The following is a 57,671-nucleotide window of genomic DNA, read 5'->3' on the forward strand; positions in this document are numbered from 1 at the left end:
GGTTCATACACATATAAAAAGGGACTAATAGTCCAAAGTAGTTCAAAAACTACTCAACTGTTAGACCCTCTTTTTATTATATTTGATGGAGTGATAGTATGTTGAAATTATACATAAAACGATTTGATCAATTGAATGTTAATGAACTCTATAAGATCTTAAAGCTAAGACAAGATATTTTTATCTTGGAGCAGCAATGCCTATATCCAGATATTGATTTTATAGATGAGAAAAGTCTTCACATATATTATCAAGAGAAGGGAAAAATTATTGCGTATTTAAGGATGTTTGAAAAAGACACAAATACTTGTCAATTGGGACGTATCATTTCCTTAAACCGTAGACAAGGATTTGGTACAAGCTTGATCAATGAAACTCTTCAGTTGTTGAAACAAGAGAAAAAATATGCAAAAGTTTATGTTGAAGCACAGAAATACGCAATTGAATTCTATGAAAAGCTAGGTTTTTATGTTATCTCAGATGTTTTTTTAGAAGATGGAATTGAGCATGTAAAAATGGAAAGATTTCTTTGATTACTTAAATCTTTCCTTAACAATATCATCTGATTTTGCATGCCCAATCAAAAAAGGAGAATGCTCATCATGATCCATGATATTTTCATGGATCTTTTTTTCATCATAATTCGCATAACAATATTTACAATAATGGTGGCAAGTATTGTAAACTCCGATATCGACCATCTCTATACATCCACAATCTCGTGCAGACCATAGTTTATAATGTTTCTGTGTTAACTCAAAGGCAAGTTTTCTAGATACGCAGACATCCTTGATGAACCCAAATTGGCTGAGATCTTCTTTTTCATAACATGTTTGTACAGTCATATTATTTTTGTTTGCTATATCAAAGAAGTGGATTCCAATTTTCTTTAAATCTTCATGCGTAGGGTTTTTAAGCTTTAATTCATCATAATGATTACGAACGTTTTTATAATCGTCGATAAAAGAAACGATGATGTGATTTACATATCCTTTTAAAAGACTACACATTCTTTCAAATGCACGAATGTGATATTCCACTGTGTATTTTTCATTTAATAAGATGGGATCATATCGAACATATACTTTTTCTTGTCCTAATAATTTTGATATTTCCTTTATTCCTTCTATGATCTTAGATTTGTCTGGAACAAAAGGTTCAATATCTTTATGATAGGGAGTCAGTGTAACTTGAAAAATCATGGGCTTGTGAATCGAAGGAAGATATTTAATGATAGGTAAAGGGTTTTTAGTGCAAAATACGATCGCATCTACATTCTCAATAAGGATTTTTGATACTTGAGAAGGATAGAAAGGGTTTCTAACTAAAATTTCTCCAGCCTCGAAACGATTCATGAGCCAAGGGGTATAAAATGCTACGATGTCTGTTCTTCCACTAATGTTTAATATCATAAAAAAAGCATACCTTAGGATCTTAAAGGATGCAAATGAAAAGATTATCTAATTATTGTTAAGATAAGTTTAAATAAATACGGCATACTTAACAGTTTAATATATAAAGGAGTGATATAGTGTATTTAAAGGTGAGGAATATGAAAGAACTTAAAAAGCTTAAAACAGCGTTGATCATGATATTGTTTGGTAATGGTTTCTATCTATTACATACATATTTTTTACAAACACAATCCAGTTCATTTTCGCAGTTTAGTCAAGGAGTATTACTTGGCTTATCGGTTGGTTCCAATATTGTCGGAATCATTCTTTTGATCATCTCAATAAGAGAAATACAGGAGGATAAAAATGTATAAGACAGAAATCATCGAGTATGCCCCTAAAGCCGTGGACATGGCAAAAAAGATTGAAGAAAAGGCCAATCATATGATGGAAACTGGATATGAATTGGTGACGGTGTCCATAACAGGAAGTGCTAAAGCTATTTTGGTTTTTAAAAAATGCGGTGAAACATTGCATGAATAAGATCATTATATATGGTTCTCATTATGGAACAACAAAGCTATATGCAGATAAAATGTCCGAAAGAACGCATATCAAAGAAATATCCTATCAGCAGGTGCAGGATCTTAATCAATATCAAGTAATCATATATGTAGGAGCTTTGTATGCTGGTGGAGTATTGGGCTTATCTAAAACTATGAAAAAGATAAAAGAGCCAAGAAATGTTGAAATCATGATCATTACAGTTGGTTTAGCAGACCCTAATGATAAAATTAATGAGAAGAATATCCGTGGAAACATAAAAAAACAGATTTCTCAGGAAATCTATGATCGAGTAAAAATATATCATCTTCGAGGAGGTATTGATTATTCTAAATTAAGTTTTCAACACAAAACATTAATGAAATTAATGTATATTGCTGAGAAAAAAATACCTGAAGAAAAAAGAAACGCAGAAACAAAAGCTATTATTGAAACTTACGGTAAACAAGTTAATTATGTGGACTACCAAAGTTTAGAAAGAATTATAGAAAGCATAGAAAAGTAACTCAGATAAAATTCAATTACAATAAATCTTCTAATAAAACAAAAAAACTCCTTATATAAAGGAGTTATTAACGGAATGGAGCAGATGAGGGGAATTGAACCCCCGTATCAGCCTTGGCAAGGCTGTGTTCTACCATTGAACTACATCTGCAAAAATGGCGGTCCAGATGGGACTCGAACCCACGATCTCCTCCGTGACAGGGAGGCATGTTAACCACTACACCACTGGACCAATTTTTTAAAAATGAATGGCGGAGAAGGAGAGATTTGAACTCTCGCGCCAGTTTCCCGACCTATACCCTTAGCAGGGGCACCTCTTCAACCACTTGAGTACTTCTCCAAGAATATATGTCACTGAAATATCAGTGCCTTTGTATATTATCATGACTCTGTAAAATACGCAAGCATTTTTTAGAAAAATTTGTCATTCTTTATTTTTCGGTGTAATAGATAGTATGAAGGTAAAAGAAATGAGCTTGGATCAAAGACCAAGAGAAAAAGCTTTGCGACAAGGATTAAACTCTTTGTCAGATCTAGAATTGATTGCATTGATTTTGCAGAGTGGCAGTAAAGATCGTTCTGTCTTTGATATTGCACAAGATGTGTTGATTGAAACAGAAGGATTAAGCCAATTGTTTAACATGCATGTGAACTCACTCATGAAGATTAAAGGGATAAGGGAGGTTAAAGCATTACAGCTCTTAGCGGGCGTGGAACTTTGTAAAAGAGTGTTAAAGACAAATGCATATCGTATGCAGATAAAAAATTCTCAGGATGTTATTCAGTGGTTTAAGGTGGAATATGGTTATTTGACACAGGAAAATTTTGTTTGTGTTTATTTGGATACCAAAGCAAGGATCATATCTCATCGTGTTTTAGCTATTGGTACTTTAAATGAGGCTTGTGTTCATCCACGAGATGTTTTTAAGGAAGCCTATCTTCAAAATGCAGCGGGAGTAATTTGTGTCCATAATCATCCTTCCGGAGATCCTTCTCCAAGTTTAGAAGATATAAATATGACTAAACAACTCGTAAGTATCGCAAAGATGAATGGAATTCAATTTATAGATCATGTTATTGTGGCGAAAAGCCGTTATTACTCTTTTTGCGAGGTTGGTATGTTAGCATCATCATAAATGTTCACATTGAAAGAAAGTCAAAATATCGTTATAATACATGTAGTTTGGGGGAAGAAAATGCGAAGATTTACGCGTCTACAAAGAATACTTATTATAGCGATATGTACATGTTTAGCTTTTGGATGTGTCATGTTTGGTTTGCGTCAAAATTCGCTTTCCAATGTAGGATACAGCGCATGGACGTATATAAAATATGGATTATTTGACTATCCTCTTACTTCGATAGCCAATGTTTTTAACGATTTATCAAATCTATGGCACGTTTATGATGATAATCAATATTTGAACGAACAACTTGCCAAACAACGAAGTTATCAAACTTTATATGAAGATGAACGTAATAAAAATGCTGAATTAGAGGATCTTTTGGAAATGCAGGGAAGTTTGGATAATGCAACAAAGATCAGTTGTACAGTTTTGCAAAGAAGTGCTAATTCATGGGATCAGACAGTAACGATTTCTGCAGGAAGTTCACAAGGTGTTGAAAACAATATGTTGGTTGTCACAAGCCAGGGAGCCGTTGGATTGATTGAAAGTACGCAAACGGCAACCAGCACAGTGCGCTTATTGACAAGTGAAGACTTGATCAATGACATCGCAATCATGATTTCAATGGAAGATGGTTCTAATGTTGAAGGGGTATTGCAGTCATATGATGCAGATTGTAATGCGTATCGTGTTTCACTTTTCGACAACAATGCTCAGATTTCTACAGGTCAGATGGTAGCAACTAGTGGAAAAGGAGGAAATTATCCAAGTGGCATATATCTTGGAACGGTTACAGATGTTACGATCAATGATGATGCTATCATTTCAACAGTGTATGTACAGCCTGTATCCAACATACAGTCATTTAACTATTGTATGGTCATTGGAAGTGGGGTCGTAGGAGAATGAAACCTAGACAAATGATCATATTGTTGTTGGTAATGGCATTGATTGATGACTTGATCAGCTTATGTTTTCCTGTCAATTTCCAGTTTCAAGGATATTCATTTGTGCCACATTTTTGTTTTATTACATTGATGTTGCTGATATATGAAAGAGGATGGCTTGATCGAGTGCTGATATCGGGTTTTTGTGGAGTTTTAACGGATTTGTTCTTTAGTGGAACTTTACCTGTTTACTTTATCATATATGCAGGTTTAGGTTATTTGTCCGGTATCTTTAATAAAGCAATGGAAGAAGATTCACGTATTCGTTTTTTTTCTTTATTTGTTCTGGTGCTGTTATTAGATCTTATACCATTCTTGGTGAACCTTGTTTTTCAAAGCATGAATGTATCTTTTATGACCTGGTTCATGCATCATGAACTTCTTACGCTAACTTTGCATGGAGTTTTAATTTTGATGATGATGTACATATTAGATGTCTTAAAACGTTTTGCTTTGATTCGTCAACATCGTAAACAATTAGATCAAAGAAAAAAATACGTAAAAATGAAAACACAAAAATAGACGTCAGTTTATCTGACGTTTTATTTCATTTTCAAGATATGATAGAATTAGAACATAGAAAATAGGTGAAATTTATGAGCAAATTATTATTATTAGATGGAAATTCAATGTTATTTAGAGCATATTATGCGACATTGTATACACATAGAATGTCTACTTCAAATGGTATTCCTACCAATGCTGTATTTGGTTTTATTATGATGTTGAATAAAGCAATTGATATTATTAAACCAGATTCGATCTTAGTTGCCTGGGATGCAGGGAAACCAACATTTCGCCATAAACAATTTGCGGCGTATAAAGGAACAAGAAAACCTCTGGATGAAGATTTGATCGTACAGTTTCCAATCGTAAGAGAGTTTTTAGATGCCACTGGAATCAAACGCTTTGAAATCGAAGGTTATGAGGCAGATGATATCATCGGTTCTATGGCTAAAACAAATTCAAAAGGAATGACAACCATCCTTACAAGTGATCGAGATTTGTTACAATTGATTGATGATACGACACATGTCTTATTAATGAAAAAAGGTTTAAGTGACATGGATCTCATGGATGTTGAAAACTTTAAGGAAAAGTATAATTTGATGCCTAAACAGATTATTGATTTAAAAGGCATTATGGGAGATTCCAGTGATAATATTCCGGGTGTTGCTGGAATAGGTGAAAAGGGAGCTACTAAACTTCTTGTTCAATATGGTTCTTTAGAAAATGTTTATGAGAATATTGATCAAATCAAAGGAAAACAAAAAGAAAAATTATTAAACGATAAAGAGAATGCCTTTATGTCAAAAGAGTTGGCAACGATATATACTTCTATGGATTTTCCTTTTACGATTCAAGATTGTAAATTTGATGGATATGATGAAAAGGTCAATGACTTTTATCAAAAATATGAAATGCGTTCTTTGATTTCGAGAACAACAATGACTTCAAAAAGTTATCAAATTAAAACAATTTGCTCTTTTAAAGGATATGATTCAAAAGATCTTTTATTGATGCCGGTAAATTCGAAAGAAGCGTATTTAAACCAGAAACTGTATGGATTTATGTTTTTTAATAACGAAGAAGTTTTATATCTAAAAGTTGAAGATGCTTTGGAAGACAGTTACTTCAAAAACATGCTAAAACATGAAACAAGTCTTAGAACATGGGATGCTAAAGAAATGATGCATTTACTTCAAAGGTATGGATTCTATGTTCCATCATTTAAAGAAGACCTTCATCTTGCAGCATTTTTGTTACATTCACAAGCAACGGATACAGATTCTTTAATTTCTTCTTTAGGTATTGAATTACCTGAAACGATCCATGATTTATTAAAGAAGGCAAAAAACGTAGAAGCTTGTCATATTGATCGTTTATTACCAGTTACCTGTGCCTGGACATGGCAGTTGAGTATTCGACAAGATAATATCTTTGATGAATTAAAAAAAGATAATTTACTCGACCTTTATGAAAATATTGAAAAGCCATTGGTAAGAATTCTTTTTGAAATGGAAAATCAGGGAATTCATATCGATGAAAATGTTTTAGATGAGATAGGTGCTAAGACAGATACTATCCTGGAATCGTTAACGCAACAAATCTATGAAATGGCTCATATGGTCTTTAATATTAACTCACCAAAACAACTTGCTGGTGTATTATATGACGAATTGAATTTAAAAGGCGGAGGTAAGAAGCGTTCTACCTCAGCAGAAGTTTTGGAAAAATTAAAAGGAAGTCATCCAATTATTGATGTGTTGCTGGACTATCGTAAATATTCAAAAATTAAATCAACATATATCGAAGGCTTAAAGAAGCATATTCAGCAAGATTCGAAGATACATACATGTTTCAATCAGGCCATGACGCAAACAGGTCGTCTATCCAGCAGTGATCCAAACTTACAAAATATCAGCGTTCGAGATGAACAGGGAAGAGAAATTCGTAAAGCTTTTGTGGCCCAAAAAGGATATAAACTTTTATCCGCCGATTATTCCCAAATTGAACTTAGAATGTTAGCTCATATGGCAAACGAAACTCATATGATCGAAGCATTCAAAGAGGGAGCGGATATCCATAATCGAACGGCTTCGCACATCTTCCATGTTTCACAAGAAGACGTGACACCAGATATGCGTCGTGTTGCCAAGACCGTGAATTTTGGAATAGTCTATGGACAAACAGAATTTGGCTTATCACAGCAATTAAAGATTTCACGCAAGGAAGCTGGTGAATTTATGGAAACATATTTTGCATCATATCCTAACATTCATCAATTTATGAATCAGTTGATTGATTTCTGTAAAGAAAATGGATATGTAGAAACTATGTTCCATAGACGTCGTATGATTCCTGAAATTAATGATAAAAATTTCATGACTAGAGAATTTGGCAAAAGAGCAGCTATGAATGCGCCGATTCAAGGAAGCGCTGCAGACTTAATCAAAATTGCCATGATTCGTGTAGATCAAGCGATGAAAGAGAAAAATGTTAAATCTAAGATGCTTTTGCAGATACACGATGAATTGATTTTTCTAGTTCCAGATAATGAATTAGAAGTGATGCAAGCACTAGTAAAGGAAGCCATGGAACAGGCCATGGAATTGAAAGTTCCTTTAAAGGCAAGCATCAACTTTGGTCAATCATGGTATGAGGCTAAATAATGCCAGAAGCACCAGAAGTACAGACAGTATTGTCAACACTTGAACATCAGATTAAAGGCGCAAAGATCTTAGATGTTAAAGTGTATTATCCAAAACTAATTCAAAATTTAGATGTCACGGAATTTGTGTCTTCATTAAAAAATCAAAGATTTTGTGACTTCTTTCGCATTGGAAAATATTTAGGTTTTGTCATGGATGATCTAGATTTGATTGTTCATCTTCGCATGGAAGGAAAGTTTTATATCTTAAAAGAATTGCCGAGCGATCTTAAACACATTCATTGCGTCATGTGTTTGGATGATGGAAGATTGTTATGTTATCATGATACAAGAAAATTTGGTCGCATGGCTTTGTATCCTAAAGCGGTGGATGTTAGACGACTGGATTGTTTTAAAAATGTGGGATATGACTGTCTGGATGAAAACCTTGATGGAATGACATTTTATAAGATAATTCATCCGCTAAAAAGAAATATTAAATCAGCTTTACTGGATCAATCCATCATAGCTGGTGTTGGAAATATTTATGCCGATGAAATCTTATTTTCTTGTAAACTAGATCCAAGAAGTCGTTGCCAAAAGATATCAAAAAAAGATTGTGAAAATATCATTTATCATACAAAACGCATCATACGTGGGGCTATGAAAGCAGGAGGCACGACGATTCGTTCGTATACTTCCAGTTTAGGGGTGACTGGTCTTTTTCAATTGGAATTAAAAGTTCATTCAAAAAAAGATGAGCCTTGTCCTGTTTGTAAAAATAAGATCAAAAAGATCGTAGTCAGTCAAAGGGGTACTTATCTATGTTCAAATTGCCAAAAAAGAAAATAATTGGAATTACTGGAACTATGGGTTCTGGAAAATCACAAGTTGGAAAGATTCTTTCGGAGCAATATTCGGTCTTAGATTGTGACAGGGTCAATGCTGAATTGCTGTTGCCTAATCGTAAAGGGTTTAAAGAATTAAAGGAAAGAAAACTGATTAAAATAGATGAAGATGGTTATTTGGATAAAAAACAACTATCTTTTGATATGTTTCAAGACAAAATGATCAAAAAGGAAGTGGAAAATATTTTACACCCTTTGATTTTTCAAGAAATGAATGCATGGATTGAAAATCAAAAGGATGGTCTTGTTTTTATAGAAATGCCTTTATTATTTGAAATTGGTGCTCAGGATCACTTTGATTCAATCTGGTGTGTTGTCACAAAACGAAATATTGCCCTTGAGCGATTGACAAAATATCGTCATATTGATACGCAAGAAGCTATGAAAAGAATTACTAAGCAGATGAGTGAGGAAAAAAAGGCATCTTTAAGTGATGTTGTCATATATAATAATGGGACATTAAAAGAACTTAAACAAACGATTGCCCAAATGGTAGAAAGGGAGAAATCATGGAGCTAGAGCAGAATTATATGATCTATAAAACAGGCGATTTTCAAGAGAAGTGGAATGCTTATATATCTTTGTTGTATAAACCACTAATCGAAAATGATGCTTGTATGCTATATGATTTGTTTCTATCATTAGATCAAACAAGTATAACGTTAGAAAAACTGTTGATGTTATATGGAAGTTATGCTAATCGTTTTGATGCATCAAAGAAGAAGTTAGAAAACTACGAGTTGATTAAAACTTATTATGATCCAATTTCTAGAAAGAACATTATCGAAGTTTACCCACCATTAAATGCTGAATCGTTCTTAAATCACGATACATTTTCCCGTTTGTTTTTAAATCAATGCGGATCTTCTCATTTTGACTTTGTCAAATTGCATTTTAATGATGAAGTTGATAAGACAAATTATGTAGACATCAGTGAGAAAATGGATCTGTCATGTTTAGAGTCATGGACACAAGAAAAAGAAGAAACGTATTTAAATCTCAAACCTGAAGAGGGGAAATTAAAGTATGATTTTGATTTTGAAACGTTCTTGAAAGGGGCTGACAGGATATTTCCAATGCGTTATCGAACCAAAGAGAATTTGTCAAGAATTGCAAGCCTGGCTTCGATTCATGGTATAGATGCTGTTGATATGCGAAAGTATGTGCAGCGAAGCATAAATCCCAATACTCATGTCTTTGATTTTGAAAAGTTAAAAAAACAAGTATATGCTAACCAGAAAATCATAAAGCCGACAGATGATCCATATAAGATGTCTCCGGTAAAATTTTTACAGAATAAACAACAAGGAGCGCCAGTCGCAAATGCAGATCGAAAAGTAATAGAAAAATTGATCAAAAACTATAGCTTCTCGAATGAAGTCATGAATGTTCTGATTGAATATTGTTTAAATCAAACACAGCAGAAATTTTCTAAAGCTTATGTGGAGAAAGTAGCTGCATCCTGGATTCGACTTCAGGTGGATTCAAAAGAAAAAGCATTGGAAGTATGCAGACAGGAAAATCAAGTTAAAAAACCGGCACCAAAATTACCGGATTGGTATCGGAATACAGAACAAAGTGTTCCAGATGATGATTTAGTACAACAGGCTTTGAGCTTACAAAGACAACTTGGAAAGGAGAAGAATGATGAGATTTGATTTTGAGATCGATGAATCTTTGAAACGAGAACGAAATGAAAAAATCGAAAAACTTTATACGGATCCACTTGTTCAACAGTTTCTGAAAAAGAATGATCTGAATCATGATTTTTTTGACAAGCATTTTTCTTATTTCCAAGATTGGGTGGAAAATGTAAAAAAATGTTCTGGTTGTCAGGGAATAGAATTTTGTGTTCAAACTATTCCTGGAAAGATCAAGACTATCTATTTAGATGATTCAGGTTTTCTTGAGGAACGATATCAATCCTGCCGTAGATTTAAAAAGTTTGAGGATGAAATTGCACATAGAAAAAATTATCGCTTATCTCATTTATCCGATAACGATTATATGATCGATCTTCATAAGATCGAAGTTAGCAATGAATCGCAGGAATACCTATTAGCTTATATGCAACTGTTAAAGTCTTTAGAACAAAAAAAAGGAATTTATCTCTATGGTCAGCCTGGAGTAGGGAAAAGTTATATGATGGCTGGAGCAGCAAATTTCTTTGCCAAGAGTAAAAAAAGAGTTTCATTTATAAAGGTTCCTCTTTTTATTCAAGATATCAAACAATCTATGTATGATAATGAATATCGCCAGGATATGATTGGACATCTTCGTTTTAGCGAAGTATTAGTCTTAGATGATATTGGCTCAGAAGCTATTACGCCTTGGACCCGTGATGAAATACTATTTCCAATCCTTGATTATCGTATGAACCATGAGTTAAAGACTTATTTTACATCCAATTATACACTTGAAGAACTTGAGCAGCATTATTGTCTTAGAGATAAAGAAAATGGGTATGTTGCCAGTTTACGTTTAATGGAACGAATCAAAGCTTTAAGCACGCCGGTTTCATTGTTAGGTAAGTCAAGACGATAAAATGTAAAACTTGTGATAAAATTCTCTTTTTTCTTTTCAAACGAGTATGATTGCGTTAAAATATATGCGTAAAGATTAATATACAAGGAGGAAATTAATAATGTTAGTATCTGCTACTGAAATGATTAACAAAGCTCATGAAGGGCATTATGCAATCGGAGCTTTCAACATCAATAACTTGGAGTGGACAAAAGCTATCTTAGCTGCTGCAGAAGAAGTTAAATCTCCAGTTATGTTGGGCGTATCTGAAGGTGCTGCAAAATACATGTGTGGTTTCAAAACGGTTGCAGCTATGGTAAAAGAAATCCATGATGCTATGGGAATCACTGTTCCAGTTGCTTTACACTTGGATCATGGTTCTTATGAAGGCGCTAAAGCAGCTATCGAGGCTGGATTTACTTCTGTAATGTTCGATGGTTCTCATTACCCATTCGAAGAAAACCTAGAAAAATCAAAAGAAATGATCGAGCTTGCTCATTCAAAAGGTTTATCAATTGAATGTGAAGTTGGTGGAATCGGTGGAGAAGAAGATGGTGTCGTTTCTGCCGGAGAATTAGCTGATCCTCAGGAATGTAAAACAATTGCTGAATTAGGTGTTGACTTCTTAGCTGCTGGTATCGGTAATATCCATGGTAAATATCCTGAAAACTGGGCTGGCTTGAGCTTTGATCGTTTGGCTGAAATCCAGGCTGTTACAAATGGTAAACCACTTGTATTACATGGTGGTTCAGGTATTCCACGTGAACAAGTTAAAAAAGCTATCGATTTAGGTGTTTCTAAGGTTAACGTTAACACAGAATGTCAGTTAGTATTTGCTGAAGCAACTCGTAAATATATCGAAGAAGGAAAAGATCTGCAAGGTAAAGGTTACGATCCACGTAAACTATTGAAACCAGGTGCTGATGCGATCACTGCTTTAGTTAAAGACATGATGACTGATTTCTTTGGTTCTGCAGGAAAAGCTGAATAAGAAATTAATTTAGGAGCTGAATAAGCTCCTTTTTTGTTTCTTAAATAAAAAAAAAACACCGAAAAGATTTTAGCTGATCTTTTCGGTAAATTTGTTGTGAATAACTCAATGTTCTTCATTTGTTGAGTCAAACAGCATTTGAATGATGTAATAAATCCAACCCATAAAATCCTTCCTTTCTGTTTATAAAATATAATAAAAGACAGACCTGTTATGGAATCTGCCTTTTTTCGATCTAAAAATGATAAATGAATAAATAGAGCATTGATACTCTATGACAGACTCCACCACTTATTCATCATCTATATCATAACACCATGATTTAAATCATTCAATGAAAACGTTTACAAAAGTTTATATTAGTTTTTATTGTAGATTAAGGAAAATCTTAACAGAATCTTAATACATATTCTGACTGATTAGGTTGAAGTAAAGATGTAAATGATATATTATTGATTCGTTGAATATGTGGTGGAGTCTGTCATAAAGCGTAAGCTTTATTTATTCAACACAATATTCGATATGATTGACAGGTCCGAAAATAGGATCTTTATTTTTTTAGGAAGTGGAGTATGGAGAATTCACAAAAAAAGATTCGAAGAGCCTTAGATTATTTCTCGGCCCCACAGTTGTTGATGGTGGGCTTTGCGTCGGTGATTTTGACAGGAGCTGTTATCCTAATGTTACCGATATCTGTTCGAGAAGGTGCTACTGTAAGTTTTATTGATGCTTTATTTACATCAACAAGCGCTGTATGTGTAACTGGCTTGATTGCAATTGATACAGCGGATCATTTTACTGTCTTTGGTCGAGCTGTAGTAGCTGCTTTGATTCAAATTGGTGGTTTAGGTGTTACATGTGTTGGCGTTTCCCTGATCTTGGCAGCGGGAAGAAAGATAGACTTTCATACCCGAAAGTTGATAAAAGAATCCTGGAATATAGATTCGTATCAAGGTTTGGTAAAACTGGTGAAACAAGTATTAAAGTTGACTTTCGCTTTTGAAGTTGTTGGCGCAGTTTTGAGTTTCCTTGTATTTAGTCAAGATTATTCGTTTTGGGATGCATGGGGAATTAGTATCTTTCATTCAATTGCCGCATTTAACAACTCTGGATTTGACATTTTAGGAAATTTACAAAACTTAATTCCCTATAGCGATAGTATTTTATTAAATCTAGTAACAGCAGGTTTGATCATCTGTGGTGGTATCGGTTTTTTAGTTATTTTGGATATCAAAAAAAAGAAAAGGTTTAAAAAATTGACACTGCATTCCAAGGTTGTTATTACCATGAGTATTGTTTTGATTTTAGCGGGTACGATCTTATTAAAATCAACGGAAAATATAACCTGGTTACAGGCGTTCTTCCATAGTGTGTCTGCTCGTACTGCAGGTTTTTCTACAACACCTTTAGGTGAATTTACAAATGCGGGTTTATTTGTTTTGGTAATCTTAATGTTTATCGGTGCTTCTCCTGGATCTACTGGTGGCGGTATCAAAACAAGTACATTCTTCGTATTGATTACAGTGTTTAGAGGAATTGTGAAAAATCAGCCTTTTGGTGCGTTTAAACGAAGGATTTCAAACAAGGTCATTATGCAGGCGTTTAACGTCGTATTCCTTTCGTTAATGGTCGTTGTAATAGGTACTTTATTGTTGTGCGTTACGGCACCGGAATGTACATTTATTCAAATTTTGTTTGAAGTTACTTCTGCATTTGGTACAGTTGGGTTGTCCACGGGTATTACACCATATCTAAATTCAATTTCAAAATTTATTTTGATTTTGATCATGTTCATTGGACGTTTAGGAGCTATGACTGTAGCAACTATGATTGCAAATAAAAAACCTAGAACAGCAGTTTATTCTGTTGAAGATATATCGATTGGATAATTGGAGGATATACTATGAAATCAAAAAAAATCTATGGAGTTATCGGGTTAGGACGTTTTGGTATGCCATTGGCTCAAAGATTAGCCCTAGCGGGAGAAGAAGTAATTGGCGTAGATATGAATGAAGACAAAGTTGAAGAATTTCGCGAATTTAGTGATTTGGCTTTTGTCACAAAATCATTACATAAAGAAGTCTTGCGTGAAATGGGAATTCAAAACTGTGATCTTGTTGTAGTTTGCATTGGAAGTAATATCGAGGCAAGTATTCTTGCAACGATGAATATTATTAATCTAGGGGTGCCAACGGTCATTTCTAAAGCAACTAGTGAAGTGCAGGGAGAAGTTTTAGAAAAACTAGGAGCTAAAGTTGTGTATCCAGAGTACGATATGGCTGTTCGTACAGCAAAAAAGATCCTTCAAAAGAATCTTCGAGATTATATATCTATGGGTAAAGATGTTGAAATTGTTGAAGTTGAGCTAACAGACAAAATGATCGGTAAATCAATATTGGATTTAGATCTTAGAAAACGCTATTCATTGAATGTTATTGCGATTCATCACGAGAAAGGTATTGAATTGGAATTTTTACCAAGTTATCAACTAAAAAAAGGAGATGTCGTTGTTGTAATTGGAAAAGAGGAAAATGTCTCTCGTTTCATCAACGATTATTCAGAAAATTAATTTTGGGCGAATTGAATTCGTCCTTTTTTTCTTGCGTTTTTTTGTTGGTATCTATACAATATTAGCGGAATGCGAATTTTTCTAGAAATCTTTATGTTTCTAGTGTAGTATATTAAAACAGACCTTTAAGGAGGGTAATTAATGAAAGAAGTTATTAAAATCGAAGGTGGACATCGTTTGAATGGAACAGTTCGTATTAGCGGTTCCAAAAACTCAACGGTAGCGTTGATTCCAGCTTGTGTTTTAGCCAATAAACCTGTCACTATCTTTGGAGTACCAAATATAAGTGATGTAAAATCACTAATGGTATTATTGAATGAATTAGGTGTTTACGTTGAACAAAAAGACAATGAGACTTTATATATAGATCCTAGCAACATGGAAAATATCCCAATGATTTCTGGTGCAGTTTCAAAACTTCGTGCTAGTTATTATTTTATGGGAGCTTTATTAGGTAAATTTGGTCATGTACAAATTAAAATGCCTGGAGGTTGCTATTTAGGGCCTCGACCTATTGACTTGCATCTAAAGGGGTTTGAAGCTTTAGGAGCAACAGTTGATTATGAAAATGGTTGTTATATCTTGCATGCGGATGAATTGGTAGGCACAAATATTTTCTTGGATATTTCCAGTGTAGGAGCAACGATTAATATTATGATGGCGGCTGTATACGCCAATGGAAGAACAACAATTGAAAATGCTGCCAGAGAGCCAGAGATTATTGATATAGCGACATTATTGAATAAAATGGGAGCTAAGATCCATGGTATGGGAACAAGTACGATCGTAATTGATGGTGTTTCAAATCTAGGTGGATGTTTACATGAAATCATTCCAGATCGTATTGAAGCAGCAACGTATTTGATCATGGCCGCTGCAATGGCAGATGACATGGTTATTGAAAATGTTATTCCACAACATTTGGAATCTATTATTTCAAAATTAAAAGAAGTTGGGATTCGTATGGAAGTCGGTTCAGATTTTATTCGTGTTACAGGCAGATCTAATACATTAAGACCAACAGAGATTCAAACAAAGCCATATCCTGGGTTTGCTACCGATGTGCAACAGCCTTTTACTGTATTGTTGACGCAGGCAGAAGGAAATTCGGTAGTAACGGAGACAATTTATACAGAACGTTTTAAACATTGTTATGAATTAAATAAAATGGGTGCAGATATCGATGTTCGTGTTCCAAGTTGTTTTATTAATGGAAAGACCAAGTTATATGGTACCAGTGTTACGGCAACGGATTTACGTTGTGGAGCTGGGCTTGTTGTTGCGGCTTTGATGGCTGAGGGAGTTACAGAAATTCATGATGTATATCATATTGATCGTGGATATGATAATCTAGATGGAAAACTAAAGAAATTAGGCGCTAAACTATGGCGCGAAAAAGTGTAATTAAGGTCATTTCAAGTGGCCTTTTTTTAGTGATAAGTTTATAATGATTATATGATTCGTGTCGCATTTTTAGAGTATGAAAAAGAAACTAAAGATATTATTTTTGAATTATCTAAAGTATTTAATGAATTAGATTGGACATTTCGTCATTATCGTAAGGCTAGCGATTTAGCAAAAGTAATGAAAAAACAGGAAATTCATCTTTTTGTTTTTGATGAAATGTTTAAAACACCTCGATTAGAAAGTGTATTTGTTCATGATAATCCCAATGCCTTGTTCATTTATGTTTGTAAAAATGCTTTAGTAACAAAAGATAAGGATCAAAGATCACGTGTTCTTTATATTGAAAAAGATCATATTGTTGAGGATATAAAGAAATATGAGTCAATCATCTTATCACAATGTTCTCAGGTTGATCTATATAATTTTTCATATGATGGAGTTCATGTCAATCTTGCCTATGAAGATATTTACTATTTAGAAAAAATTGATAAAATGGTTTATTTTCATACGAAGAAAGGTGAATTTCACAAACGAGTGAATATGTCTGAACTAGAGACTATATTTGCACCTTATGGGTTTTTGAGGGTCCATGTTTCATATCTGGTCAACGCAAAACATATAGTTGCATGGAATAAAGATGAGGTTCAAATCATAACACAGGAAAACATCCCAATGTCGCGAGCACAGAAAAGAAAGCTTATGGCACAAATAAAACCAAAAATGCCAGAATAAATACCACTTTAGACAGTGGTATTTTCTTTTTAAGATTTTGACTTATAATATAGATGAATCAAAAGAAAGGACTTCAGAAAAGAGAAAAGAGGACGTAGAATAGGAGCCTTTACTTTTGGAAAATGAAATAGAGAGCGGTGGGAAGATGACAATACATTAAAAATCTAAGATTTAAAAAAAAGAAAATCTTAGTAATCCAAAACTATGGAGAGAAGCCTCCAAAAGTTAGGCTGATCAAAAGATCAGAATAAACATTCCATGAAAACTTAATTTGAAATTGAGGAACATAATATGGTAGTAACAGATTTCTACTGGTGATGGATTTCACAAGAGATATAATTCTGAGATGGATAGTTGAGTGAATCATCTAAACTACAAAGGGAAGATATAGATACCAAGATAAAATAGATTAATATATTATAGAGAATGGAAAGTGCTATATCAGAACAAGTAGATAACCGCATAATGACATAGATGATATAATTACAATTGAATCGAATATACTAGCGGATCGAATTGAAAGATCCGCTTTCTTTATGTTTTTAACTTCTATGGTTTTAATGACTTTTTAATCTTGAATTATGTGATTTGCAGCTTAAATATGGTATTATAAGGTGGAATAAGTTTAGAAAAGGTTGGATAAGTATATGAAACTATTTGCGAGTGATTATGATGGCACTTTATTGTATGCCAAACACATTATGCCTGAAGATCTTAAGGCTATTCAAGAATGGAAAGATGCGGGAAATCAATTTGTGATTGTTACAGGTCGTTCGAAGGTTTCAATTCAGAAACAAATTGATGAATACGGTCTACCTGTTGATTTTGTAGTTACTAATAATGGAGGAATGGTATTTGATAAGGATGGAAAGATCTTATTATCAAATTATTTAGATTATATTACAAGTCTGGATATTATTTATATTGCAAAAACGATGGAAGGTGTTTGCAGCTATGTGGTAAATGATGGAATTAATCGTCACCGTATCGTGATTGATGATACGAATGAACATCGTTATGTTGGCTTAGAACCAGATATGAGCGAAGAAGAAGTTATGAACATGGCTAAATATGCTCAAATCGTGATTTCCATGGCAGAAGTTGATTTAGCTGTTTCTATGGCTGATGCAATAAATCAGTATTTTGGGGATACGGTTGTTGCTTATGCCAATAACTATGTTGTGGATGTTGTACCAAAGGGAATTTCCAAGGCAACAGGTTTAGACTTTGTTTGTGAATGGACAGGTATTGATGAAAAAGATACATATACAATAGGGGATTCTTATAATGATATTCCATTGATGGAATATGGAATTCATGGAGCTGCGATAGAAACAGCTTATGATGAGGTAAAAGATCATGCGCTATATGTTTACTCATCTATTCATGAAATGATTAAAAAAATTATGAGCGAATAGAATAAGGGGGCGAAGAAATGGATATTTCTTTATCCGATGTATTAACTTTTTTAAGACTGATTCTTGATATTCTTGTTGTCTGGGCATTGATCTATAGCGCATTTCGTTTAGTTCGTAATAATTCAAGAACGATCCAGATTTTAAAAGGCTTACTGGTTATTATGATCGTCAAAGTTCTTGCAGTATGGATTGGATTAAATACCTTGAGTTATTTGATTGATTTATTCTTGAACTGGGGAATCGTGGCTATATTGATCTTATTCCAACCAGAGATTCGCGGAATGTTAGAAAAAGTTGGAAAGACAACTGCAATACTTCCTAATGAATTTCAAATCAGTCAATATACAAATATGATCAATGAATTGGTTGATGCTTGTACGGATATGTCAAATTCTAAAACAGGTGCTTTGATAACAATCGAACAATCCAATTCTTTAAATGATTATATACAATCTGGAATTCGTATGGATTCTCAGGTATCCAGAGAATTGCTAGGAACTATATTCCAATATGGAACACCAATGCATGATGGAGCTGTTATTATTCAAGGGACACAAATTGCTTGCGCAGCTGCCTATTTTCCACCAACAACAAAAGATCTTCCTAGTAAATATGGAGCTAGACATAGAGCCGCTGTGGGAATCAGTGAAATTACGGATTCTATTACCATTATTGTGTCTGAAGAAACAGGAAATATTTCTGTCGCTTATCGAGGACAATTAACACAATACCCACCAGAAGGGTTAAAACGTTATTTGACAAATCGCTTGATTCAAGTGGATGAACAGGAAACACCATCTATCTTGCAGCCAGTTATCAAAACTGCAAAAAGTTTCGGATTGTCAATGTCTAAAAAGAGCGATGGGATTGTTCGTATTGATGAAAGAATTAAACCGATAGAAGTAGTTGATTTATTAGAAAAGAAACAGGGAGGTAAGTAAGATGGAAAATCCAGAACACAAAACTCTTGTTTCTAAGATTATTGAATTATTTCAAATGATCTTTCGAAAATTGTCAAAATTATTTGACAAGGTTGTCTTTAATAAAAAAGGATCTTTGTTTATTTCATTATTTTTAGCAATTATTATTTCAATTTCTGTTAATTATGAAGATATCTCTCTATCTTTATTTCATGATACGACAGTTTCCGTTACGATCAATGATGTTTCAGTTGAAACATTAGCGGATACAGAGAATTATGTTATTGAAGGTATACCTAGTACAGTGGACGTCACGATTACAGGAAGTGCATCAGATGTGCAAGTATATAGACAACAAGCAAATATTCGTGCTATTGCAGATGTTAGAAGATATACCGAAGGAAATGTTGTTGTTGATATTGAAATTTCACAGCTTCCTTCCAATCTTGAAGCGACCATTCAGCCAGCTACGGCAGAAGCTACTATCAGCAAGAAAGTTTCTAAACAATTTACAGTAACACCTGAACTGTTATTAGGAACTGGACAGAGTTCCAGCGATTTTGAATCACCAGTTTTATCTGCAACCACAGTTACAATTAAAGCAAGTCAGGAACAAATTGACGCGATACGCAGTGTAAAGGCTATTATTGATGCCACTGGACAAACAGGTGATTTTAATGTTGAAGCCAATGTGATGGCATATGATTCAAGTGGAACACCTTTACAGGTGGATATTTCACCGGCAACGATACAAGCAAGTGTAAAACGTGCAAACAGTGACAGTGATTAGGAGGTATTATCATGGGAAAATATTTTGGGACCGATGGAGTCAGAGGAAGAGCCAATGAAGGCTTGACTCTGGAAATGTCTATCAAGATCGGACAGTATCTTGGATGGTACTATGGAAAAGAAAAACATGCCAAGATCCTGATTGGTAAGGATACTCGCTTATCTGGCGATATGTTTGAATTAGGATTGGCAGCGGGAGCTACCAGCATGGGTGCCCAGGTTTATTTGCTGGGGGTATGTCCAACGCCGGCCATCAGCTATCTTGTTCGCAAGGAACGCTTTGACTGCGGGATCATGGTCAGTGCCAGCCATAATCCATACTATGACAATGGGATCAAGTGTTTCAACCATAACGGAGAAAAGATGGAGGAAGATCTTCTTCTGGAAATTGAAGCCTATATGGATGGAAACTGTACGATCGATCTGGCAACCGGAGATCATATCGGTGAATATTTCAACTGGGAAGACGGTTTGGAAATCTATATGTCCTGGTTGAAGGAAATCGTTCCAGTGGATCTGGAAGGCTATCATATTGCCGTGGATCTTGCCAACGGTTCTGCAACGAGTACCGTGGTAGAAACATTGGATTCTTTAGGAGCTACAGTTGAAGCCATCAACAACTCACCAAACGGGATCAATATCAATACCAAGTGCGGAAGCACACATCCAGAAAATTTACAGCGCATGATGCGTGAGAACGATTTTGATCTGGGACTGGCATTTGATGGAGATGCCGATCGACTGATTGCGGTGGATCCGGATGGAAATCTAGTGGATGGTGACTATATCCTGTATATCTGCTCAAGATATATGAAAGAAAAGAATACATTGAACAAGAACATGTGTGTGACAACGGTCATGGCAAATCTAGGATTATATAAAGCTTTGGATGCCAATAAGATCGACTATATCAAGACGGATGTAGGAGATAAATATGTCTTTGAAGAGATGCAGAAAAATGACTACTACCTTGGTGGAGAACAGAGCGGACATATCATATTCTATGAACATGCAGTCACTGGAGATGGTCTGTTGACAGCTTTGAAACTGCTGGAGATCATGAAGAATACAGGCAAGTCAGTCAAGGAATTAAGCGAAGGCTTGTTCATCTATCCGCAGTTGTTGAAGAATGTAAAGGTAAATGATAAGACCAGAGCCTTGAATGACAAGGCATTAAAAGAAGTGGTCGATGATGTTGCCAAAGAACTTGGCGATGAAGGTAGGATCTTAGTAAGGCCTAGTGGAACGGAGCCGTTGATCCGAGTAATGGTGGAAGCCAAAACAGATGATCTATGTGCCCAGTATGTTGATCGAGTTGTTGAGTTTGTCGAAAAGAATAATTACTAGGAGGAGGTTATTATGAAACGAGTAATCTGTGTTGTAGAAGATGAAAAAGATCTTAATAATCTTGTTGCCCAATATTTACGCAAAGAAGGTTATGAAGTTAGATCGTACTATACATATGAAGAAGCCAGCGCTCATGTTCAAGATGATGATGTTCATTTATGGATCTTGGATATCATGTTGGATGACAAATCAGGTTTTGATCTAATTGAAGAGATTCGCTTGCAGGGTCCAGAGATCCCGGTAATTTTCATGTCAGCGCGTGATAAGGAATTTGATCGTATAATTGGTCTTGAAAAAGGTAGTGATGATTATATTACGAAACCTTTCTCGCCAAAAGAAATGGTATTACGTGTAAACAATATTATTAAACGTGCGTATAAAGACGATAATAACCGTATCAGCATCGATGGCTATGAATTAGATGAAGAACAAAGAAAGATTTATTATGACAATAATGAAATTGAATTGACGACAAAAGAATTTGATTTATTAATGATGTTTATCAAGAACAAAGGAATTGCTTTCTCTCGTGATAAGATTTTGGAAAATGTATGGGATGAAAACTATTTTGGAAGTGATCGTGTTGTTGATGATACATTGCGTCGTTTGCGTAAAAAGCTGCCTAATCTTAACATCCATACGATTTATGGCTATGGATATCGTTTAGGATAGGACAATGAAAAGACCAGTAAATCTTTTTCGCCGATTATCTTTAACGCAGCAGGTTTTCGCACTCATTCTTTTGTTTTTAGCATTTTTCGCCGCATTCTTCTTTATGTTTCTTTCTAAGAATATTGATACAACTTTAGCTGAACAGATGTATGATCTAATGGCAGCTAGGCAACAACCAATCGTCAACATCATTCAAAGAAACGCTGAGATCCTTGATGAAGATTTTTATGAATTCATGTCATCTGACACGATTCAGACAAATTGTTTGATTCAAGGGAATCAAGTTTTAGCTTTTGGAGATAATAATACACAGGAACATCAGGCTGTTTATAATTTTTTAGGCAGTGAATGTAAAGATATGGAAAAAACAGGTGTTGATATTAAAACCGGGACCGTTATAATTGACCATATAGGATATTATTATCGTATTCAAAATGCGGGAACACTTAATTTCTATGTGGCTAGTTTCATGGATGAGACTTATTCGACCAGCCTGAGAGATTCAGTAATTGATTCGACTGTGTATGTTACCGTGTTGGCGTTTTCCTTGATCTTGTTGATAATGATTGTATGGGTATTCTCTATTATTCATCCGTTGAATCAGATCAAATCATATATTGAGCAAATTAAACAGGGTAAACAAGTTGAATTGTATCTAAATCGAGAAGATGAGATTGGAGAAGTGGCTAATGCTTTAGTAACAATGAAAGATGAGTTGACTCGACAGGAAAAAGCCAAAGAAGAAATGATTCATAACATTTCTCATGATTTAAAGACACCAATTGCTACAATCAAGTCGTATTCCGAATCTATCAAAGATGGTATTTATCCATATGGAACACTAGAAGGCAGTGTCGATGTTGTTTTAGACAATGCCCAGCGTTTAGAGGATAAGGTGCATAACTTGTTGTATTTAAACCGTGTTGAATATCTTGTTACGAGTGATTCCGAAGGTGTTGTAACGAACATGAAAGAGGTTGTCGAAGAAGTTGTACTAAATTCTGCAGTGATTCGTTCAGAAATTCGTGTTATTACAGAAGTTGAGGAAGTTTTCTTTGATGGATTATTAGAATCTTGGCGTGTTGCCATTGAAAACATCATGGACAATGCTTTTAGGTATGCAAAATCATATATTAAGATAACCGTGACAGAAGATGATCTAAAGATTTCAAATGATGGTCCAAAGATGCCAGAAGATAGGATCGAATCTTTGTTTAGACCTTATGAAAAAGGTGAAGGTGGTCGTTTTGGTTTAGGTCTTTCTATCGTATCGAAAGTTGCCAAGGCAAATAAATACAAGGTAAAAGGATATAATACGGAAGATGGTGTATGTTTCAGAATTTACCGAGATAAACCAAAATCCCGCAAAAATGATTCCAAGAAAAAAGATAATCGAAAAGAAAGTCATAAAAAAGGAGAAAGAGATGAAGATAGGAACAATTGGCACAGGAGTAATAGTTGACAGAATGATCCAAGCCGTCAATATGACTGATCATATGTCAATTGAAGCTGTATATTCAAGAAGTGAGCAGAAAGCTTGTGAATATGCAAAAAAACATGATGTAAAAAAGTATTATTGGAATCTTGATGAAATGTTAAATGATCCAGAAATTGATACGATTTATGTCGCCAGTCCAAATTCTTTACATTATTCACAGTCAAAAAAAGCGATTCTAGCAAAAAAGAATGTGATTAATGAAAAGCCATTTACACCAACTTTAAAAGAGTGTAATGAATTGTTTGAACTTGCCAAAGAAAATGGTGTATTCATTTTTGAAGCGATCACAACGATTCATTTACCAAACTATGCTTTGGTCAAAGAACATTTAAAAGATTGTGGTGAACTTAAATTTGTTCAATGTAATTTCTCTCAGTATTCATCTCGTTATGGAAAGTATAAAAACCATGAACAGACAAATGCCTTCGATCCTGCATTCAATGGTGGTGCCTTGATGGATATCAATGTATATTGTATTCATTTTGTAACAGGTATCTTTGGAAAACCGGAATCCGTGTCATATATTGCGAATAGAGGATATAATGGCATTGATACCAGTGGAATCTTGATCATGCGATATCCAGGATTTATCGCAACGTGCGTAGGTGCTAAAGACAGTTCAAGTGAAAATCATGTATATATTCAAGGGGATCAGGGAACGATTCGTGTATTTGGATCAAGTTGTGGAGTTTGTTCTCATGTTGAATTTATTCCACCTAAAAAAGATATGATTGGTAAAAAAGATGTATCGAACACTCTGAATATAGGTATCGAACAGATCATGCATATGACCTATGAATGCGCTGAATTTGAAAGAATTACGCGTTTAAATGATATAGAAGCTTATGAAAAACTCTGTGATCAGACTCGACTTGTAGTATCTATCCTAGAGCAATGTTCTAAAGGAGAGTAATCTCTTGTCCAAGGATATATTGATAAAGGCGCTTAGCATTGTTGTTTGTCTTTGTTTAGGACTTGTTATTGGATCTTTTATCTTTGATGGAAAATTTGAAGCAGAGGTAGCTGAGGATACAACAGAAAAAACAAGCAAACAAGAAGAAGTGGTCGTGAACACTAGAGAACCCAGTACACAATTGATTGATTCGATCAACGCTTATTTAACTGAGAATGGCATTTCGCAGGAACAAATAGGCATATCAATTCGATCTCTAGATGATATTGAAGTGTATGAAATCAATGGAGATGTTGAATTTACGGCTGCAAGTGTATATAAATTACCGCTGGCAATGATATGGTATGAAAAAGTGAATAATGGAGAAATCACTTTACAGGATACACTGTATTATGATCCAGCATATTATGAAAGTGGAGCCGGAGTTGCCGATGAATATGCGGCAGGTTCTAACATTACCCTAGAAACGTTATTGAATTCTTTGATCATAAAATCAGACAATACGGCAGGACATATCTTATTTGAGAATCTTGGCGGATGGACGAATTTTAAACAAGAGGCAACTAAATATACATCGCGCCAAATGGATGATGAATTTTATTCTTATGAGAATGTCTTAACACCAAATTATACGTGCGATGTATTACAATATCTTTATGATCATAAAGATTCCTTTTCAACTTTGATTGAGAATATGAAAAATGCCATGTCTAATAATTATCTTGATTTGCGAATCAATACGCATGCAGCCCAGAAATATGGATCTTATGATTATGCAGAAAATGTGGCTGGATTTGTAGAAGAAGTAAATATTCCTTATAGTATTGCCATATTTACTACATTAGGTACGAATGGTGTTAATGTGATCGGAGATATCAATCAGATATGTTTTGAATATTTTGCCAATGAGCACGCTTAAATCAAGCGTGTTTTTTAATAAAAAGATCCAGGATCATTCCTGGATAAATGTTAATAATGAACCGGTGCTGTCTTCAGGTGAAAAAACATAGTTTTGATAATTAAAAGTTTTTACCTGATCAATGGTTTCAATTTGATTTTGTGCTAGATATCGAACCATGTCGCCTCGTGCCATTTTGGCATAAACACCTTTTTCTTTAAGTTTACCTTGAACCCTTTGACAGAAGCGAACGTCAATAAGTTTTTTATATTTACGAATACATTTTGCGTATTCTTCGCTGGCAAGATTTAAGATCGTATCATCCTGGATCGCATCTGCTAGATCTTGATTCCAATATTCATAAAGGGAGAAAGGGCATTTGGCCTGCATCTCCAGACGATAAGAAACGATTCCATCAAAAGGTCTTAAGATTCCATACAGTCCGGATAGAATGAATAGGTGATCTTGAATATACGCAAATTCTTCATCAGTAAAAACAGATGGAGCCATATATTGATATTGAATTCCATTATAACTTAATATTGCCATTGATGGATTGCGATCAAAGTCGATGGTCTGATAGTTTTCAAAAGCTTTTTTGGCAAGGGAGTCAGAACAATTTAAGACAGTTTTTAGTTGTTGATAAGATAGTTTCGATAAATGTCCGACAAGCTTTTTGGCTTTTTCCAAATATAATGGAGAAGTTAGAGGAAAATAAGTATCTTCATTTGACTTCATTTGTTTTGCAGGAGATATAATAATTTTCATGACTTGAGTATAACACACTTTTAATAACTATTTATCAAGTATTTGACAAATGTTTCGGAGGGTCTTAAACTTACTAAAGTATCTAGGAGGAAGTATGAATTTAAGTGAAGGAAATATTCATGGAAAATATTGTGTTATTTCGATGGACTTAGCTTTTCAAACCCAGAGAAGATTACAGGCTTTAGGAATGACTTTGGATACAGAAATAGAAATTTTGCATAAAAAGCACAATGGAACTCTTGCAATTAATCTAAGAGGTACACGTTTTGCTTTAGGGAAAGATATTAGTGAACATATCGAGGTGGTTCCATGTCAAAAGAAATAACTGTAGGATTTATAGGTAACCCAAACTGTGGAAAAACGACTTTATTTAATGCATATACAGGAGCTAATTTAAAGGTAGCTAATTGGCCAGGCGTAACCGTCGAAAGGATGGAAGGCGCTATTAAGGAACATAATATGACGATTCATGTCGTAGATCTTCCAGGGACATACTCTTTAACGTCTTATACGATGGAAGAACAAGTGTCCAGACAGTTTATTGTCAGTGATCAGGTGGACGTCATCATTGATGTTGTAGATGCTTCGAGCTTAGAAAGAAGTCTATATTTAACTCTTCAATTATTAGAGTTAGATAAACCAATGGTTATGGCATTAAACATGATGGACATTGTCGAAAAAAGGGGAATAGAAATCGACTTACATCGTTTGGCGGAGATATTAGGAATCCCAGTCGTTCCGGTTGTGGCAAGAAAGAAAAAGGGCATCCAGACTCTAATTCATGCAGCTGTTCATCAAAAACAAGCGATTGGGCCAACAACAGCTGGTATCAACCATAAACCTTTATCGATCCATGATGAACGTGTTAAAGAACATGCGATGGTGTATTCTAAAGAAATTGAAAAGACTATTTCTAAAGTAGAGAAAGAACTTCAAAAAGAATATGGTTTAAAGGATACCAGATGGCATGCGATAAAATGGTTGGAAAATGATAATGAGATCAAGGAAAAATATCCTTTGAATGTTGATTTTGATTCGGATGGGTATGAAACTGAAATCATTAATGAAAAATATGATTTTATCCAGGCTTTGTTGCATGAAGTATTATTAGGAAAAAAACAAAAAGAAGAATTGACGGACAAAATTGATTCTTATATCATGCATCCGATTGGCGGTATTTTGATTTTTTTATTGATCATGCTGGCAGTATTTGGATTGACTTTCCTATTAGGAGATGCGATCAAAGGATATGTTGAAATTTTTATTGATTGGTTGATTGGAATTTCGACAGTTGGATTGGAAAGGCTTCACGTATCAGCTTGGTTGATTGATTTGATCACAGAAGGTGTAATAGGTGGTGTTGGTGGAATCATTACTTTTTTACCAAATATCATTATCTTATTCTTGGCACTGGCTTTTTTGGAAGACAGTGGATATATGGCACGTGTCGCGTATGTGATGAATGATATCATGGATAAATTGGGGTTGTCCGGAAGAGCTTTTATTCCTATGGTATTAGGATTTGGATGTACAGTTCCAGCTATCATGGCAAGTCGTACCCTTGAATCTAAAAAAGATCGAGAGCGCGTAATGTTGATTACGCCGTTTATGTCCTGTAGTGCAAAATTGCCTGTATATATCTTATTTAGTGGAATGTTCTTTGGTAAGTATGCGATGTTTGCAGCATATTCAATGTACATAATCGGCATTTTGATTGCGCTTTTGGTAGCATGGATCTTACATAAAATTGATAAAGAAGAAAATACCAATCCTTTGTTGATCGAATTGCCTATGTATAAGATGCCAAGTGCATATACTGTTTATATTTATGTATGGGAAAAAGTCAAAGATTTTTTAACGAAAGCAGGAACGACGATTTTCATTGCTTCAATTGTTATCTGGATCTTGATGCATATTGGAACGAGTGGATATACAGTTGATGTTTCTGAAAGTTTAGCTGCTATGCTGGGAAATATATTGGTACCAATCATGGCACCTGTTGGCCTTGGCTTTTGGCAGATATGTGTTGCCTTGGTTGCGGGAATATCAGCTAAAGAAGTTGTTGTTTCAAGTACGGCCGTCTTGTTTGGAGTGGCCAATATTAATTCGGCTCATGGAATGTCCAGTTTGATGACAAGTTTATCTGCGCTAGGCTTTACTAGCTTGAATGCGTTTTGCTTGATGTTATTTTGTCTTTTGTACATACCTTGTATTGGTTCACTTGCAACGATCAAGAAAGAATCTTCATTGCGTTTTACGATTAAAATGATTGTTTTTGAACTTGTAGTTGCATGGCTTGTAGCATTTGTCGTATATCAACTTGGAAGCTTAATTTTATAGTGATTTAATTCTGCATTTTCGATGCAGAATTTTTTGCATTTTACATTCTTTTAACAAAACTATGCAAGTTCTTTTAACATTTCTCTTTTATTATAATCGTGTAAATGAAAGAAAAGAGGAAATGAAATGAACAAATTAGTGAAGGGTATGTTTGCCTTAGGAATGGGAGCCTTAATGGTTGGTTGCTCATCAGGAACATCTGATTCAGGAAGTCAGCAAATCAATGTAGTAAGCCGTGAAGAAGGTTCAGGTACACGTGGAGCATTCGTTGAATTGTTTGGCGTTCAGGAAGGTGATGTAGATAACACTACAAGTGCTGCAGAAGTTACAAACTCAACAAGTGTTATGATTTCTACTGTACAAGGAAATGAAAATGCAATCGGATATATTTCTTTAGGATCATTAAGTGATGATGTTAAAGCAGTTAAGATTGATGGTGTAGAAGCTACTACTGAAAATGTAAAATCAGGGGACTATAAAGTTTCTCGTCCATTTATCGTATGTACAAAAGGAACTGATTTAAGTGAAATTGCTTCTGATTTTATGTCTTATATCATGTCAACAGATGGACAGGCAATCGTTTCAGAAGAAGGATATATCGCTCAGGATACAACAACTACATATACAGCTAGCAATTTAAGCGGAAGCTTAACAGTTGGTGGTTCAAGTTCAGTAACTCCATTGATGGAAAAACTTGCTGAAGAATATCAGAAATTAAACCCTGAAGTTGAAATTTCTGTTCAACAGTCTGATTCAACAACGGGAGCAACAAATACAATCGATGGTGTATATGAAATCGGTATGTGTTCTCGTGAATTGAAACAAGAAGAAACAAATGCTGGTTTAGTACCAACAGTAATTGCTACAGACGGTATTGCGGTAATCGTAAATACAAAAAATGCAGTTGATGATTTAACAGTAGATCAAGTAAAACAAATCTACACTGGTGAAATCACTGACTGGTCTGAAATTAGCGCTTAATTTTAGCGAAAACAGTTAAAGATTGTTCAAGAAAAGGGGTTTTCCCCTTTTCTTATGTATATCTAGAAAGGAATTAAATCCATGCAATTAAGAGAAAACGTAATGAGATATGTCTTTATGCTAGCTGCATGTTTTAGTATTTTGGCAGTCTTCTTCATTTGTTTTTATTTATTTATGAACGGTCTTCCTGCAATGGCAAAGATTGGAGTTGCTGACTTTATCTTTGGTATGGATTGGAAACCGTTAAATGAAATATTTGGGATTTTTCCAATGATCATTGGCAGTTTATATGTTACAGCTGGGGCCATCATTGTTGGTGTTCCTATTGGAATCTTATGTGCTATATTTTTAGTGTTTTTCTGTCCCAAAAAACTATATTCAATCATAAAACCTGCAGTCGAACTATTGGCAGGTATTCCAAGTATCGTATATGGTTTCTTTGGATTGATCGTAATCGTTCCCCTTTTCCAGGATATGTTTGGAGGTAATGGAAAGGGTGTTTTAACAGCTTCTGTATTGCTGGGGATCATGATTCTTCCTACTATTATATCTGTATCAGAATCAAGTCTTCAGGCAATTCCAGATTCTTACTATGAAGGGGCACTTGCATTAGGCGCGTCACATGAAAGAAGTGTATTTTTTGTTTGTGTTAAGGCTGCAACATCAGGTGTCTTGGCTGGTGTGATCTTGGGTGTTGGACGTGCTATTGGTGAAACAATGGCAGTTATAATGGTTGCGGGAAATAATGCAATCATGCCGGATTCCTTGTTATCTGGTGTTCGAACGATGACAGCCAATATCGTATTGGAAATGTCATATGCATCTGGTCTTCATAGAGAAGCTTTGATTGCGACAGCGTGCGTATTGTTTGTGTTTATTCTGATCATAAACTTGTCCTTTAGCGCTTTAAAACGAAAGGGGGCAAACTAATATGAAACGTCATTTAGATCCAGTTAGTTTATTTTTGAATATCATTACAAAAGTTGCTGCCTTTATCACTATTTTGGTTCTATTTTTCATCATAGCTTATATTTTGATTCGTGGTATTCCAAACTTGACTCCATCTTTATTTGAATGGGAATATACAACTGAGAATGTATCTATGATGCCAGCCATCATAAATACGATTTATGTAGTATTATTGTCTTTGTTGATTTCGGCACCTATTGGCATCTGTTCAGCAATCTATCTTGTAGAATATGCTAAAAGAGGAAGTAAGCTTGTAAAGATTGTATTATTAACAACAGAAACTCTTGCAGGTATCCCAAGTATTGTTTATGGTTTATTTGGTAGTTTGATGTTTGTTATTAGTTTGAATATGGGTTTAAGCCTTTTAGCAGGTTCCTTGACTCTTGCGATTATGGTTCTTCCTACGATCATGCGTACAACTCAGGAAGCTTTAGTAGCTGTGCCAGATTCTTATCGTGAAGGTAGTTATGGATTAGGTGCAGGAAAGATTCGTACGATTTTTCGCATTATCCTACCTAGTGCAGTACCGGGAATCATGTCAGGTATTGTCTTAAGTATGGGACGTATTGTTGGAGAAACGGCTGCTCTGATCTATACGTCAGGTACTGTAGGTAAGATTAGTACAAGCGTATTTGAACCAGGTAGTACATTAGCTGTACATATGTATAAATTAATGTCTGAGGGTCTTTATACAGAACAAGCATGTGCTGTTGCAGTCGTATTATTGGTATTTGTAATTATTATGAATAGTTTATCTTCTGTTTTAGGAAAAAAGCTTGCGAAAGGATAGAATATGAGTACACCAAAGTTATCAATTAAAGATGTAAATTTATTTTATGGAGATTTTCATGCGCTACATGGGATTTCTATGGATATAGATGAAAATAAAATTACAAGTTTTATCGGACCAAGTGGTTGTGGTAAATCAACATTATTGAAATCAATCAACCGAATGAATGATCTTGTTGAAGGATGTAAGATCACAGGGGAATTCTTATTAGACAACAAAAATATCTATAAAGATATTGAAATCAATACACTTAGAAAAAGAGTTGGTATGGTTTTCCAGAAAGCCAATCCATTCCCAATGAGCGTGTATGACAATATTGCGTTTGGACCTAGAACACATGGTATCAAGAAAAAAGCAGAATTGGATGTTATTGTTCGACAAGCGTTGGAAGATGCAGCACTTTGGGATGAAGTTAAAGATCGATTAAACAAATCAGCTTTAGGGTTGTCTGGTGGTCAGCAGCAGCGTTTATGTATTGCTCGTGCTTTAGCTGTTCAACCAGAAGTATTATTGATGGATGAACCAACCAGTGCCCTTGACCCAATCAGTACTAGTAAAATCGAAGAATTGACTTTAAAATTAAAGAAAGATTATACGATTGTTATCGTTACTCACAATATGCAGCAGGCTATGCGTATTAGTGATAAAACGGCTTTCTTCTTGTTAGGTGATTTGATCGAATATGGTGATACTGAAATGATGTTCTCTACACCTAAAGAAAAGAAAACAGAAGACTATATTACAGGGAGGTTCGGATAATGGTTTCTACAAAATTTATCAAACAAACAAAACAATTAGAGCTGACTATGACACAAATGGGTCAGGATTGTTTAAAAGGTTTGTCTTTTTGCAGACATGCTTTGTATGATCGTGATAAAACATTGATTCAGGAAGTCAATGAGTTACATGAAGATGTCAGTGCTAATGGTAGAGAATGCGAACAAATCTGTATGCGTATTTTGCTTTTACAGCATCCAGTCGCAAAGGATTTAAGAAAAATCACAGTCGCTACAAATACGGTTCGTGATATGACTCGTATTATGGATCAGGAAAAAGAAGTTGCTGATTTAGTATGTAGAATTCAAGATACAGATGTTGAAATTGATGGTACGATTCATGATTTATTCTCAATAGCTAAAGAAATGATTTCAGGTGCAATTTCAGCTTATATGCAAAAAGATGAAGATATAGCTCATGAAGTCATTAAATTGGATGATAAAGCGGATTCACTTTATATTGATACAAAAGAGTTATATATCGAGAAATTAGCAGCTAAAACGGGTAATGCAGAAACTTTAGTTGACTTGTTGCTAGTTGGAAAATATTTAGAACGTATCTGTGACCATGCGGTAAATATCGCAAAATGGGTATTGTTCCAGAAAAAAGGCGTATACGAAGAATAGTAATTTTTGTGTTGATTCCTTAAGTGAATCAACACTTTTTCTTGTTTAAATACCTTTCTTATGGTATAAAAGAGACAAAACTGGTTTTATTGTTCCTCCCAGTATAATAATAGGCAACGCTCAAACAATCTTTTTTTGTGTGGTTTTGTCTAGGGAGGCAAGACCTTTTTTGTATAAAGGAGTGTTTGAATGAAACGTAAAGTAATTATAGATTGCGATCCAGGGATTGATGATAGTTTAGCAATTATGTTGGCCTTATCAAGTCCAGAGCTAGATATATTGGGAATTACGATCACAGCGGGCAATGCCCCTTTAAAACAAGGATTTGAGAATGCGAAAAAAGTATTGAACCATATGAATCGTTTGGATGTTCCAGTTTTTTTAGGGGCTGATAAACCACTGGTAAAAGAATATGTGGATGCTTTGGATACGCATGGTAAAGATGGATTAGGAGAAAGCTTCTTACCTGAAATAGAAGGATATACACAAAATATCAATGCGCTTGAATTTTATGAAAACACATTGACTACTACAAAATGTTCTGTTATTGCCCTAGGTCCTTTGACAAACTTAGCTCAGCTTGCTCAAAAGAATGTCAAAGCATTTGATCAGATAGAAGAAATAGTATCTATGGGTGGATCTTATAAGTCGCATGGAAATTGTTCGCCAGTGGCAGAATATAATTATTGGGAAGATCCAGAAGCCGCTAAGATCGTATATGAAAGATTTGCGAAAACAAATAAAAAGATCCATATGGTTGGTTTGGATGTAACAAGAAAAATTGTCTTAACACCAACACTTTTAGAATTTATGGAACGCTTAGATCAAAAACAAGGATCTTTTATTCGAAAAATTACCAAGTTCTATTTTGATTTTCATTGGCATTGGGAACATATCATAGGTTGTGTAATTAATGATCCACTTGCGGTTGCCTACTTTATAGATCGTTCTCTTTGTTCTGGATTTGATGCTTATACAGATATTGAGACGGATGGAATTACAAGAGGGCAGAGTATTGTGGATTCCTATGGATATTATCGAAAAGAAGCCAACACACATGTTTTAACACAAGTTGATGTCATGAGGTTTTTTATGCTTTTCTTAAAACGAATTCTAGATTGTAAAAAAGAAGATCTAGATTATCTGGATAAAATTTTAGGTGAAGAAAATGCTCGGTAAAATTAGTGTTCATAAAATCACTTTGATTGCCTTGGCTATCGTGATCAATATCGTAGGATCTTACATTGCCTTAGGATTGCATCTACCTATTTATTTGGATAGTATGGGAACAATCATGACTGCGATACTCTTAGGACCTTTTTATGGTTTATTTCCAGGTGTTTTAAGCGCTTTGATCACGGGAATGACTTCAGATATCTATGCGCTTTATTATATGCCTGTAGGCATTGTATTAGGGGTAATGACAGGATTTGTTTTTCAAAAAAATAAATCTAATAAATTATTTGTAAAGTCATTTTGTATCAGTGTTCCTGCATCTTTGATAAGTGCCTGTATTACAGCTATCGTATTTGGTGGAATTACGTCTTCTGGCTCTACTATGCTTGTTCAACTATTGGCAAAAACTCCTTTGGGATTAATGTTAAGTTGTTTGATCGTACAGTTTTTTACAGATTATTTTGATCGTTTGTTAAGCTTATGGCTGGTATTTTCAGTCATAAAAAAACTGCCGGATTCATTCATAAAAAAGCTAGAACACTAAAAAAGATTCCTGTTGGATTAACGGGAATCTTTTGATGTATTATGGAGTATGAAACAATTGAGGATATCTTATATTAATCCACTTCCAATTGAATCAAACCCTAAAGTTTGGATATCGAACTAAGGAGGTTCGCTTCAAAACGAGTGTATTTTAATTAAGATGAAAGAGCTTATAGTCACAATAGCATGATTATAGGCTCTTTATTAGGTAAGATAAAGTGAATAAAAAAACTCCTTATAAAAGGAGTTATTGGATATTGGTGGAGCGTAGGAGGATCGAACTCCTGACCCCCTGCGTGCAAGGCAGGTGCTCTCCCAGCTGAGCTAACACCCCAAGTGCTTAATTATTTTATCAAATTTACAGAAAATTTCAAGAGTATATGTTAAAATAATTACACAAAATTAATTGGAGGTATTATGTCCACACAAAAAACAATAGCTGATAACAGAAAGGCTCGACACGATTATGAATTATATGACCGTTATGAAGCTGGTTTAGAGCTTAAAGGAACTGAAATAAAAAGTATACGTCGAGGAAAAGTTCAACTAAAAGATAGTTATATTAGTTTTTACAATAATGAAGCATATATTAAAGGCATGCATATATCGCCTTATGAATTTGGGAATATTTTTAATCATGACGAAACAAGAGACCGAAAATTACTTTTACATAAAAAAGAAATTCGAAAACTCTATCAAGACACCCGTATCAAAGGGTATACAGTTGTGCCTGTAAGATTGTATTTATCCAAAGGGTTAGCTAAACTTGAAATTGCTTTGGCCAAAGGTAAAAATCTTCACGATAAACGTGAAAGTCAAAAAGCGAAAGACGCAAAGAGAGAAATCGAAAAAGCCTTGAAAAATCAATATTAGTATGATATTTTAAGGTCCATGGGGATGTTCAGGCATTCGATGAGTAATCGTTTGGATTCAACCACAGCCGCAAAGGACATGCGTAATAACCAACTTAAATTTAAACGCTAAATCAAAAATTGCTAATGTATTTGGTGCAAACCAGAGCATGGCTTTCGCTGCTTAATTAGTCTACGTTTGACTTGCAGCCTGCCTTATTATAAGTTTGCTTCTCTTTAATAAGGAATGTGTAAAGACAAAGAAGATAGTAGAAGATATTGGCTTGATATCTTTTATGAAACTCTAAAGCCGCCCCATTTGTGATCATGTCCATCTGATGCAAATGGTTAATGTGATGGAATAAGCTGTAAACGTTGTCTCGTGGGACATTACTTAGACAGGGGTTCAATTCCCCTCATCTCCACCAATAGAAAATGATCCCTTTAAATATAAAGATAAAGATGTCAACCAATGAAGTTCGGTTGACATCTTTTTTGGATAAAATAATTTGACTAAAACCAATGTTTTTTCTTAAAGTAAATAACTAGAGATATACAAACAAGAATGCTTATAAGGATAAAGATGGGATAGCTGTAAGGGCTATTAAGTTCATACATATGTTTAAAATTCATTCCATACCAGCCAACCATTAAGGTTAATGGTAGGAAGATTGCGGTGATTAATGTAAATATTTTCATGATATGATTTTGCTCAATATCAATTTGCGATTGATATGCTTCGCGCATTTGTGTTACATAATCACGTAAACTGGATACACTTAGCTGTAAATGATCAATTCGATTGTGTATGATCGTTAATTTTCGTAAAGATTCCGAATCAAATAATTTATTTTCATTTTCCAAAAATCCATCGAAAATGACTTGTAACTGATTATAATAATGTTTTAAATGCAAAAGCTGTTTTCTGAATTTAATAATTTGATCCAAGTAATCATTTGTTTTGTTTTGGAGAGCATGATCTTCTGCATCTGTAATTGATTCTTCAAATTTATCAATGTATTCCATATCGTTTGCAATAAGATTTATAAAAAATAAACGAAGTAGTTCAATATTGTCTTTTTTTTGATTATCGTTGAAAAGTTGTGTAAATTGTTTATATAGATGTGAATTTTCGATAAATATGAGCAAATTGTCATTATCTAAAAAAATAAATATTTTTTTTAATTGATTTCCTTTAGGTTTTAGACTATAGCTTTGAAAATTTATCAAAATGAACGAATCATAGGATTCGAAAACGAAAGCAGAGTGTTTTGTTAAATGTTTGCTTAAAATAGATCGAATATAAGCGGGTAGAGAAGAGTCTTGGATTTTTTCGTATTTAAATATTTTTTTCATGATTTATGTATCCTCTGTTATAAATATAGCATATATTTTAGTTCATGGAATCTTATACTTAATATAAAATGTTGTTATTTCTCAAACATAATATAAAATGGAAGAGGACAAAACGGAAAGGAAGTTGATTATGAAGTTTAGTGACATTGATTTTTCAGCTATTTCTAGAATGATGGATTCAATGAGTGATGAAGAAAAAGATCGTTTGAACAATATGGCTCAGGAAATGATGGATAATATGAAGAATGAACAGGAGCCTGAGCAGGAAGAAGACATGTATGCATTTTATGGAATCAATGAAGAAGACTACAAAGATGTGACAGGCATTGTTTTAGATCAAATGGAAGCAGCAAGTGATTTAGAAGGATATTATGAAGATGTAAAAGATGAAGACTTTAGTGCTTCGGTATTATTCTTATCTAAAGCTATATTAAATATGCTTAGACATTATCATTTTTCTGTATATAAAAGTGTTTTGGAAATTTCAAAATTCTCAAATCCAAACATGACTACAATTTATGATTTCTTGTATCCGTTGATGAATGATGAAACGATACAAAAATTGTGTGATGAAGGATTTGGGGAATCAAGTATGTGGATAGAACATCGCTCCATGTTACAACAAATTTACACGGCTTTAAATCGTGCAGAGTATGATTTCATTAATTATGAAACACTTCAGGAAATTAAATCAATTTTGTTTGACAAGAATGGTTTATTAAATATCACAAAACTCATTTAACACAAAAATAGTGCTCTGGCCAGCACTATTTTTGTAATAATAATTAAATTAGGAGAGAGATATATGAAAAGGAATATGTTTATTAATGAGCTTTCCTTGAGCTCACTTATAGTCTATGAAAATCTAGTGTTTTTAATATCAATTTTCTATGGTAAAAAATGTGAGTTTTGATTAAAATATGGAAAATATTCGAAGTTTTTATCTTCAAAATATGGTATTTCTTAAAAATAAATTATATGGAAATCCCTTTCAATTTGTTGGTTTATTAAATTCTTTAAACATCAAATATTTTTTACATGGTTTAAGCGTTTTCATCGCATTTTTTTGTTTTCTAGCTCATTTATGTGTGTTATATTTATAGTGAATTAAAATGTTTGTTAAAGTTCTACGGAGGACAAAATTATGGTTAGAAGAATTGGGATTTTAACATCTGGTGGGGACTCACCAGGAATGAATGCTGCTATTCGCGCTGTAACAAGAGTTGGTTTAAATAGTGGCTTGGAAGTATTTGGTATTTATAACGGTTATAAAGGAATGGTAGAAGGATATATTGAACCATTAACTCGTGAAACCGTTGGTGAAATTGTGAATCGTGGCGGAACCGTTTTAGGGTCTGCAAGATTGCCAGAATTCAAAGATATTGAAGTTCGTAAAAAAGCAATTCATCAGTTGAAGAAACGTGGAATTGAAGCTGTCGTTGTTATCGGCGGGGACGGTTCTTATCGTGGAGCCTTATCTTTGACTGAAATGGGAATCAATTGTATCGGGCTACCTGGTACGATTGATAATGATATTACTTGTACGGATTATACGATTGGATTCCAGACAGCTCTAGAAACAGTTGTAGAAGCAATCGATAAATTGCGTGATACTTCAAACTCTCATCATCGTTGCTCTATTGTAGAGGTTATGGGTAACCGCTGTGGAGATTTGGCGTTATGGTCTGGTATAGCTTGTGGAGCCGAAATTATTGTAACAAGCGAAACTGGATTCGATGAAGAAGATGTTTTAGACAGATTACGCGATTTAGATTTGATTCGTAAGAAAAAACATGCTATTGTCGTTATCAGTGAAAAAATCACTGATGTCGACCAGTTTGCAAAAAAAGTCAGTTTAAATACAGGTTTTTCAGGAAGGGCAACTGTATTAGGACATATTCAGCGAGGAGGATCACCTTGTCCATTTGACCGTCTATTAGCTTCTCAGATGGGAGAAAAAGCCGTAGATCTATTGATGCAGGGAATTGGTGGACAGTGCATCTGTATTCGCAACAATGAAATCGTAGCGATTCCAATTGAAAAGGCTTTGAGCATGCCTCAGGAATCACGAAAACCATTGATGAATTTGTTCGAAAGACTGGTATAGTTATAGGAAAGGAAAAAGGAAGAAGATATGATGGATAAGAAAACTAAGATTGTATGTACAATTGGGCCTGCTAGTGAAAGCAAGGAAGTTCTAACAAAACTTGTAAATGAGGGTATGAACATTGCCCGTTTGAACTTCTCACACGGAAGCTATGAAGAACATGGCAACCGTATCAAATTGATCCGTGAGGTATCAAAAGAAACAGGAAAACCTATTGGTATCCTGTTAGATACAAAAGGTCCTGAAATTCGTTTAGGTGATTTTGAAAACGGTGGATGTGAATTTAAGGAAGGCGACATCGTTAGAATCGTTAAAGAAGAAGTTTTAGGAAACCATGAACGTTTTACAATTCGTTGTCCAGAAGTGTTCAACGATGTTAAAGCGGGAGACTACATCTTAATGGATGATGGTAAAATGAAAGTTACGATCCAGGAAGTTAGCGAAGGAGAAATGACAGTTCGTGTTGAAAACCCTCATTTCCTAAAGAGTCGTAAAGGATGTAACTTACCAGGCATTATTTTGAGTATGCCATTCATTTCTGAAAAAGATGAAGCAGATATTCGTTTTGGATGTCGTCAGGATATTGATTATATTGCAGCTAGCTTTACTCGTCGTAAAGAAGATGTCTTGAATTTAAGAAAGATTCTGATCGATGAGAAAAAAGATGCAATTCAGATCATTCCAAAAATCGAAAACCAGGAAGGATTTGATAACCTTCGTGAGATCCTTGATGTAAGTGATGGTGTCATGGTAGCTCGTGGTGACTTAGGTGTTGATGTTTCTTTGGAATTGGTTCCAATTTATCAAAAACGCATCATTCGTGTTGCAAATGAATTAGGTAAACCAGTCATTACTGCAACACATATGTTAGAGAGTATGCAGACGAACCCTAGACCAACACGTGCTGAAGCTAGTGACGTTGCCAATGCAATTATGGATGGTACAGACGGTATCATGTTGTCTGGGGAATCTGCTGCAGGTAACTATCCAGTAGAAGCGGTACAAACTATGCATAAGATTGCCGTTGCAATTGAACCGATGATTGATTATAAAAAACGTTTAAAAGATGCAGTTAGTTCTAGTGAAAGATCTTTAAATGATGCTATTGGTATTAGTGCTGCTGATACAGCTTTGGCAATCGATATCAAATGTATCATTGCCTTTACACAGAGCGGTACAACCGCAAGAAGAATTTCTCGCTTTAGACCAGTTGCACCAATCATTGGTGTATGTTTCGATGAAGTTACACAAAGAGCAATGTTGCCAATCTTTGGTGTAGATCCATATGTTTCTGATATTCAGAATACGAAAGAAAACGATATTGATCTAGCTCGTAATATCGCTTTGATGAAAGGATATAAACATGGTGATTATGCAATCGTAGTTGCCGGATATCCAGTAGGACAAGGTTCTACAAACATGATGCGTATCATTCAGCTGTAATAGAATGCAATTATGCCGTAGGTGATTTACCTACGGTTTTTTAGTAGATTTACGAAAAAAAGCTGTCTTATTCGACAGCTTTTAACGATTCGACCATTTGAATCTGTTTTAATTTTCTTTGCATAACAAGATTTATAATGATGGCAAATACCATGGTTAACGCAAAACTTATGACAAAGGATATTGGTTTAATGGTTCGACCAAACATAACATCATCCATTTCTGCAAGGTTCATGATCAAGTTATGTAAGAAGATTCCAACTATCAAACCGACTGCAGCACCTATCATAGTCAATAGAATGCTTTCACGATTAACATATTGGCTTGTTTCTCGGCTTGTAAATCCTAATACTTTGATCGTTGCAATTTCTCTAGTTCGCTCTGAGATATTGACGTTACTTAAATTGTATAAGACAACGAAGGCAAGTGCGGCTGCTGAGATAACTAGAACTACAACGACCATGGATATACTGGCAATCATGTCAGTGAAGTTTTCTTGTAGTGAAGAATAGAATGTTACACTATCAACACCGTTAATATCCATCAATTTTTGACCTAACTGATGTTCGAAATCGTCCGATGTATCATTGGTCTTTAATAGATAAGTTTTAGTAAGTTCGGCATTTGAATTCCATGTATCATACAAATCTCTTGTAACATAAATATTATGTCCAACATAGTTTTCGTAGATGTCAGTGATCTTCACTTCAATTTCGTTATCATTTGCATCTTTAAAGGTGATTGTATCACCAATGCCTTTTTCCATTTTCTCTGCCATCTTTTGTGAGATAACAGCGCCTTTTGAATTGAGGCTTACTTCTTGATCATCATTGATTGATTTAAGCGTTGTGAAGTCTTTAAGCAGGTTTTTATCATCTACGATATGTACGGTTACAGAGGCATCTTTATCAGCAATGTTTGCTGTTACTGGAAGTGTATCTTCTTCCATGATATCTGTAACACCTTTTTGCTTTTTCAACGTTTGTTCAAAATCATCGTCAATATTTGAGACATTGATTGATGCTTCAAAATGATTGATAACTTCGTATTGTTGGTGAACAATATCAGAAATACTATCGTTGATGCCAAATCCTGCAACCAATAAGGCACTGCATCCTGCGATTCCGATTACGGTCATGAAGAAGCGCTTCTTATATCTAAATATATTACGAGCTGTAACTTTTCTTAAGAAAGAAAGATGGTTCCATATAAATGGAATACGCTCCAAAATAATTTTCTTGCCAATTTTGGCTGCTTTTGGGCGCATTAATTGGCTTGGAACTTCTATCAATTCGCTGTAAATTGAATACAGAGTCGCAAGTAATGTAATACCTATTACAGATCCGGATGCGACTAACATTAATCCTGGTTGGAAAGCGAATTTAATCGTTTCTAGATTATATAAAGTATTCCAAGCAGTAAAGATGACGTACGGGAAGAGAATCATTCCAACTAAACATCCTAAAATGCTTCCAAGAATACCTGCGATTAATGCATATAGAAGATATTTTGAAGAAATCTGCACCTTTGAATATCCTAGAGCTTTTAAGGTGCCAATTTCATTACGTTGTTCATCTACCATTCGTGTCATGGTTGTCATACATACCAAGGCAGCGACTAAGAAGAAGAATACAGGGAACACTTGTGCAATACCATCCATTCGATCAGCGCAGGCACCATAATCACGATATGAATAATGAGAATTACGGTCTAATGTGATCCATTCTGCTTCAAGTTTATCGATTTCACTTTGAGCATCATCAATCTTTTGCTGGTTTTCTGTTTTTTCGGTATTCAATTGATTCTGACTTTGTTCCAGTTCACTTAATGATGAAGACAATGTATTTTTCGCATCATTTAATTGAGCTAAACCACTCTCATATTCAGCTTGCCCGGAAACGAGTTCGTTATAGGCAGCATTTAATTGATCTCTTGCGGCATATAATTGATCTCTTTGGGCGATTAATGTTGGTTTTTGTGCAATACCACTATTGATTTGGTTTATTGCATTCTGGAGTTGAGTTTGTGAGTCAATTAAATAATCATGTTCTTCAAATAATTGATTTGCCTGTGCTATTAGATTATTTGCCTGTTCAAGTTGAGCTTTAAGCTCTTCAGTTTCTCCAGTTTCATCTATGATTCTTTGAATGTTATCTCTATAAGCTACGAGCTGGTCATAGTATTGAATTGCAAGATTGTAATAGTCTTCCATTTGAGCTAGTCCGTTATTTATAGATTCTAGATTAGCTTGAAGACCAGGCAGGCTAGCCTCACCTTGTTCAATTTGTGCTATAGCTTGTTCAAGTGTTGGGATGTTATCTAATACGGTTATATTTTGGTAATATTCAGCCCATCCGCTATCTAACTGTGCTTTAGCACTTACAAGTTGTTGCTCGTTAGATTGAATCTCGGCATAACCGTCTTGAATTTGTGCATATCCATCATCAATCTGTGCTTGTGCATCATTAATTTGTTCATCAAGTTCTTTTTGTGCATCGTCAATTTCTTTTTGGTTTTCGGCGATTCTAGCATCAATTTGATCATCGGCAATAGCTTCAATTTTATCGACAACAGGTTCAACTAAATCGAAGTAGGCATCATCATATGTGTTGATATCTTTAGCTCCTTTAACTGTTACATCGATTTCAGTAAAATAATCAACTTTGATGTTTGAATCTTTTACATACATGAAGTTGCCAACTTCACCATTGCCAATGGATGAAGAGCCTTTTTCATAACTCAAATAATTTGGGTTGTAACAAGTTCCAACGACTGTATACTCTGTGTTCTTTAATGTATCTGATAGATCATCTTCTGTTCCGCTGGTAAGGGTGATCGTATCTCCAATTTCAAAATTACCAAAGAGCTGGTTTGAGACAGATCCAGCTTCAATAATACATTCGTTTTCTTTTTTTGGCATTCTGCCGTCTACTAGACGAACTTTGTTGATGGATTGATCATCGGCCAGAGAAATGACTTTCATGACAAGTTGTGTTGAATCTTTTTGCGTTAGTGTATCAATAGAGAATACAGGTTCTGCATCTTCAACACCATCTATTTTTTTGATTTCTTTTAGATCATCTTGAGTAAGTCCTAGAGTGGAATAGACTTGAATATCTTGAACATTGTATTTGTCAAAGTATTGATCAGCACTATACTTCATATCGGGTGCACTGGCTTTGACACCTGCAAAGAAGGCTACACCAATCATAACGATACATAATATTGAGAAGAATCGTCCAAATGAATGGCGTATTTCCTGCAGAATGTTCTTAAAAAATACTTTAGGCATTAATATTCGATCCTGTCTACATCCATTGGGTTGTCATTGATTTCAATGCTTTCAATCTTTCCACTTTTTACTTTTATGATCTTATCGCCAATAGGTGTTAAGGCTAAATTGTGTGTGATAACAATAACTGTTTTTTTCTGCTTCCTGCATGTATCCTGCAAGACTTTCAAAACTTGTTTACCAGTCTGATAATCAAGAGCTCCGGTTGGTTCATCACACAGGAGTAATTTTGGGTTTTTCGCTAGAGCTCTTGCGATGGCAACACGCTGTTGTTCACCACCAGAAAGCTGGCTAGGGAAGTTGTTGATTCTTTCTTGCAGACCTACAGATTTAATGGTTTCTACGATATCAAGAGGATTTTTACAAATCTGAGTTGCAAGTTCTACATTTTCTTTAAGTGTTAGATTTTGAATCAAATTATAGAACTGGAAGACAAAACCAACATCATATCTTCTATAAAATGTCATTTCTTTGTCTGAATAACTAGAGATCTCTTTGCCATCTACAACGATTGTTCCTTCACTGACCGTATCCATACCACCTAATAAATTTAATATAGTACTTTTTCCTGCTCCAGAAGCACCGGCAATAATGACAAATTCTCCTTCATTGATCGTAAAAGAAACTCCGTCTAAGGCGTGAATCTTTATTTCACCCATTGTATATGTTTTTTTAACATTTTCAAACGTAATAAAACTGTTCATATGAGTACCTCTATTGTTTATTGCTATAACAATTATAACACAGATACATACTGGATAATTTGTGAAAATATCAAATTGTCTTGTATTCAAAATCGTGGTAGTATGGAACTATTAAAGAGGTGGATTATGAAAGTAAAAGTAATAACAGATAGCGGATCTGGTCTTACTAAAGAACAGGCTGCAGAATATGGATTAGATTTTTTACCTTTACAGGTTATTATTGAAGACAAAGCATATTTGGATGGTATTGATCTAACTGTTGAAGAACTTTATGATTTTATAGATAGAGGGTTCCTTCCTCAAACGAGCATGCCTCCATTAGGGATGATCGAAGAAAAATTTGATCAATATAAAGAAGAAGGCGTAACCGATGTTGTATTGATTACATTATCCAGTGGTCTTTCTGGAACCAATCAGGCAATTCAGGCTTCAGCGAAATGGCGTGGTATCAAGATGCATACTTTAGATATCTATACAACGTTAGCTGTTGAAAGATATCTCGCGATTTCTGCAGCTAAACTTGCCCAGGATAACGTACATCCAGATGAAATCGTTGCACGATTAAAGGATAGTGTTGATAATTCGCAAGGATTTTTGATTTGCCAAGATTTAGACCATTTATCTAGAGGTGGACGATTAACTCCTATGGCGGCAAAACTAGGTGGAATGTTGAAAATCCGCCCAATTCTAGAGGTATCTAAGAATACAGAAGGAAAAGTAGACGTATGTGATAAGGTTCGTACTACTTCTAAAGCAGTAAAAAAAGCTTGTTCTTTAGCGATTAAAGCGGTTAAAGATATCAAAGATTATGAGTTGTTTGTCATGGACTCAAGAGATGAACAAGAAGCATTGAACATGCTAGAAGAACTGCATGCAGAGTATGGTGATATAACGATTCAAAGACAGCCTATTTGTGCAGTTATCGCTTCTCATACGGGATTACATGCAGTTGCTGTACAGTACGTTAAGAAAGTTAAAGGTGTTTAAAAATGAAAGTGGCATTTGTAACAGATTCAGGGACAGGCATTGCTCCAAGCAAGATGATGGAGAAAGGAATTTATTCTCTTCCTTTGCAGATAGAGTGCGAAGGCGTTTCATATGATGAATATGAAACGATTGCATATTCTACCGTCATTGAAAATCTTCATGCCCAGAAATTGATGAAGACGTCTTTGCCAAAACTTGGAAAGATTCAAGACATGTTTGAAGAAATCAAGAATCAAGGGTACGATGCTGTTTTCTGTGTTCCAATTTGTAAAGGGTTATCTGGCACGATGGATGCAATGGAGATGATAGCGAATCAAGTTGGTTTAAAATTCTATGGCGTCGATTGTTATGTAACAGCTGTTCTGCAAGAAAGAATGATCGAAATTGCTAAAGAAATGTATGAAGCCAATGTTACTGTTGAAAAAATAATGGAAAGATTAGAACGTATGGCTGAAACTTGCGAGACAGTTCTTCTTTGTGATGATCTTCAACATATGAAACGCGGAGGGCGATTAACTCCAATGGCAGCTACACTTGGCGGATTACTGAAAATCAAGCCGGTCTTACATATTAATAAGGACACTGCTGGTAAAGTAGATGTTATGGATAAAGTTAGAACAATGTCCAAAGCTCAAGATAAGGTTATTGAACACTTACGGAATATAGGTGTTAACAAAGATTATACGATGGTTGTTGCACATGTTGATGTAGCTAAGGCAGCCAAAGAATATGCCGCAAAGATTGAGTCAAGAATTGAAGGCAGCAAAGTAAAGATCATTGATCTTGTATCTGCAGTTGGGATTCATACTGGACTTGGTTGTCTTGCGGTGCAGGTGTTTAATGAAAATGTTTAATAAGTAAGAAAACGTATCCAGAAGGATGCGTTTTTTTTGTGGCACTAAAAAAGCGTTATTGGTTGATTTCAATAACGCTAATCTAACTTTGTAACTTTATTAAAGAAGTAATAACCAATCAGGAACATGACTGAAATCACCGCAACGCCAAGATTTTGATGCCCGGTTAATTGAGTGACAAACCCTATAAGGAATGTTCCTAAAAAGCTTGCGCCTTTTCCACAGATATCAAACAATCCAAAATATTCTCCACTGGAATTTTCTGGAATGATCTTAGCATAATAACTTCTTGATAGTGCTTGTATTCCACCTTGGAAACAACCGACAGCTACTGCAAGCAACCAGAATTCCCATTGTTTATCAAGCTGAACCGCAAAGACAGCAATAAAGAAGTAAGCCAGAATACAGATTTTGATCAATTTGGCCGAGTCAACTTTTTTGGATAGTACGGCAAATGTAAGGCTTGCTGGGAAGGCAACAATTTGAGTTACTAATAACGCCAACAATAATCCGGTTGTATCAAGCCCAAGGCTGGTTCCATAGGCAGTAGCCATATCAATGATCGTATATACACCATCAATAAAGAAGAAGAATGCTAACAGGAATAAGAAGATTTTCTTTTGCTCTTTTGCTTTTTTCAAGGTTTGACCTAGTCTTGAAAAAGTGGAACGTACGACATGAGATTGATGTTCAATATAATATTTTTGATGATAGCTAAATGCTAATGGAAGAGTAAATAAGACCCACCATGTAGCATTGATGATAAAGGCAATCATCATAGCTGTTGTAATGCTGATACCAATAGACTCATACATTAATACAAAAACTAAACTAATCAAGAAGGGAATACAGCTTCCAATATAACCCCATGCATATCCTTTTGAAGAAACACTATCCATTCTCTCTTCTGTCGTAATATCAACAACCATAGAATCATAGAAGATTAAAGATAATGAATACGCTACTTTGGCTACAACATATAATATAAGGAATGTAAGCCAAGATCCTGGAATCCAAAAACATGCAAGTGATAAAGCCCCTAATAATGCACTTAATAAGAATACTTTTTTCTTATTTCCTTTATAATCAGCAAAAGTTCCAAGAATTGGTCCAGTTAAGGCGACAATTAAAGTGGAAATACTTGTTGCATAGCTCCAATAACTGAGATAATCACTTTCGGCAATGCCAGCTGCACTAGATAAAGAGTTAAAGTAAATTGGTAAGATAGTAGATACCAATAGGATAAATGCAGAATTTCCAATATCATACATTATCCATTTTATTTCTAATTTTGTTAGTTTATCTTTCATAATTTTAATTCCTTTCAGGAAGTATTCTATCATATTTTGTAAAATTGAAACGTAAAATGTAAGTAAAAGGAACAGTATGTAAAGAAAAACTTTCCGGCTTAATTAATTCCATGTATAATAGCACCATTAAGTTAGGAGAAAGAATATGAAAAAATTTATTGAAGAATTTAAGGCTTTTGCCTTACGGGGAAATGTCATGGATATGGCCGTCGGTGTTTTAATTGGTAGTGCATTTACAGGTATTGTTACCGCTTTGACAACAAATTGTATTCAACCAATCTTAGATGTGATTACAGGAGCCAAGGCTTATACGATTCAAGAAGTTGCAGGATTTGCCAATGCGTTTGTTACCGCAGTTATCAATTTCTTTATCACAGCACTTGTCTTGTTTGTTTTATTAAAAGCAATCAATAAGTTAATGAGCATCAATTTGATCAAGAAAAAAGAAGAAGAGGCAGAAACGCCAACAGTTAAAGTGTGCCCATTTTGTAAAAGTGAAATTGATTTTGAAGCAACACGATGTCCACATTGTACTTCTCATTTAGAAGAAGTAATGGAATAAATGATTGATTTTTCGAGAATTATTCTTGTCAAGTATCTTCTTGCGTGTTAATATATCTAAGTAAGTTTGCGCTTGCTCTCTGTTTCTTGAGAATAAAGAAACCAAAAGACCAAAGGGAGGTGTACATCATGAAGAAATATGAAATCATGTACATTATCAACGCATCTTTAGATGAAGCTCAGTTTACGGCTGTTCAGGATCGTCTACACCAGACAATCACTAACAACCAGGGAACAATCGACAATGTTGATGACTGGGGAATCAAAGAATTCGCGTATGAAATTGATCACATGAAAAAGGGACACTATGTAGTTATCAATGTAACTGCAAACAACGAAGGTATTGCAGAATTCCAGCGTTTGTCTCGTATTTCTAACAACGTAGTTCGTATTATGGTTGTTAAAACTGAAGACGAAAAATAACAAGAGGTTAAAACATGATTAATCGTGTAATATTGGTAGGACGTTTGACAAGAGATCCTGAATTAAGGAAAACACAAAGTGGTGCCAGTGTTGTTTCCTACACAATTGCGGTAAATCGTCGTGTTCAGACTCCAGGACAGCCTGATGCAGATTTTATCAATTGCGTAGCATGGAACAAGACAGCTGATTTAATGGCACAGTATTTACATAAAGGTTCATTGATTGGTGTTGAAGGACGTATTCAAACACGTTCTTACGACAACCAGCAGGGACAACGTGTATATGTTACGGAAGTTATCACCGATAGCGTGCAATTCCTTGAACCAAAAAATGCCGGATCTCAGAATACAGGATATCAACAAAACAGTGGATATGGATACCAGGCTCCACAGCAGCCAAGCTATTCTCAACCTGTAGATGATTCATTCAGTTCTACATTTGATTCGAGTGATACACTGGATATTGCCAGTGATGATTTACCATTCTAGAAAGGACAAAATTATGGCATTCAAAAAACAACGTATGGGTCGTAAAAAAGTTTGTTATTTCACAAAGAACAAAATCAAAGAAATCGACTATAAAGATGTAGAATTATTAAAACGTTTCATTAACGCTAACGGAAAAATCATTCCTAGACGTGTTACTGGAACTCGTGCAAAATACCAGAGAATGTTGGCTAAAGCTATTAAACGTGCTCGTCAGATGGCTTTATTGCCTTACGTGGTAGACTAATTAAAGAAGACTTAAGTCTTCTTTTTCAATAGCCGACGTAGCACAGGGGTAGTGCAACTCATTCGTAATGAGTAGGTCGGGGGTTCAAATCCCTCCGTCGGCACCAGTGCTTTATATAAAGGCTTATAATCATGTATTATAAGTCTTTTTTTATATCTTAAACCCACTTATCTTTTGTAAGTAAAAAGGAGGAAATATAAAGATGAGAGGGGCTAAGATCAATATGATTTCAGCAAAAACATTAGAGCCAAACCCAAAAGAAATATCGTTTGTTGAAGGGTTTGAAAAATTTATTGCATATTGTAGAATTAAAAATCTTAGAGAGAAAACTGTTAAAAATTATCGTGAAAATTATAGTAGATTTATAGCGTATGTTGAAAATTGCACATTATTAAAATATATAGGTGAGTTAAAGCAATCACATATTGATGATTATGTTTTCTATTTGTGTAATACCAAAATGAAACCGAGTTCTGTGAATACATATTTAAGAGGATTAAGAGTGATCATAAATTTTTACATAAAGAATAGATATTGCGAAGCTGTCATCATTCACATGATAAAAACAGATAAATCAAGCAAAGAAACATATTCAGATATTGAACTATTCAAACTTCTTGCTAAACCTAATCTTACAACTTGTGATTTTACTGAATATCGAAACTGGGTAATAATAAACTTTTTCATTGCGACTGGTGTACGAGCTTCTACATTAATACATATCAAGATAAAAGATTTGGATTTTCAATTTGATCGTATTACATTAGAGTATACTAAAACTAGACAATCCTATATTATTCCTATGTCTTATAAAATAAAAACTATATTGTTGGAATATGTAAAGTTTAGAAAAGGTGACGATGAAGATTATTTGTTTTGCACTCAATATGGAACGCAAATGTTATTAGATGGTCTTAAACATGCTATTTCTAAATATAATCGAAGAAGGGGAGTTACTAAAACAGGTTTACATTTATTTCGTCATACTTTTGCTAAAAGAGCTGTAATGAATGGAATGAACGTTTTTGTTTTACAAAAATGGCTTGGACATAGTGATATTAGTGTTACTCAAGAGTATGTGAATTTGTATACAGATGATTTAGCACAGAATATACAAAATATAAATCCATTAGACACACTAATTCCATTTTCGGCAAGCAAAAAAAATAAAAAAAAGTTAGTGATAAATGAGCTGAAAGAAAAACAAGGTGTATAATACATGGCGTAATAAAAAAATACATGCATGATAACTATACAAGTTAATATTTCAAGAAACACATATTTGTTTGAGCATGTATGTGTTTTTTTATGAAAAGGAGGGATAGAATGGAAGAAATTAAATTAAAACTTACTAAAAAGTATATTAGCGATGATATTAGTGTGTGCCAAAAGGTCATGCATATTTTGGAAGAGAAGGAAAAAATATTGCTTGTTGCGCCACAAGGTACGGGAAAAACTACTTTTTTTGAAAAATATGCAACAGATTCTTACTTTGTTGTTTCACCTACTCGTGCATTAGCTAATCAGATTGTAAATAAGCATATGGATGATGTATATAATTATTATCAGGCTATATCGAGCACTTATATAAGTAGTTATAAATATATAGAAAACAATATTGATACAATTGAATACGTAGATATATACTAAAATATAATAAAGGAGAGAATTATGTTAGATATTAATGAGATATTTGAAAAAAAATTACGTGAAAATGATGAGTTCTGGAAAGAATGTAGATTTTTTATAGTTAATAATTTTTTTATACATTCAGAATATGGAGAAGGCCAAAAGCTTTTTGAATTTCTAAATTTAATCTATACTGAGATCTATGCAGAAAAAGGTCGTGATTTTAATAATCAACTCTCAAAAACATTTGACAATGAGCAAAAACAAAACTTTGAGTTATTTTGTGATAATGTAATTAAGAAATACGTTCCTGAATTAATTGGGTTCAATAATATTATGTATATATATTCAGAATTATCACAATTTATTTTGGTAGATGTTCTTCTTTATTTTAAAGAGCAATTTAAAGTGTTGTATCCAGGAATCTTAATTCAAACTTTGGATGAATCGACTGTTTTAAATCAATTTGCCTATTATTTAATTCGATATCAAGCTGATGGAAAATTAGATATAAAGGATGATTCACTTTCATACTTAATTGGTAGTCTATATTGTCTTAACCATGAGGGAGAAAATCTCGGGAATTACTCCTTCTCTATAATTCCTGAAGTTTCTCAGTGTATCAGTAAGCTTGAGAACATTTTCAACGGGGGAGCTGATTTATATTATAAAATTGAGGATATTGATTTTATGAGTGGCCTCGAATTTGAGAAGTTTTTATTTTATTTTTTTGTTCTTCAAGGATATGAATGTACACTTACTCCGAGCACAAACGACCAGGGGTTAGATTTGATTGCAAAAAAAGATGATGTGACATATGGTATACAAGCAAAAAGATATGTTGAAAATGTTGGGAATAAAGCTGTACAGGAAGTAATTGCAGGTGCATTGTATTATAAGTGTGATAAGAAAATTGTTATTACAAATAGTTATTTTACTACCAGCGCGATTGAACTTGCAAAAGAAGTTGGGGTTGATTTATGGGATAGAAATTATTTAGATAAAGCACTATCTATTTTTCACGTGCCTAGAATATCCTTACAGAATAATTTAAATGATTGTATCGATGATTTCATGAAAAAAATATTAGAGAATGATTAAGTTGATAAGCCCGTTCTTATTTGAGCGAGCTTTTTTCATACTGTTTGGCGAGTTTGTAAAATGTTGTTTTAGTTAATCCGCACTCTTTCATTGCTTGTACAGCGGTTATAGAGCCTTGTTTCCACTTAGGGTATACATTTATCCAATTATTAGGATACGTTGCTCTTGGGCGTCCTAATCGTTTACCAGAAGCCTTTGCAATAGCTATTCCTTCAGCTTGTCTTTGTTTAATATTTTTACGTTCGTTTTCCGCAACAAATGATAATACCTCTAATACAATATTAGACATAAATTGAGACATTAAGTCATTATCTTTGTATTTACTTGTATCAAGCAAGGGATTATCAACAACTTTAATATATACTCCTTTTTTAAGCAAATCATTCCATTCTTCTTTTATTTGATTATAATTTCTTCCTAACCTATCAAGAGATTTTATAACAAGTGTGTCTCCTGAATCCATCAATTCCTTTAGCCACTGATACTTTGGTCTATTAAAATCTTTTCCACTCTGTTTTTCTATAATCAAATATGCTTCACTTGTGACAAGAGGTAATAATTCTTCAACTTGCCTTTCTTCATTTTGGTCTTTCGACGAAACTCTTGCGTAACCCCAAATTTTATTCATTTTAACCACCTCTATAAATTCTATAAATATAATACTATATTAGTTCGCAAAAATACACAACAAATACGAACGTCGTTAAATTATCAAATACACATTTACAAACTCGTTTTACATTCATTTTTATACGTTCGTAAAAGTATACCTTTTCGAACGATTGATTATGCATGCGTTAGACTAACTGTAATGAAAAGAGGATTATATAGAGGATTAGAAGTTACAGATAGATTTTGAAGACATTTTGACAGAATATTAAGATATAAATTATAGGATGGGTTGATTATATAGGCCATGAAATGTTCCATGCACAAGTACATCAAGAACTTGAAGATAATCAAACGAAGAGAAAGCTTTTTGTAGTTAGGTTATATTAGAAAGTAATATAGTGATAAAATTGATAAATAATTTGCGCAATAATATTCAATATATTGGGTAAATATGATAATATTTACGACGAGGTAAATATATGAAATTAAATATTGAGAATTTTGCAAAAATTAAAAATGCAAATATTGATTTTGATGGTATAACTGTAATTGCTGGAGAAAATGATACAGGTAAAAGTACCGTAGGTAAAGTTTTGTTTTCTGTTTTTACTTCTTTTAAATGTTTAGATGAAAGAGTAAATAATGAGGTAGTAGCGTCTTTAGCAAAGGAATTGTTTGCGATGACAGATATAACTAATTTTTCAGAACTAAAAAAATTAGAAAATCTGTCAAAAAAATTAATTAATTTGGAAAAATACGATTATCAAAATATTTTTGATTGTTTGCGAGAGGCATCTATTATAAATAAAAAAACAATAAACGGTGAAAAAATCGATAGTTTGTTACAAATTATCAATTTTAATAGAAATAGATTAGAAAATCTTATTATTAGTAGAATATTTTCTGATGAGTTTAGAAAACAGTATCATTATTTATTATCCACTGAGCAGCCAATAAAAATAAGTTTGGTTGTACACCATGAAACATTTAAATTAGAAATATATCAAAATAACTTTATATCTGAAAAACCATTCGAATTAAATAAAAATTGTGTTTTGATTGATGATCCTTTTATCTTGGATAGATTAAATTTTAGAAATTATAATAATTCTTTTTTAAATAGGTTTTTGGATAGCGATGACTCAAATGATCATTTTAGTTATTTATTAAAAGTACTTTCATCTAATAAGAAATCTGGTTCATTAATAGAACAAGATATTTTAGATAATAGAATTAGAAAATATCTTAAATTAATTAAAAAAGAAGTAAAAGGTGACTTTATATTAAAGAATGAAAAGCTTATGTTCCATGTAGACCAAGATTTTGATTTGGAATTACCAAATTTATCTACAGGTATAAAATCATTTGCAATATTATTAAAGTTATTAGAAGATAATGAGATACAAGAAAAATCAATGATAATTTTGGATGAGCCAGAAGTCCATTTACACCCCAAATGGCAAATTTTATATGCAGAGCTTTTAGTATTATTACAAAAAGAATTTGATTTAAATATTTTAATCACAACGCATAGCCCATATTTTTTGAATGCAATACAAGTCTTTTCTAAGAAGCATGATATAAGTGAGAAATGTAATTATTATAATTCATATTTAGATGATAACGAAAAGGCATGTTTTGAAAATGTAAATTCAAATTTAGATATTATTTATAAAAAATTAGCTGAGCCATTTAACGATCTTCAATATATTGAGGAGAATATTGATGAGTAAATTGCCATATACGGATTTTATAGACACCTTAAAAAGTTGCTCTGATGATTCTTCTAAAAATGATGTTCATGAATATATGATTGACAGTGGGGAAAGAGTGATAAACTTTGATAGTTTTTCTTCGAAATTTTTGGATAAATTGTATAATGTAAAAGACGAAATTCATACAGTTGATGCAATATGTAGAATAGATGGAGAGCTATTTTTAATTGAATTCAAAAATGGACAGATTAATAAAAGTAAGAATACGAAAACGCAAATTTCATCGAAGATATCCAATAGTTTATTGCTATTACAGATTAATGAAAATAAGAATTTCGTGAAAAATTCTAGTTTTATACTATGTTATAATCTTGAGAAAAACCCAAGAAGAGAAAGTTTTGATCTTACAAAAATGCAAGAAAAGTTAAATGAGTTAGGAAAGATAGATATTAAAGAAGCCCCAAGGTTTTCTTTAGCTAAATTTGAATCATTATATTTTAACAAAGTATATACACTTACCTCTAAAGAATTATCTGAGTTTATTGAAGGGAAAATTTTTTCTTGTATTATCTAATATTAAATAATCATTTTATATAAAATATCAACGTTATTACAATATAAAAGGATCAAGAGAATAATTCTTGATCTTTTTTATTTAATTTATTGATTAGGTTAAAGTATCAAACATCAGAAAGTTTGCTAAATGAAATCGTTTACATTTATCTATGTATAATCTATAATTTTATAAGAGGAAAGGGTTTTAGTATGAAAAAAATATTTTTAAGTGCTGTCTGTATGACTGCAATGTCGATTTCATTATTCGGCTGTTCGATGAAATCACCAGAAGAAGTTATCAAGGAAGGAGTAGAGAATAACAAATCTGAGGAAATTATTAATCTTTATAAAAATAACAAAATGAATGAAGAACTTGAAAAAGTTTTTGCTCAAGAAATTGAGAAGAAATCAGAAGATATATATAGTTTTTCTAGCGAAGAATTTGCAAATTCTCCATATTATATTAATACAGAAAAATTAACTGAAATTTATCCGATTACCGCAGATAATTTAGATGAATTAGGCGAAATTATTGCACTTCCAAAATATGCAGAAGTAAGTGAAGATGTGTCAAATTCTATTTTGAATGGATTAACACCAGCTGTTGCAGGATATTCTTTATACCAATATGGAAATTCTTTAGAAGAAGAAAAAGATTACGCTAATGCATTAAATACATATCAAAATATTGTAACGAATGAAAATATTAAAGAAGATTCAACGATAAAAAATAATGCGATTAAAAGAGCTGAAGAAGTATCTAAGCACTTATTAATTAGTGTGGGAGAAACAAAAAGTGTTGGGAATATTGATTTTACCCTTGAAAAATTGGAGTTTTCACATCGGGTAGAACCTGTTCATAAACCTATTCTTTATAGTTATTACTCACCAGATGGGGATAAGGTTTATATTTATTTAAAAGCAAATATAAAAAACAATTCTAAAAATGACTTACGATGTGATGAAATATATGATGTTGAGGTTATTTATGACAATGATTACTCCTATGAAGGGTTTCAAGTTGTACAAGATGATAATCTAGGTTTTACATATTCAAATATAACAACTATAGCTCCATTAACTACCAAAGGTGTAGACACGTTGGTTGAGTGTCCTGCAGAAGTAGAAACAAATACTACTTCTCCAGTGGCAGTTAAAATTATTTTTAATACTGGTGAAGTGTTCTTATGTAATTTGAGATAAAATTTAAAGATATTGAATCCTATAAAGTATGAGGGTGAAAATATATCATTAAATGTTTGGGTGTCTATTAGACATCCAATTTTTATTTATTTTTAGAAATAGTTTAGTACAAAATTTTTTAGTATAGAATAAAAGTTAATTGATGTAGATTTGCAAGTGTGTTATATTTTAAATAGATAAGTGGAGTTCAATTTAAAAATTATAAGGTGTTACTAATAGATTCCATGATTTTAAGCCATAAATAACAAATAATTCTTGCAACTCATTCGTAATGAGTAGGTCGGGGGTTCAAATCCCTCCGTCAGCACCAGTGCTTTATATAAAGGACTTGTAAGGGTCCGGCATAAATATGCACCCTTTACAAGTCCTTTTTTTGTTTTCTGATTAATGAAGAAGATGTATAATGAAAAGGTGATTGATAATAAAAAGGAGTTTGTTTAAATGATTATTGAAAACAATCCAAAAGAGTTGGAAGCAATGAAAGAATTTCATCAAGGAAATCGTCAAGAAGGATTAAGATTACAGGAAGAGTTTGTTGCAGAATTTCGCAAAGCGTATAGAGAAAAAGATCATTGCCCTTGTCAAAAAGCGTGTCGTTATCATGGCAACTGTAAAGAGTGTGTGGCAATTCACAGAGCTCATCAGGAACATGTTCCCAATTGTATGAGACCTATTCTTAATTCAAAGATAAAAGTATTATCTGAATTAACAGAACATACTATAGCCAATGAGATAGAACCACCTCATGAAATATTAAGAAAAGAATTTCAAAATGATTAATATTACAAAGAAATTTTAGGCGTTATTTATGTCGGATATATGTCCGACATTTTTTTTAGGTAACTTTATGGTAAAATAAGTGCATAGAAGGAGAGTTTATGGTTCATTTACATACTAGGAGTGCATATTCATTATTAGAATCACCGTTTAGAATAGAACAGATAGTTGATATGGCTATTAAGTATGGTTTTAATCATGCTTGTTTAACGGACAAACGTTCTATGTATGGAACTATGAAGTTTATCAAACTTTGCCAGGAGAAAGGAATTCATCCAATTGTAGGGTTAGAAGTAGATTCTGTTTATCAAGACCAACCCTTTGATTTTATTCTGCTTGCTAAAAATGATAGGGGTCTGCAAGATCTTTATGCTTTAAGTACGATCTTAATGAATGATCCATCAAAGGTTTCGCTGGAAATATTATTCAAGTATGTTTTGGATTGCATAGTATTAACTGCAGGAGATGATGATTCTCTTGAACAATATATTGATAATGATGAATTAGAAAAATTAGAACAAATTTTAAAATATTGTCATGAGCATATACCGGATTTCTATGTTTCTATTGCGATGAATGATTCAAAATATCGGGCAAATAAAAATGTCATTTTAAAAAGAGTTGCTCATGACTGTGGCTGCAGGACAGTTGCTCTATCTAGAATTTTTTATGCATATAAAGAAGATGTAGAAAAGCAGAGAATCTTAAAAGCAATCGATAAACAGACTACGATTCATGATCAAACATTGAATGTTTTGTATGATCGTTATTATCGTAGTCAAGAGGAAATGAACGCTTTATATGATAAAGATGATTTGAATGCGACAGAAGAAATCGCTGAAAGATGTAATATCCAATTGGCTATGAGAAAGAGTCATCTTCCTCACTTTGAAAATAAATTAGGTATTAACTCTCAAACATATTTGATCAAACTTTGTAAGAAAGGTCTTTTAAAGCGCTTGAATAATCATTTAACAGAAGAATATGTTAGAAGATTGGAATATGAATTATCCGTAATCAATTCCATGGGCTTTACGGATTATTTCTTGATTGTTTGGGATTTTATTCGTTATGCCAGAAGTCAAGATATTTATGTAGGTCCTGGACGTGGTTCTGCGGCTGGCTCATTAGTTGCATATTGCTTAGGAATTACACATATTGATCCTATTAAGAATCATTTATTGTTTGAAAGGTTTTTGAATCCGGATAGAGTGTCT

The 57,671-nt window shown here is 33.8% G+C and carries 59 protein-coding genes, 5 tRNA genes and 1 other RNA gene (1 of these 65 running past the window's edge); 54 read left to right on the forward strand and 11 right to left on the reverse strand.

The genetic code is table 11. The annotated features are described in order from the left end of the window. The first annotated feature begins 98 nt into the window (after positions 1–98). Positions 99–533 (forward strand): GNAT family N-acetyltransferase, encoded by a 435-nt coding sequence (locus tag PND65_RS05925; RefSeq protein ID WP_271991679.1) that lies wholly within the window; start codon positions 99–101, stop codon positions 531–533. On the opposite strand, the gene PND65_RS05930 is transcribed toward PND65_RS05925, so the two are convergent. Continuing rightward, entirely contained in the window at positions 534–1,412 is an 879-nt protein-coding gene (locus PND65_RS05930; RefSeq protein ID WP_271991682.1) for a DUF1848 domain-containing protein, read from the reverse strand. Positions 1,413–1,552: 140 nt separating this feature from the next. Here PND65_RS05930 and PND65_RS05935 point away from each other — a divergent pair, with 140 nt between their 5' ends. Genes PND65_RS05935 through PND65_RS05945 form a run of 3 tightly spaced genes read left to right on the forward strand, consistent with a single transcriptional unit; the run spans position 1,553 to position 2,463 of the window. Next, positions 1,553–1,768 carry a hypothetical protein gene (locus tag PND65_RS05935; RefSeq protein WP_271991684.1) on the forward strand — a complete coding sequence of 72 codons (216 nt, stop codon included), beginning with the start codon at positions 1,553–1,555 and terminating at the stop codon, positions 1,766–1,768. Beyond that, positions 1,761–1,937, forward strand: coding sequence for a hypothetical protein (locus PND65_RS05940; protein WP_154654097.1), 177 nt, complete (start codon positions 1,761–1,763; stop codon positions 1,935–1,937). The genes PND65_RS05935 and PND65_RS05940 overlap by 8 nt, the downstream gene beginning before the upstream one ends. Then, complete coding sequence (locus PND65_RS05945; protein ID WP_271991687.1) at positions 1,930–2,463, forward strand: flavodoxin domain-containing protein; 534 nt, start codon at positions 1,930–1,932, stop codon at positions 2,461–2,463. Before PND65_RS05940 ends, PND65_RS05945 begins: the two co-directional genes overlap by 8 nt. A gap of 76 nt (positions 2,464–2,539) precedes the next feature. Here the strand turns inward: PND65_RS05945 and PND65_RS05950 are convergent. From PND65_RS05950 to PND65_RS05960, 3 genes are all read right to left on the reverse strand, one after another. Beyond that, positions 2,540–2,613: transfer RNA gene (locus PND65_RS05950), tRNA-Gly, on the reverse strand. A 5-nt stretch (positions 2,614–2,618) separates the two neighbouring features. Next, a tRNA-Asp gene (locus PND65_RS05955) sits at positions 2,619–2,694 on the reverse strand. A 17-nt stretch (positions 2,695–2,711) separates the two neighbouring features. Continuing rightward, a tRNA-Ser gene (locus PND65_RS05960) sits at positions 2,712–2,802 on the reverse strand. A 115-nt stretch (positions 2,803–2,917) separates the two neighbouring features. On the opposite strand from PND65_RS05960, the gene radC reads away from it, so the two are divergent. From radC to PND65_RS06065, 21 genes are all read left to right on the forward strand, one after another. Beyond that, a complete protein-coding gene (radC, locus tag PND65_RS05965) occupies positions 2,918–3,598 on the forward strand; it encodes a RadC family protein (RefSeq protein WP_035400207.1) in 681 nt (226 codons plus the stop codon). 60 nt (positions 3,599–3,658) lie between these two features. Further along, positions 3,659–4,498 carry a rod shape-determining protein MreC gene (gene mreC, locus PND65_RS05970; protein WP_271991689.1) on the forward strand — a complete coding sequence of 280 codons (840 nt, stop codon included), beginning with the start codon at positions 3,659–3,661 and terminating at the stop codon, positions 4,496–4,498. Next, positions 4,495–5,058, forward strand: coding sequence for a rod shape-determining protein MreD (gene mreD / locus PND65_RS05975; RefSeq protein ID WP_015535113.1), 564 nt, complete (start codon positions 4,495–4,497; stop codon positions 5,056–5,058). The genes mreC and mreD overlap by 4 nt, the downstream gene beginning before the upstream one ends. A 74-nt stretch (positions 5,059–5,132) precedes the next feature. Next, positions 5,133–7,709 carry a DNA polymerase I gene (gene polA / locus PND65_RS05980; RefSeq protein WP_271991692.1) on the forward strand — a complete coding sequence of 859 codons (2,577 nt, stop codon included), beginning with the start codon at positions 5,133–5,135 and terminating at the stop codon, positions 7,707–7,709. Then, positions 7,709–8,539 carry a bifunctional DNA-formamidopyrimidine glycosylase/DNA-(apurinic or apyrimidinic site) lyase gene (mutM, locus tag PND65_RS05985; RefSeq protein ID WP_270459085.1) on the forward strand — a complete coding sequence of 277 codons (831 nt, stop codon included), beginning with the start codon at positions 7,709–7,711 and terminating at the stop codon, positions 8,537–8,539. Before polA ends, mutM begins: the two co-directional genes overlap by 1 nt. Further along, positions 8,512–9,114 (forward strand): dephospho-CoA kinase, encoded by a 603-nt coding sequence (coaE, locus tag PND65_RS05990; protein ID WP_271991694.1) that lies wholly within the window; start codon positions 8,512–8,514, stop codon positions 9,112–9,114. Before mutM ends, coaE begins: the two co-directional genes overlap by 28 nt. After that, the gene (locus PND65_RS05995; protein WP_271991696.1) at positions 9,105–10,253 is read left to right on the forward strand and encodes a DnaD domain protein; all 1,149 of its coding nucleotides are present in this window, start codon (positions 9,105–9,107) and stop codon (positions 10,251–10,253) included. Before coaE ends, PND65_RS05995 begins: the two co-directional genes overlap by 10 nt. Continuing rightward, positions 10,243–11,139 (forward strand): ATP-binding protein, encoded by an 897-nt coding sequence (locus tag PND65_RS06000; RefSeq protein ID WP_015535107.1) that lies wholly within the window; start codon positions 10,243–10,245, stop codon positions 11,137–11,139. Before PND65_RS05995 ends, PND65_RS06000 begins: the two co-directional genes overlap by 11 nt. A 97-nt stretch (positions 11,140–11,236) precedes the next feature. Beyond that, positions 11,237–12,109 carry a class II fructose-1,6-bisphosphate aldolase gene (fba, locus tag PND65_RS06005; protein ID WP_204715037.1) on the forward strand — a complete coding sequence of 291 codons (873 nt, stop codon included), beginning with the start codon at positions 11,237–11,239 and terminating at the stop codon, positions 12,107–12,109. A 572-nt stretch (positions 12,110–12,681) separates the two neighbouring features. Continuing rightward, positions 12,682–13,998 carry a TrkH family potassium uptake protein gene (locus PND65_RS06010; RefSeq protein WP_271991698.1) on the forward strand — a complete coding sequence of 439 codons (1,317 nt, stop codon included), beginning with the start codon at positions 12,682–12,684 and terminating at the stop codon, positions 13,996–13,998. A gap of 14 nt (positions 13,999–14,012) precedes the next feature. Continuing rightward, the gene (locus PND65_RS06015) at positions 14,013–14,678 is read left to right on the forward strand and encodes a potassium channel family protein (protein ID WP_271991700.1); all 666 of its coding nucleotides are present in this window, start codon (positions 14,013–14,015) and stop codon (positions 14,676–14,678) included. A gap of 141 nt (positions 14,679–14,819) precedes the next feature. Then, entirely contained in the window at positions 14,820–16,082 is a 1,263-nt protein-coding gene (locus tag PND65_RS06020) for a UDP-N-acetylglucosamine 1-carboxyvinyltransferase (protein WP_022356173.1), read from the forward strand. 51 nt (positions 16,083–16,133) lie between these two features. Next, a complete protein-coding gene (locus tag PND65_RS06025) occupies positions 16,134–16,817 on the forward strand; it encodes a LytR/AlgR family response regulator transcription factor (RefSeq protein ID WP_271991702.1) in 684 nt (227 codons plus the stop codon). A gap of 647 nt (positions 16,818–17,464) precedes the next feature. Continuing rightward, entirely contained in the window at positions 17,465–18,235 is a 771-nt protein-coding gene (locus tag PND65_RS06030; RefSeq protein ID WP_087158961.1) for an HAD family hydrolase, read from the forward strand. Positions 18,236–18,252: 17 nt separating this feature from the next. Further along, on the forward strand, positions 18,253–19,176 hold the full coding sequence (gene cdaA / locus PND65_RS06035) for a diadenylate cyclase CdaA (RefSeq protein ID WP_015535103.1): 924 nt from the start codon (positions 18,253–18,255) through the stop codon (positions 19,174–19,176). A gap of 1 nt (position 19,177) precedes the next feature. Continuing rightward, entirely contained in the window at positions 19,178–19,945 is a 768-nt protein-coding gene (locus PND65_RS06040) for a CdaR family protein (RefSeq protein WP_271991291.1), read from the forward strand. A gap of 11 nt (positions 19,946–19,956) precedes the next feature. Then, positions 19,957–21,291: a phosphoglucosamine mutase gene (gene glmM / locus PND65_RS06045; RefSeq protein WP_271991294.1), complete on the forward strand. Its 1,335-nt coding sequence runs from the start codon at positions 19,957–19,959 to the stop codon at positions 21,289–21,291. Between the two features lie 12 nt (positions 21,292–21,303). Beyond that, positions 21,304–21,963 carry a response regulator transcription factor gene (locus tag PND65_RS06050; RefSeq protein ID WP_015535101.1) on the forward strand — a complete coding sequence of 220 codons (660 nt, stop codon included), beginning with the start codon at positions 21,304–21,306 and terminating at the stop codon, positions 21,961–21,963. A gap of 4 nt (positions 21,964–21,967) precedes the next feature. Then, complete coding sequence (locus PND65_RS06055) at positions 21,968–23,425, forward strand: HAMP domain-containing sensor histidine kinase (RefSeq protein WP_271991298.1); 1,458 nt, start codon at positions 21,968–21,970, stop codon at positions 23,423–23,425. Then, the gene (locus tag PND65_RS06060) at positions 23,388–24,374 is read left to right on the forward strand and encodes a Gfo/Idh/MocA family protein (RefSeq protein ID WP_271991301.1); all 987 of its coding nucleotides are present in this window, start codon (positions 23,388–23,390) and stop codon (positions 24,372–24,374) included. Before PND65_RS06055 ends, PND65_RS06060 begins: the two co-directional genes overlap by 38 nt. Positions 24,375–24,378: 4 nt before the next feature. Next, the gene (locus PND65_RS06065; RefSeq protein ID WP_271991304.1) at positions 24,379–25,293 is read left to right on the forward strand and encodes a serine hydrolase; all 915 of its coding nucleotides are present in this window, start codon (positions 24,379–24,381) and stop codon (positions 25,291–25,293) included. A 33-nt stretch (positions 25,294–25,326) separates the two neighbouring features. Here the strand turns inward: PND65_RS06065 and yaaA are convergent, their stop codons facing one another. Further along, positions 25,327–26,040, reverse strand: coding sequence for a peroxide stress protein YaaA (yaaA, locus tag PND65_RS06070; RefSeq protein WP_271991306.1), 714 nt, complete (start codon positions 26,038–26,040; stop codon positions 25,327–25,329). Between the two features lie 94 nt (positions 26,041–26,134). Here yaaA and PND65_RS06075 point away from each other — a divergent pair, with 94 nt between their 5' ends. From PND65_RS06075 to PND65_RS06115, 9 genes are all read left to right on the forward strand, one after another. Beyond that, positions 26,135–26,365 (forward strand): FeoA family protein, encoded by a 231-nt coding sequence (locus PND65_RS06075; RefSeq protein WP_087158370.1) that lies wholly within the window; start codon positions 26,135–26,137, stop codon positions 26,363–26,365. Next, on the forward strand, positions 26,350–28,380 hold the full coding sequence (gene feoB, locus PND65_RS06080) for a ferrous iron transport protein B (RefSeq protein ID WP_271994341.1): 2,031 nt from the start codon (positions 26,350–26,352) through the stop codon (positions 28,378–28,380). Before PND65_RS06075 ends, feoB begins: the two co-directional genes overlap by 16 nt. A 126-nt stretch (positions 28,381–28,506) precedes the next feature. Next, complete coding sequence (locus PND65_RS06085) at positions 28,507–29,361, forward strand: substrate-binding domain-containing protein (RefSeq protein ID WP_271991311.1); 855 nt, start codon at positions 28,507–28,509, stop codon at positions 29,359–29,361. A 102-nt stretch (positions 29,362–29,463) separates the two neighbouring features. Next, on the forward strand, positions 29,464–30,291 hold the full coding sequence (gene pstC / locus PND65_RS06090; protein WP_229039560.1) for a phosphate ABC transporter permease subunit PstC: 828 nt from the start codon (positions 29,464–29,466) through the stop codon (positions 30,289–30,291). A gap of 1 nt (position 30,292) precedes the next feature. Beyond that, a complete protein-coding gene (pstA, locus tag PND65_RS06095; protein WP_022356162.1) occupies positions 30,293–31,120 on the forward strand; it encodes a phosphate ABC transporter permease PstA in 828 nt (275 codons plus the stop codon). A 3-nt stretch (positions 31,121–31,123) separates the two neighbouring features. Further along, positions 31,124–31,879 (forward strand): phosphate ABC transporter ATP-binding protein PstB, encoded by a 756-nt coding sequence (pstB, locus tag PND65_RS06100; protein WP_035400793.1) that lies wholly within the window; start codon positions 31,124–31,126, stop codon positions 31,877–31,879. Continuing rightward, a complete protein-coding gene (phoU, locus tag PND65_RS06105; protein WP_195295148.1) occupies positions 31,879–32,523 on the forward strand; it encodes a phosphate signaling complex protein PhoU in 645 nt (214 codons plus the stop codon). Before pstB ends, phoU begins: the two co-directional genes overlap by 1 nt. A gap of 189 nt (positions 32,524–32,712) precedes the next feature. Further along, positions 32,713–33,702, forward strand: coding sequence for a nucleoside hydrolase (locus tag PND65_RS06110; protein ID WP_271991317.1), 990 nt, complete (start codon positions 32,713–32,715; stop codon positions 33,700–33,702). Continuing rightward, on the forward strand, positions 33,692–34,243 hold the full coding sequence (locus tag PND65_RS06115) for an ECF transporter S component (RefSeq protein ID WP_271991320.1): 552 nt from the start codon (positions 33,692–33,694) through the stop codon (positions 34,241–34,243). The genes PND65_RS06110 and PND65_RS06115 overlap by 11 nt, the downstream gene beginning before the upstream one ends. A 257-nt stretch (positions 34,244–34,500) precedes the next feature. Here PND65_RS06115 and PND65_RS06120 read toward each other — a convergent pair. Beyond that, positions 34,501–34,576: transfer RNA gene (locus tag PND65_RS06120), tRNA-Ala, on the reverse strand. Between the two features lie 83 nt (positions 34,577–34,659). Between PND65_RS06120 and smpB the strand changes: the two genes are divergently transcribed. Together smpB and ssrA are read left to right on the forward strand one after the other, a co-directional pair. Continuing rightward, positions 34,660–35,115, forward strand: a complete 456-nt coding sequence (gene smpB, locus PND65_RS06125; RefSeq protein WP_015535876.1) for an SsrA-binding protein SmpB — start codon at positions 34,660–34,662, stop codon at positions 35,113–35,115. 20 nt (positions 35,116–35,135) lie between these two features. Then, positions 35,136–35,521: a transfer-messenger RNA gene (gene ssrA, locus PND65_RS06130) on the forward strand. A gap of 85 nt (positions 35,522–35,606) precedes the next feature. On the opposite strand, the gene PND65_RS06135 is transcribed toward ssrA, so the two are convergent. Beyond that, on the reverse strand, positions 35,607–36,449 hold the full coding sequence (locus PND65_RS06135) for a magnesium transporter CorA family protein (protein ID WP_051335135.1): 843 nt from the start codon (positions 36,447–36,449) through the stop codon (positions 35,607–35,609). 130 nt (positions 36,450–36,579) lie between these two features. Here PND65_RS06135 and PND65_RS06140 point away from each other — a divergent pair, with 130 nt between their 5' ends. From PND65_RS06140 to pyk, 3 genes are all read left to right on the forward strand, one after another. Further along, positions 36,580–37,191, forward strand: a complete 612-nt coding sequence (locus PND65_RS06140; RefSeq protein WP_271991322.1) for a hypothetical protein — start codon at positions 36,580–36,582, stop codon at positions 37,189–37,191. Positions 37,192–37,593: 402 nt separating this feature from the next. Further along, positions 37,594–38,556, forward strand: coding sequence for a 6-phosphofructokinase (pfkA, locus tag PND65_RS06145; RefSeq protein ID WP_022356155.1), 963 nt, complete (start codon positions 37,594–37,596; stop codon positions 38,554–38,556). A 30-nt stretch (positions 38,557–38,586) separates the two neighbouring features. Then, positions 38,587–39,999: a pyruvate kinase gene (gene pyk, locus PND65_RS06150; RefSeq protein WP_392389141.1), complete on the forward strand. Its 1,413-nt coding sequence runs from the start codon at positions 38,587–38,589 to the stop codon at positions 39,997–39,999. A gap of 67 nt (positions 40,000–40,066) precedes the next feature. On the opposite strand, the gene PND65_RS06155 is transcribed toward pyk, so the two are convergent. Together PND65_RS06155 and PND65_RS06160 are read right to left on the reverse strand one after the other, a co-directional pair. Further along, positions 40,067–43,291 (reverse strand): FtsX-like permease family protein, encoded by a 3,225-nt coding sequence (locus PND65_RS06155; RefSeq protein ID WP_271991325.1) that lies wholly within the window; start codon positions 43,289–43,291, stop codon positions 40,067–40,069. After that, complete coding sequence (locus PND65_RS06160) at positions 43,291–43,995, reverse strand: ABC transporter ATP-binding protein (RefSeq protein WP_035400774.1); 705 nt, start codon at positions 43,993–43,995, stop codon at positions 43,291–43,293. The genes PND65_RS06155 and PND65_RS06160 overlap by 1 nt, the downstream gene beginning before the upstream one ends. Before the next feature lie 126 nt (positions 43,996–44,121). Between PND65_RS06160 and PND65_RS06165 the strand changes: the two genes are divergently transcribed. Then, positions 44,122–44,982 (forward strand): DegV family protein, encoded by an 861-nt coding sequence (locus PND65_RS06165; RefSeq protein ID WP_087158362.1) that lies wholly within the window; start codon positions 44,122–44,124, stop codon positions 44,980–44,982. 2 nt (positions 44,983–44,984) lie between these two features. Further along, the gene (locus PND65_RS06170) at positions 44,985–45,836 is read left to right on the forward strand and encodes a DegV family protein (protein WP_022356150.1); all 852 of its coding nucleotides are present in this window, start codon (positions 44,985–44,987) and stop codon (positions 45,834–45,836) included. 77 nt (positions 45,837–45,913) lie between these two features. On the opposite strand, the gene PND65_RS06175 is transcribed toward PND65_RS06170, so the two are convergent. Beyond that, complete coding sequence (locus PND65_RS06175; protein ID WP_271991327.1) at positions 45,914–47,146, reverse strand: MFS transporter; 1,233 nt, start codon at positions 47,144–47,146, stop codon at positions 45,914–45,916. A 145-nt stretch (positions 47,147–47,291) separates the two neighbouring features. Here PND65_RS06175 and mscL point away from each other — a divergent pair, with 145 nt between their 5' ends. From mscL to PND65_RS06215, 8 genes are all read left to right on the forward strand, one after another. Then, positions 47,292–47,708, forward strand: a complete 417-nt coding sequence (gene mscL / locus PND65_RS06180) for a large conductance mechanosensitive channel protein MscL (RefSeq protein WP_015535865.1) — start codon at positions 47,292–47,294, stop codon at positions 47,706–47,708. A gap of 128 nt (positions 47,709–47,836) precedes the next feature. Beyond that, positions 47,837–48,130 carry a 30S ribosomal protein S6 gene (gene rpsF / locus PND65_RS06185; protein ID WP_015535864.1) on the forward strand — a complete coding sequence of 98 codons (294 nt, stop codon included), beginning with the start codon at positions 47,837–47,839 and terminating at the stop codon, positions 48,128–48,130. Between the two features lie 14 nt (positions 48,131–48,144). Beyond that, positions 48,145–48,618, forward strand: a complete 474-nt coding sequence (locus PND65_RS06190) for a single-stranded DNA-binding protein (RefSeq protein ID WP_022356147.1) — start codon at positions 48,145–48,147, stop codon at positions 48,616–48,618. A gap of 13 nt (positions 48,619–48,631) precedes the next feature. Continuing rightward, complete coding sequence (gene rpsR, locus PND65_RS06195) at positions 48,632–48,862, forward strand: 30S ribosomal protein S18 (protein WP_015535862.1); 231 nt, start codon at positions 48,632–48,634, stop codon at positions 48,860–48,862. Between the two features lie 31 nt (positions 48,863–48,893). Continuing rightward, positions 48,894–48,968 (forward strand) — tRNA-Thr (locus PND65_RS06200). A gap of 96 nt (positions 48,969–49,064) precedes the next feature. Further along, on the forward strand, positions 49,065–50,078 hold the full coding sequence (locus tag PND65_RS06205) for a tyrosine-type recombinase/integrase (protein WP_271991331.1): 1,014 nt from the start codon (positions 49,065–49,067) through the stop codon (positions 50,076–50,078). A gap of 110 nt (positions 50,079–50,188) precedes the next feature. After that, positions 50,189–50,512, forward strand: a complete 324-nt coding sequence (locus tag PND65_RS06210; RefSeq protein WP_271991332.1) for a DEAD/DEAH box helicase — start codon at positions 50,189–50,191, stop codon at positions 50,510–50,512. A 21-nt stretch (positions 50,513–50,533) separates the two neighbouring features. Beyond that, a complete protein-coding gene (locus tag PND65_RS06215) occupies positions 50,534–51,592 on the forward strand; it encodes a restriction endonuclease (RefSeq protein WP_271991334.1) in 1,059 nt (352 codons plus the stop codon). 16 nt (positions 51,593–51,608) lie between these two features. On the opposite strand, the gene PND65_RS06220 is transcribed toward PND65_RS06215, so the two are convergent. Next, positions 51,609–52,220 (reverse strand): recombinase family protein, encoded by a 612-nt coding sequence (locus tag PND65_RS06220; protein WP_271991336.1) that lies wholly within the window; start codon positions 52,218–52,220, stop codon positions 51,609–51,611. Between the two features lie 463 nt (positions 52,221–52,683). Between PND65_RS06220 and PND65_RS06225 the strand changes: the two genes are divergently transcribed. The 5 genes from PND65_RS06225 to dnaE form a co-directional block, all read left to right on the forward strand. Beyond that, entirely contained in the window at positions 52,684–53,937 is a 1,254-nt protein-coding gene (locus PND65_RS06225; RefSeq protein ID WP_271991338.1) for an AAA family ATPase, read from the forward strand. Further along, on the forward strand, positions 53,930–54,493 hold the full coding sequence (locus tag PND65_RS06230; protein WP_271991340.1) for a hypothetical protein: 564 nt from the start codon (positions 53,930–53,932) through the stop codon (positions 54,491–54,493). The genes PND65_RS06225 and PND65_RS06230 overlap by 8 nt, the downstream gene beginning before the upstream one ends. Positions 54,494–54,684: 191 nt before the next feature. Further along, positions 54,685–55,677 (forward strand): hypothetical protein, encoded by a 993-nt coding sequence (locus PND65_RS06235; RefSeq protein WP_271991342.1) that lies wholly within the window; start codon positions 54,685–54,687, stop codon positions 55,675–55,677. Between the two features lie 441 nt (positions 55,678–56,118). Next, the gene (locus tag PND65_RS06240; RefSeq protein WP_022356146.1) at positions 56,119–56,457 is read left to right on the forward strand and encodes a hypothetical protein; all 339 of its coding nucleotides are present in this window, start codon (positions 56,119–56,121) and stop codon (positions 56,455–56,457) included. Between the two features lie 98 nt (positions 56,458–56,555). After that, on the forward strand, positions 56,556–57,671 hold the start of the coding sequence (gene dnaE, locus PND65_RS06245) for a DNA polymerase III subunit alpha (RefSeq protein ID WP_271991344.1). It continues 1,944 nt past the right edge of the window; 1,116 of the gene's 3,060 nt are visible here — the first part of the coding sequence; the start codon lies at positions 56,556–56,558; the stop codon falls past the right edge of the window.

Origin of the sequence: Faecalitalea cylindroides, from assembly GCF_028321995.1 — a bacterium.
GTDB classification, from domain to species: domain Bacteria; phylum Bacillota_I; class Bacilli_A; order Erysipelotrichales; family Erysipelotrichaceae; genus Faecalitalea; species Faecalitalea cylindroides.

What these genes read in the sequence shown, in the direction of transcription:
- PND65_RS05925 (WP_271991679.1), top strand. Translation starts at nt 99, where the DNA reads ATGTTGAAATTATACATAAAACGATTTGATCAATTGAATGTTAATGAA.
- PND65_RS05930 (WP_271991682.1), bottom strand. Translation starts at nt 1,412, where the DNA reads ATGATATTAAACATTAGTGGAAGAACAGACATCGTAGCATTTTATACC.
- PND65_RS05935 (WP_271991684.1), top strand. Translation starts at nt 1,553, where the DNA reads ATGAAAGAACTTAAAAAGCTTAAAACAGCGTTGATCATGATATTGTTT.
- PND65_RS05940 (WP_154654097.1), top strand. Translation starts at nt 1,761, where the DNA reads ATGTATAAGACAGAAATCATCGAGTATGCCCCTAAAGCCGTGGACATG.
- PND65_RS05945 (WP_271991687.1), top strand. Translation starts at nt 1,930, where the DNA reads ATGAATAAGATCATTATATATGGTTCTCATTATGGAACAACAAAGCTA.
- radC (WP_035400207.1), top strand. Translation starts at nt 2,918, where the DNA reads ATGAAGGTAAAAGAAATGAGCTTGGATCAAAGACCAAGAGAAAAAGCT.
- mreC (WP_271991689.1), top strand. Translation starts at nt 3,659, where the DNA reads ATGCGAAGATTTACGCGTCTACAAAGAATACTTATTATAGCGATATGT.
- mreD (WP_015535113.1), top strand. Translation starts at nt 4,495, where the DNA reads ATGAAACCTAGACAAATGATCATATTGTTGTTGGTAATGGCATTGATT.
- polA (WP_271991692.1), top strand. Translation starts at nt 5,133, where the DNA reads ATGAGCAAATTATTATTATTAGATGGAAATTCAATGTTATTTAGAGCA.
- mutM (WP_270459085.1), top strand. Translation starts at nt 7,709, where the DNA reads ATGCCAGAAGCACCAGAAGTACAGACAGTATTGTCAACACTTGAACAT.
- coaE (WP_271991694.1), top strand. Translation starts at nt 8,512, where the DNA reads ATGTTCAAATTGCCAAAAAAGAAAATAATTGGAATTACTGGAACTATG.
- PND65_RS05995 (WP_271991696.1), top strand. Translation starts at nt 9,105, where the DNA reads ATGGAGCTAGAGCAGAATTATATGATCTATAAAACAGGCGATTTTCAA.
- PND65_RS06000 (WP_015535107.1), top strand. Translation starts at nt 10,243, where the DNA reads ATGAGATTTGATTTTGAGATCGATGAATCTTTGAAACGAGAACGAAAT.
- PND65_RS06010 (WP_271991698.1), top strand. Translation starts at nt 12,682, where the DNA reads ATGGAGAATTCACAAAAAAAGATTCGAAGAGCCTTAGATTATTTCTCG.
- PND65_RS06015 (WP_271991700.1), top strand. Translation starts at nt 14,013, where the DNA reads ATGAAATCAAAAAAAATCTATGGAGTTATCGGGTTAGGACGTTTTGGT.
- PND65_RS06020 (WP_022356173.1), top strand. Translation starts at nt 14,820, where the DNA reads ATGAAAGAAGTTATTAAAATCGAAGGTGGACATCGTTTGAATGGAACA.
- PND65_RS06025 (WP_271991702.1), top strand. Translation starts at nt 16,134, where the DNA reads ATGATTCGTGTCGCATTTTTAGAGTATGAAAAAGAAACTAAAGATATT.
- PND65_RS06030 (WP_087158961.1), top strand. Translation starts at nt 17,465, where the DNA reads ATGAAACTATTTGCGAGTGATTATGATGGCACTTTATTGTATGCCAAA.
- cdaA (WP_015535103.1), top strand. Translation starts at nt 18,253, where the DNA reads ATGGATATTTCTTTATCCGATGTATTAACTTTTTTAAGACTGATTCTT.
- PND65_RS06040 (WP_271991291.1), top strand. Translation starts at nt 19,178, where the DNA reads ATGGAAAATCCAGAACACAAAACTCTTGTTTCTAAGATTATTGAATTA.
- glmM (WP_271991294.1), top strand. Translation starts at nt 19,957, where the DNA reads ATGGGAAAATATTTTGGGACCGATGGAGTCAGAGGAAGAGCCAATGAA.
- PND65_RS06050 (WP_015535101.1), top strand. Translation starts at nt 21,304, where the DNA reads ATGAAACGAGTAATCTGTGTTGTAGAAGATGAAAAAGATCTTAATAAT.
- PND65_RS06055 (WP_271991298.1), top strand. Translation starts at nt 21,968, where the DNA reads ATGAAAAGACCAGTAAATCTTTTTCGCCGATTATCTTTAACGCAGCAG.
- PND65_RS06060 (WP_271991301.1), top strand. Translation starts at nt 23,388, where the DNA reads ATGAAGATAGGAACAATTGGCACAGGAGTAATAGTTGACAGAATGATC.
- yaaA (WP_271991306.1), bottom strand. Translation starts at nt 26,040, where the DNA reads ATGAAAATTATTATATCTCCTGCAAAACAAATGAAGTCAAATGAAGAT.
- PND65_RS06075 (WP_087158370.1), top strand. Translation starts at nt 26,135, where the DNA reads ATGAATTTAAGTGAAGGAAATATTCATGGAAAATATTGTGTTATTTCG.
- feoB (WP_271994341.1), top strand. Translation starts at nt 26,350, where the DNA reads ATGTCAAAAGAAATAACTGTAGGATTTATAGGTAACCCAAACTGTGGA.
- PND65_RS06085 (WP_271991311.1), top strand. Translation starts at nt 28,507, where the DNA reads ATGAACAAATTAGTGAAGGGTATGTTTGCCTTAGGAATGGGAGCCTTA.
- pstC (WP_229039560.1), top strand. Translation starts at nt 29,464, where the DNA reads ATGAGATATGTCTTTATGCTAGCTGCATGTTTTAGTATTTTGGCAGTC.
- pstA (WP_022356162.1), top strand. Translation starts at nt 30,293, where the DNA reads ATGAAACGTCATTTAGATCCAGTTAGTTTATTTTTGAATATCATTACA.
- pstB (WP_035400793.1), top strand. Translation starts at nt 31,124, where the DNA reads ATGAGTACACCAAAGTTATCAATTAAAGATGTAAATTTATTTTATGGA.
- phoU (WP_195295148.1), top strand. Translation starts at nt 31,879, where the DNA reads ATGGTTTCTACAAAATTTATCAAACAAACAAAACAATTAGAGCTGACT.
- PND65_RS06110 (WP_271991317.1), top strand. Translation starts at nt 32,713, where the DNA reads ATGAAACGTAAAGTAATTATAGATTGCGATCCAGGGATTGATGATAGT.
- PND65_RS06115 (WP_271991320.1), top strand. Translation starts at nt 33,692, where the DNA reads ATGCTCGGTAAAATTAGTGTTCATAAAATCACTTTGATTGCCTTGGCT.
- smpB (WP_015535876.1), top strand. Translation starts at nt 34,660, where the DNA reads ATGTCCACACAAAAAACAATAGCTGATAACAGAAAGGCTCGACACGAT.
- PND65_RS06135 (WP_051335135.1), bottom strand. Translation starts at nt 36,449, where the DNA reads ATGAAAAAAATATTTAAATACGAAAAAATCCAAGACTCTTCTCTACCC.
- PND65_RS06140 (WP_271991322.1), top strand. Translation starts at nt 36,580, where the DNA reads ATGAAGTTTAGTGACATTGATTTTTCAGCTATTTCTAGAATGATGGAT.
- pfkA (WP_022356155.1), top strand. Translation starts at nt 37,594, where the DNA reads ATGGTTAGAAGAATTGGGATTTTAACATCTGGTGGGGACTCACCAGGA.
- pyk (WP_392389141.1), top strand. Translation starts at nt 38,587, where the DNA reads ATGGATAAGAAAACTAAGATTGTATGTACAATTGGGCCTGCTAGTGAA.
- PND65_RS06155 (WP_271991325.1), bottom strand. Translation starts at nt 43,291, where the DNA reads ATGCCTAAAGTATTTTTTAAGAACATTCTGCAGGAAATACGCCATTCA.
- PND65_RS06160 (WP_035400774.1), bottom strand. Translation starts at nt 43,995, where the DNA reads ATGAACAGTTTTATTACGTTTGAAAATGTTAAAAAAACATATACAATG.
- PND65_RS06165 (WP_087158362.1), top strand. Translation starts at nt 44,122, where the DNA reads ATGAAAGTAAAAGTAATAACAGATAGCGGATCTGGTCTTACTAAAGAA.
- PND65_RS06170 (WP_022356150.1), top strand. Translation starts at nt 44,985, where the DNA reads ATGAAAGTGGCATTTGTAACAGATTCAGGGACAGGCATTGCTCCAAGC.
- PND65_RS06175 (WP_271991327.1), bottom strand. Translation starts at nt 47,146, where the DNA reads ATGAAAGATAAACTAACAAAATTAGAAATAAAATGGATAATGTATGAT.
- mscL (WP_015535865.1), top strand. Translation starts at nt 47,292, where the DNA reads ATGAAAAAATTTATTGAAGAATTTAAGGCTTTTGCCTTACGGGGAAAT.
- rpsF (WP_015535864.1), top strand. Translation starts at nt 47,837, where the DNA reads ATGAAGAAATATGAAATCATGTACATTATCAACGCATCTTTAGATGAA.
- PND65_RS06190 (WP_022356147.1), top strand. Translation starts at nt 48,145, where the DNA reads ATGATTAATCGTGTAATATTGGTAGGACGTTTGACAAGAGATCCTGAA.
- rpsR (WP_015535862.1), top strand. Translation starts at nt 48,632, where the DNA reads ATGGCATTCAAAAAACAACGTATGGGTCGTAAAAAAGTTTGTTATTTC.
- PND65_RS06205 (WP_271991331.1), top strand. Translation starts at nt 49,065, where the DNA reads ATGAGAGGGGCTAAGATCAATATGATTTCAGCAAAAACATTAGAGCCA.
- PND65_RS06210 (WP_271991332.1), top strand. Translation starts at nt 50,189, where the DNA reads ATGGAAGAAATTAAATTAAAACTTACTAAAAAGTATATTAGCGATGAT.
- PND65_RS06215 (WP_271991334.1), top strand. Translation starts at nt 50,534, where the DNA reads ATGTTAGATATTAATGAGATATTTGAAAAAAAATTACGTGAAAATGAT.
- PND65_RS06220 (WP_271991336.1), bottom strand. Translation starts at nt 52,220, where the DNA reads ATGAATAAAATTTGGGGTTACGCAAGAGTTTCGTCGAAAGACCAAAAT.
- PND65_RS06225 (WP_271991338.1), top strand. Translation starts at nt 52,684, where the DNA reads ATGAAATTAAATATTGAGAATTTTGCAAAAATTAAAAATGCAAATATT.
- PND65_RS06230 (WP_271991340.1), top strand. Translation starts at nt 53,930, where the DNA reads ATGAGTAAATTGCCATATACGGATTTTATAGACACCTTAAAAAGTTGC.
- PND65_RS06235 (WP_271991342.1), top strand. Translation starts at nt 54,685, where the DNA reads ATGAAAAAAATATTTTTAAGTGCTGTCTGTATGACTGCAATGTCGATT.
- PND65_RS06240 (WP_022356146.1), top strand. Translation starts at nt 56,119, where the DNA reads ATGATTATTGAAAACAATCCAAAAGAGTTGGAAGCAATGAAAGAATTT.